The 56006-nt window shown below is 72.8% G+C and carries 54 protein-coding genes and 1 tRNA gene (2 of these 55 only partly in view); 20 read left to right on the top strand and 35 right to left on the bottom strand.

Annotated elements, in window-relative coordinates:
* Both HEK131_RS07815 and HEK131_RS07810 read left to right on the top strand, forming a co-directional pair.
* Positions 1-336: the end of an ABC transporter ATP-binding protein gene (locus HEK131_RS07815; RefSeq protein ID WP_161147930.1), read on the top strand. The gene continues 555 nt to the left of window position 1, outside the view; 336 of the gene's 891 nt are visible here — the last part of the coding sequence; its start codon lies beyond the left edge, outside the window; it ends in the stop codon at positions 334-336.
* Entirely contained in the window at positions 333-1049 is a 717-nt protein-coding gene (locus HEK131_RS07810) for an ABC transporter ATP-binding protein (protein ID WP_161147929.1), read from the top strand. Before HEK131_RS07815 ends, HEK131_RS07810 begins: the two co-directional genes overlap by 4 nt.
* Positions 1050-1117: 68 nt before the next feature.
* Here the strand turns inward: HEK131_RS07810 and HEK131_RS07805 are convergent, their stop codons facing one another.
* Positions 1118-1774 (bottom strand): ANTAR domain-containing response regulator, encoded by a 657-nt coding sequence (locus HEK131_RS07805; protein ID WP_217462652.1) that lies wholly within the window; start codon positions 1772-1774, stop codon positions 1118-1120.
* Between the two features lie 100 nt (positions 1775-1874).
* Between HEK131_RS07805 and HEK131_RS07800 the strand changes: the two genes are divergently transcribed.
* A tRNA-Leu gene (locus HEK131_RS07800) sits at positions 1875-1949 on the top strand.
* Between the two features lie 106 nt (positions 1950-2055).
* Positions 2056-2811 carry a helix-turn-helix domain-containing protein gene (locus HEK131_RS07795; RefSeq protein WP_244334188.1) on the top strand — a complete coding sequence of 252 codons (756 nt, stop codon included), beginning with the start codon at positions 2056-2058 and terminating at the stop codon, positions 2809-2811.
* Positions 2812-2815: 4 nt separating this feature from the next.
* Here HEK131_RS07795 and pyk read toward each other — a convergent pair whose 3' ends face one another.
* Complete coding sequence (gene pyk, locus HEK131_RS07790) at positions 2816-4252, bottom strand: pyruvate kinase (protein ID WP_244334187.1); 1437 nt, start codon at positions 4250-4252, stop codon at positions 2816-2818.
* Positions 4253-4411: 159 nt separating this feature from the next.
* The gene (locus HEK131_RS07785) at positions 4412-5098 is read right to left on the bottom strand and encodes an SIMPL domain-containing protein (RefSeq protein ID WP_217462655.1); all 687 of its coding nucleotides are present in this window, start codon (positions 5096-5098) and stop codon (positions 4412-4414) included.
* A gap of 150 nt (positions 5099-5248) precedes the next feature.
* Here HEK131_RS07785 and HEK131_RS07780 point away from each other — a divergent pair, with 150 nt between their 5' ends.
* Entirely contained in the window at positions 5249-7060 is a 1812-nt protein-coding gene (locus tag HEK131_RS07780) for a bifunctional metallophosphatase/5'-nucleotidase (RefSeq protein WP_244334186.1), read from the top strand.
* A gap of 20 nt (positions 7061-7080) precedes the next feature.
* On the opposite strand, the gene HEK131_RS07775 is transcribed toward HEK131_RS07780, so the two are convergent.
* The 4 genes from HEK131_RS07775 to HEK131_RS07760 form a co-directional block, all read right to left on the bottom strand.
* On the bottom strand, positions 7081-8505 hold the full coding sequence (locus HEK131_RS07775; protein ID WP_244334185.1) for a lysine N(6)-hydroxylase/L-ornithine N(5)-oxygenase family protein: 1425 nt from the start codon (positions 8503-8505) through the stop codon (positions 7081-7083).
* Positions 8502-9860, bottom strand: a complete 1359-nt coding sequence (locus HEK131_RS07770; RefSeq protein WP_244334184.1) for a pyridoxal phosphate-dependent decarboxylase family protein — start codon at positions 9858-9860, stop codon at positions 8502-8504. Before HEK131_RS07770 ends, HEK131_RS07775 begins: the two co-directional genes overlap by 4 nt.
* 221 nt (positions 9861-10081) lie before the next feature.
* Entirely contained in the window at positions 10082-12562 is a 2481-nt protein-coding gene (pepN, locus tag HEK131_RS07765; RefSeq protein ID WP_244334183.1) for an aminopeptidase N, read from the bottom strand.
* Positions 12563-12641: 79 nt separating this feature from the next.
* The gene (locus HEK131_RS07760) at positions 12642-12989 is read right to left on the bottom strand and encodes a chorismate mutase (protein ID WP_217462660.1); all 348 of its coding nucleotides are present in this window, start codon (positions 12987-12989) and stop codon (positions 12642-12644) included.
* Between the two features lie 95 nt (positions 12990-13084).
* Between HEK131_RS07760 and HEK131_RS07755 the strand changes: the two genes are divergently transcribed.
* A complete protein-coding gene (locus HEK131_RS07755; protein WP_244451964.1) occupies positions 13085-13978 on the top strand; it encodes a hypothetical protein in 894 nt (297 codons plus the stop codon).
* A gap of 6 nt (positions 13979-13984) precedes the next feature.
* Here HEK131_RS07755 and HEK131_RS07750 read toward each other — a convergent pair whose 3' ends face one another.
* The gene (locus tag HEK131_RS07750) at positions 13985-15205 is read right to left on the bottom strand and encodes an esterase/lipase family protein (protein WP_244334182.1); all 1221 of its coding nucleotides are present in this window, start codon (positions 15203-15205) and stop codon (positions 13985-13987) included.
* A 305-nt stretch (positions 15206-15510) separates the two neighbouring features.
* On the opposite strand from HEK131_RS07750, the gene HEK131_RS07745 reads away from it, so the two are divergent.
* Positions 15511-16428 carry a rhomboid family intramembrane serine protease gene (locus tag HEK131_RS07745; protein ID WP_244334181.1) on the top strand — a complete coding sequence of 306 codons (918 nt, stop codon included), beginning with the start codon at positions 15511-15513 and terminating at the stop codon, positions 16426-16428.
* 100 nt (positions 16429-16528) lie between these two features.
* Here HEK131_RS07745 and HEK131_RS07740 read toward each other — a convergent pair whose 3' ends face one another.
* From HEK131_RS07740 to HEK131_RS07730, 3 genes are all read right to left on the bottom strand, one after another.
* On the bottom strand, positions 16529-17992 hold the full coding sequence (locus HEK131_RS07740) for a glutamate synthase subunit beta (protein WP_217462663.1): 1464 nt from the start codon (positions 17990-17992) through the stop codon (positions 16529-16531).
* Positions 17985-22580 (bottom strand): glutamate synthase large subunit, encoded by a 4596-nt coding sequence (gltB, locus tag HEK131_RS07735; protein WP_244334180.1) that lies wholly within the window; start codon positions 22578-22580, stop codon positions 17985-17987. The genes HEK131_RS07740 and gltB overlap by 8 nt, the downstream gene beginning before the upstream one ends.
* 433 nt (positions 22581-23013) lie before the next feature.
* The gene (locus HEK131_RS07730) at positions 23014-23745 is read right to left on the bottom strand and encodes a VIT1/CCC1 transporter family protein (RefSeq protein ID WP_217462665.1); all 732 of its coding nucleotides are present in this window, start codon (positions 23743-23745) and stop codon (positions 23014-23016) included.
* A gap of 262 nt (positions 23746-24007) precedes the next feature.
* Here HEK131_RS07730 and HEK131_RS07725 point away from each other — a divergent pair, with 262 nt between their 5' ends.
* Genes HEK131_RS07725 through HEK131_RS07695 form a run of 7 tightly spaced genes read left to right on the top strand, consistent with a single transcriptional unit; the run spans position 24008 to position 31743 of the window.
* Positions 24008-25186, top strand: a complete 1179-nt coding sequence (locus HEK131_RS07725; protein WP_244334179.1) for an ADP-ribosylglycohydrolase family protein — start codon at positions 24008-24010, stop codon at positions 25184-25186.
* The gene (locus tag HEK131_RS07720; protein ID WP_217462666.1) at positions 25183-26295 is read left to right on the top strand and encodes an ADP-ribosylglycohydrolase family protein; all 1113 of its coding nucleotides are present in this window, start codon (positions 25183-25185) and stop codon (positions 26293-26295) included. The genes HEK131_RS07725 and HEK131_RS07720 overlap by 4 nt, the downstream gene beginning before the upstream one ends.
* 7 nt (positions 26296-26302) lie before the next feature.
* Entirely contained in the window at positions 26303-27487 is a 1185-nt protein-coding gene (locus tag HEK131_RS07715; protein ID WP_244334178.1) for an ADP-ribosylglycohydrolase family protein, read from the top strand.
* A complete protein-coding gene (locus HEK131_RS07710) occupies positions 27475-28839 on the top strand; it encodes an ADP-ribosylglycohydrolase family protein (protein ID WP_244334177.1) in 1365 nt (454 codons plus the stop codon). The genes HEK131_RS07715 and HEK131_RS07710 overlap by 13 nt, the downstream gene beginning before the upstream one ends.
* A complete protein-coding gene (rbsK, locus tag HEK131_RS07705; RefSeq protein WP_217462669.1) occupies positions 28836-29729 on the top strand; it encodes a ribokinase in 894 nt (297 codons plus the stop codon). The genes HEK131_RS07710 and rbsK overlap by 4 nt, the downstream gene beginning before the upstream one ends.
* Positions 29726-30940, top strand: coding sequence for a CaiB/BaiF CoA transferase family protein (locus tag HEK131_RS07700; protein ID WP_244334176.1), 1215 nt, complete (start codon positions 29726-29728; stop codon positions 30938-30940). The genes rbsK and HEK131_RS07700 overlap by 4 nt, the downstream gene beginning before the upstream one ends.
* The gene (locus HEK131_RS07695; RefSeq protein WP_244334175.1) at positions 30937-31743 is read left to right on the top strand and encodes an HpcH/HpaI aldolase/citrate lyase family protein; all 807 of its coding nucleotides are present in this window, start codon (positions 30937-30939) and stop codon (positions 31741-31743) included. The genes HEK131_RS07700 and HEK131_RS07695 overlap by 4 nt, the downstream gene beginning before the upstream one ends.
* A gap of 60 nt (positions 31744-31803) precedes the next feature.
* On the opposite strand, the gene lgt is transcribed toward HEK131_RS07695, so the two are convergent.
* The 11 genes from lgt to hisI all read right to left on the bottom strand — a co-directional run bounded on the left by lgt (position 31804) and on the right by hisI (position 40684).
* Positions 31804-32871, bottom strand: coding sequence for a prolipoprotein diacylglyceryl transferase (gene lgt, locus HEK131_RS07690; RefSeq protein ID WP_244334174.1), 1068 nt, complete (start codon positions 32869-32871; stop codon positions 31804-31806).
* Positions 32872-32956: 85 nt separating this feature from the next.
* Complete coding sequence (locus HEK131_RS07685) at positions 32957-33733, bottom strand: DsbA family protein (protein WP_217462673.1); 777 nt, start codon at positions 33731-33733, stop codon at positions 32957-32959.
* A 70-nt stretch (positions 33734-33803) separates the two neighbouring features.
* The gene (gene trpA, locus HEK131_RS07680) at positions 33804-34622 is read right to left on the bottom strand and encodes a tryptophan synthase subunit alpha (protein ID WP_217462674.1); all 819 of its coding nucleotides are present in this window, start codon (positions 34620-34622) and stop codon (positions 33804-33806) included.
* Positions 34619-35905, bottom strand: coding sequence for a tryptophan synthase subunit beta (gene trpB, locus HEK131_RS07675; protein WP_244334173.1), 1287 nt, complete (start codon positions 35903-35905; stop codon positions 34619-34621). Before trpB ends, trpA begins: the two co-directional genes overlap by 4 nt.
* Before the next feature lie 61 nt (positions 35906-35966).
* The gene (trpM, locus tag HEK131_RS07670; RefSeq protein ID WP_217462676.1) at positions 35967-36185 is read right to left on the bottom strand and encodes a tryptophan biosynthesis modulator TrpM; all 219 of its coding nucleotides are present in this window, start codon (positions 36183-36185) and stop codon (positions 35967-35969) included.
* 21 nt (positions 36186-36206) lie between these two features.
* On the bottom strand, positions 36207-37016 hold the full coding sequence (trpC, locus tag HEK131_RS07665) for an indole-3-glycerol phosphate synthase TrpC (RefSeq protein WP_217462677.1): 810 nt from the start codon (positions 37014-37016) through the stop codon (positions 36207-36209).
* Positions 37017-37150: 134 nt separating this feature from the next.
* The gene (locus HEK131_RS07660; protein ID WP_432215617.1) at positions 37151-37606 is read right to left on the bottom strand and encodes a DUF2752 domain-containing protein; all 456 of its coding nucleotides are present in this window, start codon (positions 37604-37606) and stop codon (positions 37151-37153) included.
* 93 nt (positions 37607-37699) lie between these two features.
* Entirely contained in the window at positions 37700-37957 is a 258-nt protein-coding gene (locus tag HEK131_RS07655; RefSeq protein WP_217462679.1) for an HGxxPAAW family protein, read from the bottom strand.
* A gap of 169 nt (positions 37958-38126) precedes the next feature.
* The gene (locus tag HEK131_RS07650; RefSeq protein WP_217462680.1) at positions 38127-38765 is read right to left on the bottom strand and encodes a TIGR02234 family membrane protein; all 639 of its coding nucleotides are present in this window, start codon (positions 38763-38765) and stop codon (positions 38127-38129) included.
* Positions 38766-38813: 48 nt separating this feature from the next.
* Positions 38814-40298 carry an anthranilate synthase component I gene (locus HEK131_RS07645; RefSeq protein ID WP_244451962.1) on the bottom strand — a complete coding sequence of 495 codons (1485 nt, stop codon included), beginning with the start codon at positions 40296-40298 and terminating at the stop codon, positions 38814-38816.
* Positions 40299-40303: 5 nt separating this feature from the next.
* Positions 40304-40684, bottom strand: coding sequence for a phosphoribosyl-AMP cyclohydrolase (gene hisI, locus HEK131_RS07640; RefSeq protein WP_161150912.1), 381 nt, complete (start codon positions 40682-40684; stop codon positions 40304-40306).
* Positions 40685-40766: 82 nt separating this feature from the next.
* Between hisI and HEK131_RS07635 the strand changes: the two genes are divergently transcribed.
* Both HEK131_RS07635 and HEK131_RS07630 read left to right on the top strand, forming a co-directional pair.
* Positions 40767-41402 (top strand): TIGR03085 family metal-binding protein, encoded by a 636-nt coding sequence (locus HEK131_RS07635; RefSeq protein ID WP_217462681.1) that lies wholly within the window; start codon positions 40767-40769, stop codon positions 41400-41402.
* Between the two features lie 16 nt (positions 41403-41418).
* Positions 41419-41817, top strand: a complete 399-nt coding sequence (locus HEK131_RS07630; RefSeq protein ID WP_244334172.1) for a VOC family protein — start codon at positions 41419-41421, stop codon at positions 41815-41817.
* Between the two features lie 4 nt (positions 41818-41821).
* On the opposite strand, the gene HEK131_RS07625 is transcribed toward HEK131_RS07630, so the two are convergent.
* The 10 genes from HEK131_RS07625 to hisD all read right to left on the bottom strand — a co-directional run bounded on the left by HEK131_RS07625 (position 41822) and on the right by hisD (position 49454).
* A complete protein-coding gene (locus HEK131_RS07625; RefSeq protein WP_244334171.1) occupies positions 41822-43075 on the bottom strand; it encodes an MFS transporter in 1254 nt (417 codons plus the stop codon).
* Between the two features lie 13 nt (positions 43076-43088).
* On the bottom strand, positions 43089-43679 hold the full coding sequence (locus tag HEK131_RS07620; RefSeq protein ID WP_217462684.1) for an ArsR/SmtB family transcription factor: 591 nt from the start codon (positions 43677-43679) through the stop codon (positions 43089-43091).
* Positions 43680-43753: 74 nt separating this feature from the next.
* Complete coding sequence (hisF, locus tag HEK131_RS07615) at positions 43754-44509, bottom strand: imidazole glycerol phosphate synthase subunit HisF (RefSeq protein ID WP_244334170.1); 756 nt, start codon at positions 44507-44509, stop codon at positions 43754-43756.
* Positions 44506-44901 carry a RidA family protein gene (locus HEK131_RS07610; RefSeq protein WP_244334169.1) on the bottom strand — a complete coding sequence of 132 codons (396 nt, stop codon included), beginning with the start codon at positions 44899-44901 and terminating at the stop codon, positions 44506-44508. The genes hisF and HEK131_RS07610 overlap by 4 nt, the downstream gene beginning before the upstream one ends.
* Complete coding sequence (gene priA, locus HEK131_RS07605; protein WP_244334168.1) at positions 44898-45623, bottom strand: bifunctional 1-(5-phosphoribosyl)-5-((5-phosphoribosylamino)methylideneamino)imidazole-4-carboxamide isomerase/phosphoribosylanthranilate isomerase PriA; 726 nt, start codon at positions 45621-45623, stop codon at positions 44898-44900. Before priA ends, HEK131_RS07610 begins: the two co-directional genes overlap by 4 nt.
* 4 nt (positions 45624-45627) lie before the next feature.
* Positions 45628-46275 carry an imidazole glycerol phosphate synthase subunit HisH gene (hisH, locus tag HEK131_RS07600; protein ID WP_217462688.1) on the bottom strand — a complete coding sequence of 216 codons (648 nt, stop codon included), beginning with the start codon at positions 46273-46275 and terminating at the stop codon, positions 45628-45630.
* Positions 46266-46430, bottom strand: a complete 165-nt coding sequence (locus HEK131_RS07595; protein ID WP_030810044.1) for a hypothetical protein — start codon at positions 46428-46430, stop codon at positions 46266-46268. Before HEK131_RS07595 ends, hisH begins: the two co-directional genes overlap by 10 nt.
* A gap of 5 nt (positions 46431-46435) precedes the next feature.
* A complete protein-coding gene (gene hisB, locus HEK131_RS07590; protein ID WP_026248532.1) occupies positions 46436-47029 on the bottom strand; it encodes an imidazoleglycerol-phosphate dehydratase HisB in 594 nt (197 codons plus the stop codon).
* Positions 47026-48132: a histidinol-phosphate transaminase gene (locus tag HEK131_RS07585; RefSeq protein WP_244334167.1), complete on the bottom strand. Its 1107-nt coding sequence runs from the start codon at positions 48130-48132 to the stop codon at positions 47026-47028. The genes hisB and HEK131_RS07585 overlap by 4 nt, the downstream gene beginning before the upstream one ends.
* The gene (gene hisD, locus HEK131_RS07580; protein ID WP_244334166.1) at positions 48129-49454 is read right to left on the bottom strand and encodes a histidinol dehydrogenase; all 1326 of its coding nucleotides are present in this window, start codon (positions 49452-49454) and stop codon (positions 48129-48131) included. Before hisD ends, HEK131_RS07585 begins: the two co-directional genes overlap by 4 nt.
* A 232-nt stretch (positions 49455-49686) precedes the next feature.
* Here hisD and HEK131_RS07575 point away from each other — a divergent pair, with 232 nt between their 5' ends.
* From HEK131_RS07575 to ybaK, 4 genes are all read left to right on the top strand, one after another.
* Positions 49687-51270, top strand: coding sequence for an oxidoreductase (locus tag HEK131_RS07575; protein WP_217462691.1), 1584 nt, complete (start codon positions 49687-49689; stop codon positions 51268-51270).
* A gap of 244 nt (positions 51271-51514) precedes the next feature.
* Positions 51515-52531, top strand: a complete 1017-nt coding sequence (locus HEK131_RS07570; RefSeq protein ID WP_217462692.1) for a hypothetical protein — start codon at positions 51515-51517, stop codon at positions 52529-52531.
* Between the two features lie 90 nt (positions 52532-52621).
* Complete coding sequence (locus tag HEK131_RS07565; protein WP_244334165.1) at positions 52622-53362, top strand: LON peptidase substrate-binding domain-containing protein; 741 nt, start codon at positions 52622-52624, stop codon at positions 53360-53362.
* A 23-nt stretch (positions 53363-53385) separates the two neighbouring features.
* A complete protein-coding gene (gene ybaK / locus HEK131_RS07560; protein WP_161150901.1) occupies positions 53386-53895 on the top strand; it encodes a Cys-tRNA(Pro) deacylase in 510 nt (169 codons plus the stop codon).
* Positions 53896-54114: 219 nt separating this feature from the next.
* Here ybaK and HEK131_RS07555 read toward each other — a convergent pair whose 3' ends face one another.
* The 3 genes from HEK131_RS07555 to HEK131_RS07545 all read right to left on the bottom strand — a co-directional run.
* Positions 54115-54798, bottom strand: coding sequence for an AAA family ATPase (locus tag HEK131_RS07555; RefSeq protein WP_244334164.1), 684 nt, complete (start codon positions 54796-54798; stop codon positions 54115-54117).
* Between the two features lie 34 nt (positions 54799-54832).
* Positions 54833-55654 carry an ABC transporter permease gene (locus tag HEK131_RS07550; RefSeq protein WP_244334163.1) on the bottom strand — a complete coding sequence of 274 codons (822 nt, stop codon included), beginning with the start codon at positions 55652-55654 and terminating at the stop codon, positions 54833-54835.
* Positions 55655-55730: 76 nt separating this feature from the next.
* Positions 55731-56006, bottom strand: partial view of an ABC transporter ATP-binding protein gene (locus HEK131_RS07545; RefSeq protein WP_217462696.1) — the final stretch only. Its footprint extends 732 nt past the window's final position; 276 of the gene's 1008 nt are visible here — the last part of the coding sequence; its start codon lies beyond the right edge, outside the window — the gene reads right to left on this strand; the stop codon is at positions 55731-55733.

The following is a 56006-nucleotide window of genomic DNA, read 5'->3' as shown; positions in this document are numbered from 1 at the left end:
CCCGGACTGCTGCTCCTGGACGAGCCGACGGCCGGCATGAACCCGCAGGAGACCCGCGCCACCGAGGAACTGGTCTTCGCCATCCGCGACCAGGGCATCGCCGTCCTCGTCATCGAGCACGACATGCGCTTCATCTTCAACCTGTGCGACCGCGTCGCCGTCCTCGTCCAGGGCCAGAAGCTCATCGAGGGCGACAGCGCCACCGTCCAGGGCGACGAGCGCGTCGTCGCCGCCTACCTCGGTGAGCCCTTCGAGGACGCCCCCGGCGCCGAGGAGGCCGCCGAGGTGGAGGCGGCCGAGGCGCAGGCCGGCACCACGAAGGAGAACGACCGATGACCGCACTGCTCGAAGTCGAGGACCTGCGGGTCGCCTACGGCAAGATCGAGGCCGTCAAGGGCATCTCGTTCAAGGTCGAGGCCGGCGAGGTCGTCACCCTCATCGGCACCAACGGCGCGGGCAAGACCACCACGCTGCGCACCCTGTCCGGGCTGCTCAAGCCGGTCGGCGGACAGATCCGCTTCAACGGCAGGTCGCTGAAGAAGGTCCCCGCCCACCAGGTGGTCTCCCTCGGGCTCGCCCACTCCCCCGAGGGGCGGCACATCTTCCCGCGCATGACCATCGAGGACAACCTGCGCCTCGGTGCCTTCCTGCGCAACGACAAGCCCGGCATCGAGAAGGACATCCAGCGCGCCTACGACCTCTTCCCCATCCTCGGGGAGCGCAGGAAGCAGGCCGCGGGCACCCTCTCCGGCGGTGAGCAGCAGATGCTGGCGATGGGGCGGGCGCTGATGTCCCAGCCGCAGCTCCTCATGCTGGACGAGCCGTCCATGGGCCTGTCGCCGATCATGATGCAGAAGATCATGGCGACGATCGCCGAGCTGAAGGCGAGCGGTACGACGATCCTGCTGGTCGAGCAGAACGCCCAGGCGGCGCTCTCGCTCGCCGACCACGGACACGTCATGGAGGTCGGCAGCATCGTGCTCTCCGGCACCGGGCGGGACCTCCTGACCGACGAGTCGGTACGCAAGGCGTACCTCGGCGAGGACTGAGCGCGCGTACGCGAAGGCCCGCGTCCCTCCGGCTCGGGGGGCGCGGGCCTTCTCTTCGTCCTGGCTGGTCAGCCCTTCTTGGCCGACTTCTTCTCCTGGTCGTCCGAGATGACCGCCTCCGCGACCTGCTGCATCGACATGCGGCGGTCCATCGAGGTCTTCTGGATCCAGCGGAAGGCGGCGGGCTCGCTCAGGCCGTACTCGGTCTGCAGGATCGACTTCGCGCGGTCGACCAGCTTGCGGGTCTCCAGGCGCAGGCTGAGGTCGGCGACCTCCTGCTCCAGTTGCTTCAGCTCGGTGAAGCGGGAGACGGCCATCTCGATGGCCGGGACCACGTCGGTCTTGCTGAACGGCTTCACCAGGTAGGCCATGGCGCCGGCGTCGCGGGCCCGCTCCACGAGGTCGCGCTGTGAGAAGGCGGTGAGCATCAGGACCGGGGCGATGGACTCCTCGGCGATCTTCTCGGCCGCGGAGATGCCGTCCATCTTCGGCATCTTCACGTCCAGGATCACCAGGTCCGGCTTGTGCTCGCGAGCCAGCTCCACCGCCTGCTCACCGTCCCCGGCCTCACCGACGACCGTGTACCCTTCCTCCTCCAGCATCTCCTTGAGGTCGAGCCGGATCAGCGCCTCGTCCTCGGCGATGACGACCCGGGTCGTCAGCGGGGGCACATGCGACTTGTCGTCGTCGGACACGTCTGCGGGCTGGGGCGACTCGGCGGTCACGGGGGGTCTCCGTTCAGGGCAGGGGTGCTGCTGACAAGAGCCTACCTAGCTACGGTATGGTGGACGCGCGGAGGGTCAAGGGAAGCCTTGGAATCTGCGAGCCCCGGTAGCCCAATTGGCAGCAGGCAATGGATTCAAAACCCATACAGTGTCGGTTCGAATCCGACTCGGGGCACTTTTCCTTCGAATCGAAGGAATGACTCGGCAAGCGGATGCTCACGTTCTCGTGAACATCCGCTTTTCTGCATACGCGCACGTCACGGCTCCTGCACATTGGCCGCGTGTACGACATGGACACCCGCGAGCGGGTACTCGCGCTGGTGGCGCAGAACCGCAGCCTGAACTCCGTGAGCCGGGAGACCGGAATCTCCCGCGCGGCCATCCGCTCCTGGCAGATGCGAAGCGCTCCCCTGCGCCCCACCGACTGCCCCCGCTGCCAGAACGTGCCGGGGCCGCCCCGGAATCCGGCCGCCTACGCCTACCTGCTGGGGCTCTACCTCGGTGACGGCTGCGTCAGCCCGATGAAGCGCGGCGTCCACTCGCTCCGTATCGCCTGTGCCGACGCGTGGCCGGGACTGATGGACGCCTGCGCCGAGGCCATGCGGGCCGTGATGCCGGGCAACAAGGTCTGCCGGACGCGGCAGCAAGGCTGCCGACAGGTCACCTCGTGCAGCAAGCACTGGCCCTGCCTCTTCCCGCAGCACGGCCCGGGTAAGAAACACGAGCGGTCGATCGTGCTGGAGCCCTGGCAGCGGGAGATCGTCGACGCCCACCCCTGGGAGTTCGTCCGGGGCCTCATCCACTCCGACGGCTGCCGGGTCACCAATTGGACGACCCGGACCGTGGGCGGTGAGCCGAGGCGCTACGAGTATCCGCGGTACTTCTTCACCAACGTGTCCGAGGACATCATCGGGCTCTTCACCGGCGCCCTGGACCGGGTCGGCGTCGAGTGGCGTAGGGCCAACCGGCGGAACATCTCCGTCGCCCGCAAAGCCTCCGTAGCCCTCATGGACACCCACGTAGGCCCCAAGCACTGACCCCCTACCTCGGGCTGTCGTCCTCCGCGATGTGGTGGACGCGGACCATGTTGGTGGTGCCGGTGACGCCGGGTGGGGAGCCGGCGGTGATGACGACGACGTCGCCCTTCTCGCAGCGGCCGTACTTCAGCAGCAGCTCGTCCACCTGGTCGACCATCGCGTCGGTGGAGTCGACGTGCGGTCCGAGGAAGGTCTCCACGCCCCAGGAGAGGCTGAGCTGGGAGCGGGTGGCGGGCTCGGGGGTGAAGGCGAGGACGGGGATGGGTGAGCGGTAGCGGGAGAGGCGGCGGGCGGTGTCGCCGGACTGGGTGAAGGCGACGAGGAAGCGCGCCCCGAGGAAGTCGCCCATCTCGGCGGCGGCCCGCGCGACGGCACCCCCCTGCGTGCGGGGCTTGTTCCGCTCGGTCAGCGGCGGCAGCCCCTTGGCCAGCATCTCCTCCTCCGCCGCCGCGACGATCTTCGCCATGGTGCGCACGGCCTCGACGGCGTACCGCCCCACGCTGGTCTCGCCGGACAGCATCACCGCGTCCGCGCCGTCGAGCACCGCGTTGGCCACGTCGGAGGCTTCGGCGCGGGTCGGCCGGGCGCTGTCGATCATCGAGTCGAGCATCTGGGTGGCGACGATGACCGGCTTGGCGTTGCGCTTGGCCAGCTTGACGGCGCGTTTCTGCACGATCGGCACCTGCTCCAGCGGCATCTCCACGCCGAGGTCGCCGCGGGCGACCATCAGCCCGTCGAAGGCGGCGACGACGTCCTCGATGTTCTCGACGGCCTGCGGCTTCTCCACCTTGGCGACGACGGGCACCCGGCGCCCCTCCTCGGCCATGATCCGGTGCACCTCGGCGGCGTCGCGGCCGCTGCGGACGAAGGAGAGGGCGACGACGTCGAAGCCGGTGCGCAGCGCCCAGCGCAGGTCGTCCCGGTCCTTCTTGGAGAGGGCGGGGACGGAGACGGCGACGCCGGGGAGGTTGAGTCCCTTGTGGTCGGAGATCATGCCGCCCTCCAGCACGCGGGTGCGCACGCGGGGGCCGTCGACGCCGGTGACCTCCAGGCAGACCCGGCCGTCGTCGACGAGGACGCGTTCGCCGGGGCGGACGTCCTCGGCGAGGCCTGCGTAGGAGGTGCCGCACCGGTGGCGGTCGCCCTCGACGCCCTCTTCGACGGTGATGGTGAAGATGTCGTCGCGTTCGAGGAGTACGGGTCCTTCGGCGAACGTGCCGAGCCGGATCTTCGGACCTTGAAGATCGGCGAGCATTCCGACGCTGCGGCCGGTCTCGTCGGCGGCTTTCCGAACGCGCTGGTATCGCGCCTCGTGTTCGGCTTGGGTGCCGTGACTGAGATTGAACCGGGCGACGTCCATTCCGGCCTCGACCAGTGCCTTGATCTGGTCGTACGAGTCGGTGGCGGGCCCCAGGGTGCAGACGATCTTTGCTCGGCGCATGGGTCGAGCCTATGGCTTACCGGCGGGTAGAGAATTCGGGCTCCATGGCCACTCAACGACCCTTGGGGAAAGGCTTATTGACAAGTGTTGAATTGTGCGATGACCCGCTCCTATGAGCGATGTTTTCCGCGCGATATTTATTCGGATCAAGGGATTTATTCAAAGCCTGGGCGGTACCAGGGTGAAGCGCGCGGTGACCTGGGCGGAGACCCACAATTGCGCGGGCTGGAGATCGAAGGGCCCGGCGGATTCGGCCACCTCGGCCGCGCGGCGGGCGGAGCGGCCGAAGGCGGAGACGTTGCGGGGCCGGTCGGCGCCGGTGTCGGCCAGTTCGGTCAGGGCGGCGAGGGAGGTGCCGAGGGCGTCGGCGTACTCGCGGGCGCGCCGGAGGGCGTCGGCGACGGCGCGGCGGCGGGCCTCGGCGTGGACCGGGGAGTCGGGGCGCAGGGACCACCAGGGGCCGTCGAGCTCGGTCAGCTCGGACTCGGCGAGACGGGCGGTGAGTTCGCCGAGGACGGTGAAGTCGGTGATCTCGGCGTCGATGCGGACGATCCCCTGGTGGCTGCGGACCCGCTCGCCCCGGCCGCGTTCGCTGAGCTCGGGGGTGACGCTCAGGGCGCCGGTGGTGAGGTCGGGCACCGCTTCGCCGTAGGACCTCAGGAGGTCGAGGGCGGCGGTGTTGCGGCGGGTGAGGTCGTCGAGGGTGGTGCGGCGGTCGCGGCCCCGGGCGGTGACGGTGACGCCGATGCGGGCGATCTCGGCCTCGGCCTGGAACTCGGCCTCGCCCCGGACGGCGAGGAGGGGGGCGTCGGGGGTGCCGTACGCGGGGGTCGCCTCAGGGGTCATACGTCCCACTGTGTCATGTGTCCGGCGCGCCGGCGGGGGGAGTTGACGGGAATCGGTCACCGGATCGCAACCTGGGGGGTCTGTTGCGACCTGTCATGGTCGGGCCACAATCTACGCGCGTTGTCGACCCCTTGCCGAGGAGACCGAGAGATGCCGTTCGACCGCCGGAAGTTCCTGAAGCAGTCCGCCGTGACCGGGGCGGGCGTGGCGATCGCGGGCGGGGCGGGAGCCCCGGCGGCCCAGGCGGCCGAGACCGCCGCAGGTGGCCACGGGCACCGGGAGAAGCGGTACGCGCTGACCGTGATGGGCACCACCGACCTGCACGGGCACGTCTTCAACTGGGACTACTTCAAGAACGCGGACTACTCCGACGCGGCGGGCAACGCCCAGGGTCTGGCCCGGATCTCGACGCTGGTGAACCAGGTCCGCGCGGAGAAGGGCCGCCACAACACCCTGCTGCTGGACGCGGGCGACACGATCCAGGGCACCCCGCTGACGTACTACTACGCCAAGGTGGACCCGATCACCGCCGAGGGCGGGCCGGTGCACCCGATGGCGAAGGCGATGAACGCGATCGGGTACGACGCGGCGGCGCTGGGCAACCACGAGTTCAACTACGGCATCGAGACCCTGCGCCGCTTCGAGCACCAGCTCGACTTCCCGCTGCTGGGCGCGAACGCGGTGGACGCCAAGACGCTGAAGCCGGCGTTCGCGCCGTACTACATGAAGCGGTTCCATGTGCCGGGTGCCCCGCCGGTGAAGGTCGCGGTGCTGGGCCTGACCAACCCCGGCATCGCCATCTGGGACAAGGCGTACGTGCAGGGCAAGCTGGCCTTCGAGGGTCTTGAGGAGCAGGCCGCGAAGTGGGTGCCGAAGCTCAGGTCGATGGGCGCGGACATCGTGGTGGTCTCGGCGCACTCGGGCACGTCGGGCACGTCGTCCTACGGCGACCAGGTGCCGTACGTGGAGAACGCGGCGGCGAACGTGGCGCGGCAGGTGCCGGGGATCGACGCGATCCTGGTCGGGCACGCGCACCAGGAGATCCCGGAGCTGCGGGTCGTGAACGAGAAGTCGGGGAGGACGGTCGTGCTGTCGGAGCCGCTGTGCTTCGCGGAGCGGCTGACCCTGTTCGACTTCGAGCTGGTCTTCACGCGGGGCCGCTGGCAGGTGGAGTCGGTGAAGGCGTCGCTGAAGGACTCGCGGACGGTGGCGGACGACCCGAAGATCACCAAGCTGCTCTCGAAGGAGCACGCGAAGGTGGTGGCGTACGTCAACCAGGTGGTCGGCCGGGCGACCGAGACGCTGACCACGGTGGAGGCGCGGTACAAGGACGCCCCGATCATCGACCTGATCACCAAGGTGCAGGAGGACGTGGTCAAGGCCGCGCTGGCGGGCACCGAGTACGCGTCGCTGCCGGTGCTGGCGCAGGCGTCGCCGTTCTCCCGGACGAGCCAGATCCCGGCGGGCGACGTGACCATCCGGGACCTGTCGGGTCTGTACGTCTACGACAACACCCTGGTGGCGAAGCTGATGACGGGTGCGCAGGTGCGGGCGTACCTGGAGTACTCGGCGCAGTACTACGCGCAGACGGCGCCGGGCGCGCCGGTGGACGTGGACAAGCTGACGAACGCGGGCGACCGCCCCGACTACAACTACGACTACGTGTCGGGGCTGTCGTACGACATCGACATCGCGCAGCCCGCCGGGTCGCGGATCAGGAACCTGTCCTTCGGCGGGGCTCCGCTGGACGACGCGGCGCGGTTCGTGTTCGCGGTGAACAACTACCGGGCGAACGGCGGCGGCGCGTTCCCGCATGTGGCGTCGGCGAAGGAGCTGTGGTCGGAGTCGACGGAGATCCGGACCCGGATCGCGGAGTGGGTGACCGCGAAGGGTGTGCTGGACCCGAAGGACTTCGCGTCGGTGGACTGGAAGCTGACGCGGAACGGGACGCCGGTGTTCTAGTACGTCTTCCAGTACGTGTTCTAGTACGCCGGTCCGGGTGAAGCCCCGGTGACGGTGCGGGCCGGTCCGGTCGCGCCGTCACCGGGGCTTCGGCGTTGCGGGTGGAGGCCGAAGGTGGTGAAGGCGGTCCGGCCGGGGAGCGGGTACTGCTCCTTGCCGGTCAGGGAGTTGAGGATGGTGGCGCTGCGCCAGGCGGCGAGGCCGAGGTCGGGGGCGCCGACGCCGTGGGTGTGGAGTTCGGCGTTCTGGACGTAGACCGCGCCGCCGACGGCGGGGGCGAGGGAGAGCCGGAAGTCCTCGCCGATCAGGGGTCGTCCGGCGCCGTCGCGGCGCAGGTGGGGGTCGAGTCCGGCGAGGATGCCGTCGAGGGGGCGCATCCGGTAGCCGGTGGCGAGGACGACGGCGTCGGTGGTGAGGCGGGTGCGGGTGCCCTGGTCGAGGTGTTCGAGGTGGAGCTCGACCTGTCCGGCGCCGAGGCGTCCGGCGGTGCGGACGTGGACGCCGGGGGTGAGGACGGCGTCGGGCCAGCCGCCGTGCAGGGTGCGCCGGTACAGCTCGTCGTGGATGGCGGCGAGGGTGCCGGCGTCGACGCCCTTGTGGAGCTGCCATTGGGCGGCGACGAGCCGGTCGCGCACGGGCTCGGCGAGGGCGTGGAAGTAGCGGGTGTGGTCGGGCGTGAAGTGTTCCAGGCCGAGCTTGGAGTACTCCATGGGGGCGAAGGCCGCGGTGCGGCCGATCCAGTGCAGGCGCTCGCGGCCGGCGGGGCGGTGGCGGAGCAGGTCGAGGAAGACCTCGGCGCCGGACTGTCCCGAGCCGACGACGGTGACGTGCCCGGCGGCGAGCAGGGCCTCGCGGTGGGCGAGGTAGTCGGCGGCGTGCAGGACGGGGACGCCGGGGGCGGCGGCGAGGGGGCGCAGCGGTTCGGGGACGTGGGGGGCGGTGCCGACGCCGAGGACGATGTTGCGGGTGCGGGTGCGGCCGAGGGCTTCGGCGTGGCCGTCGGCGTCGAGCTGGGTGAAGTCGACCTCGAACACCTCGCGCCGGGGGTTCCAGCGGACGGCGTCGACCTGGTGGCGGAAGCGGAGTCCGGGGAGCCGGCCGGAGACCCAGCGGCAGTAGGCGTCGTATTCGGCGCGCTGGATGTGGAAGTGCTCGGCGAAGTAGAAGGGGAAGAGGCGGTCGCGGGTGCGGAGGTAGTTGAGGAAGCTCCAGGGGCTGGTGGGGTCGGCGAGGGTCACCAGGTCGGCGAGGTAGGGGACCTGGAGGGTGGCGCCGTCGATGAGGAGGCCGGGGTGCCAGTCGAAGCCGGGGCGCTGTTCGTAGAAGACGGCGTCGAGTTCGGCGAGGGGCGCCGCGAGGGCGGCCAGGGAGAGGTTGCAGGGGCCGATGCCGATGCCGACGAGGTCGCGGGGGGACTCGGGCTCCTGGCGTGGGGGGTGGCTCATGCGGGGGTGTTTCCTTCGGCGAGTTTCAGGAGGTGGGCCAGGTCGTCGGGCCTGGTGTGGGGGTTGAGGAGGGTGGCCTTGAGCCAGAGGCGGCCGTCGGCGCGGGCCCGGCCGAGGACGGCGCGGCCCTCGTGCAGCAGGGTGCGGCGGACGGCGGCGACGGCGTCGTCGCTCGCGTGGGCGGGCCGGAACAGCACGGTGGCGAGGGTGGGCCGGTCGTACAGTTCGAGGCCGGGGTGTGCCTCGATGCGGTCGGCGAAGTCCTGGGCGAGGGTGAGGACTTGGTCGATGAGGTCGGCGAGGCCGGTGCGGCCGAGGGTGCGCAGGGTGACCGCGGCCTTGAGGATGTCGGGGCGGCGGGTGGTGCGGGTGGAGCGGCCGAGGAGGTCGGGGAGGCCGGCCTCGGTGTCGTCGCCCGCGTTGAGGTAGTCGGCGCGCTGGTGGAGGGCGTCGAGTTCGGTGGCGTCGGCGACGGCGAGGAAGCCGGTGGCGACGGGCTGCCAGCCGAGTTTGTGCAGGTCGAGGGCGACGGTGTGGGCGGCGTCGAGTCCGGTGAGCAGGGCGCGGTGGCGGTCGCTGAGGGCGAGGGCGCCGCCGTAGGCCGCGTCGATGTGCAGCCGGGTGCGGTGGGCGGCGCAGCGGGCGGCGATCTCGGGGAGCGGGTCGATGAGCCCGGCGTCGGTGGTGCCCGCGGTGGCGGCGACGAGGAGGGGGCCGGTCAGCTCGGTGAGGGCGGCGTCGAGCGCGGCGGGGTCCAGGGTGCCGTTCGGTGCGGGGAGGACGACGGGGTCGGGCAGGCCGAGGAGCCAGGCGGCGCGGGGCAGGGAGTGGTGGGCGGCGGCCGAGCAGACCAGGCGGAGGTTGGCGCCGTGGGCCTCGCGGGCGAGCAGCAGGGCGAGTTGGTTGGCCTCGGTGCCGCCGGTGGTGACGACGGCGTCGGCGAGGCCGATGCGGGCGGCGAGGGCGGCGGTGACGCGGGCTTCGAGGGCGGAGGCGGCGGGTGCCTGGTCCCAGGAGTCCAGCGAGGGGTTCAGCGCGCTGACGGCCAGGTCGGCGGCGGTGGCGACGGCGAGCGGCGGGCAGTGCAGGTGGGCGGCGCAGAGCGGGTCGGCGGGGTCGGCGGCACCCGCTGCGAGGGTGTGGACGAGGGCGCGCAGGGCGTCGGGATCGCCGTGCTCGGGGAGCACCTCGCCGAGGGCTTGGGCGACGCGGGCGGCGACGGCGTCGGGCCCACCGGCGGGCAGCGGTCCGCCGCGCGCGGCCGTACCGGTGGCGAGGGCGTCGAGGACGGTGTCCAGGAGCGGGCGCAGGGCGTCCGGGCCGTGGGGTCCTGAGGCGAGGGGCGGGGTGCTCATGGGCTCTCCTGCGGGGCGGGGACACACAGGGCTCTCAGGGTTCGGGAGCCGGGTGTCCGCGCTGCACAACGAGCGGGAGCGGGAAATGGGTACTGCCGTACGGGGAAAACGCGTTGGAGCGGTCGTTCCTGTTCGAGAAGTGCGGGAAGGGGCACGCGCGTGCCGGGCGGAGTGGCTGGGCCCCGGGGCCCTGCGGCACTCCGCCCGGCGACGAAGGTGGGCTACTCCCCCCGCACCCGCAACGCCCGTGCCAGGTCGTCCAGTTCGTCCGCGAGCTTGCGGCGCAGCGCGGGTACCGGGTCGGCGTCGCGCAGGCATGCCTGTCCCAGGGCCAGGTTCTCGGCGTCGACGGCGTGGTGCGGGAAGGCCCAGGCGCCGGCGGCGGTGGCGATGGCGGGGCCGCGCCGGGCGGACACCGCGACCGCGTCCTGGTAGTAGCGGGGCACGTACTCGCGGACGAGGTCGGCCTGTTCGGGCTGCCAGAAGCCCTGGGCGGTGGCCTTGAACAGGTAGTTGGAGAGGTCGTCGGTGGCGAACATCGACTCCCAGGCCCGCCGCTTGGCCTCCGGGTCGGGCAGGGCGGCGCGGCAGCGGGCGGCACCTTCCTGTCCGTTGGCGGAGGGGTCGCGCTCGAGTTCGGCGGCGATGGCGGCCTCGTCGGTGGCGCCGAGCACGGCGAGCCGGCCGAGGATGCGCCAGCGCAGCTCGGGGTCGAGTTCGGGTCCGCCGGGCACGGTGCCGTCGGCGAGCCAGGCGGCGATGGTCTCGGGGTGCGCGGCGACGTCGATGAAGTGCCGTACGGCGACCAGGCGCAGGCCGGGGTTGTCGCCGTCCTCGGTGCGGCGCAGCAGGTCGCGGCAGAGGGAGCCGAGGGTGGCGAGCGCGGCGGGCCGCTGCTCGGGGGTGAGGTAGCGGTCGGCGATGTGGGTGCCCGCGAAGGCCAGGACGCCCTGGACGAGGGCGAGGTCGGTCTCCAGCGGGAGGTGGGCGCGGGCGGTGTCCAGGTAGGCGGTGGGCGGGAGTTCGCCGTCGCGTACGGCGTCGCGCAGGGCGTTCCAGACGACGGCGCGGGTGAGCGGGTCGGGCAGGCCCGACAGGCTGGTGCGCAGGGTCTCGAAGGACTCGGGGTCGAAGCGGACCTTGGCGTAGGTGAGGTCGCCGTCGTTGAGGAGGAGCAGCGCGGGCCGCTTGCCGAGGGGCTGGGGTGCGGCCTGCGGGATGTCGAGGCCGACGCGTTCGCGCAGGGTGAGGCGGCCCTCTTCGGTGAGGTCGTGGTCGTAGAGGCCGGCGGTGACGCGGTGCGGGCGGCTGCCGTCGTGTTCGACGGTGAGGGTGCGGGTGCCCTCGGTGGTGGTGAGCACGGGGGTGAGCTTGTCGACGCCGGTGGTGCGCAGCCAGGCGTCGGCCCAGGCGGGTACGTCGCGTTCGGTGGCGGAGGCGAGGGAGTCGATGAAGTCGGCGAGGGCGGCGTTGCCGAACTTGTGCCGTTCGAAGTGGACGTTGATGCCGGCGAGGAAGTCCTTCTCGCCGAGCCAGGCGACGAGCTGGCGCAGGGCGGAGGCACCCTTGGCGTAGGAGATGCCGTCGAAGTTGAGGAGGGCTGCGGCCGTGTCGTCGACGGACTCGGGGGCGACGGGGTGGGTGGAGGGGCGCTGGTCGGCGTCGTAGCCCCAGGACTTGCGGGTGACGCCGAACTCGACCCAGGGCTGGGTGAAGCGGGTGGCTTCCAGGGTGGTCTGGTAGCCCATGTACTCGGCGAAGGACTCGTTCAGCCAGATGTCGTCCCACCACCTGAGGGTGACGAGGTCGCCGAACCACATGTGGGCCATCTCGTGGGCGATGACCATGGCGCGGGTCTGCCGCTCGGTGTCGGTGACGGCGGAGCGGAAGACGAACTCGTCGCGGAAGGTGACGAGTCCGGGGTTCTCCATGGCGCCGGCGTTGAACTCGGGGACGAACGCCTGGTCGTAGGAGTCGAAGGGGTAGGGCTCCTCGAACTTCTCGTGGTACCGGTCGTACAGGGCGCGGGTGATGTCCAGGATCTCGTCCGCGTCGGCGTCGAGGTGGGGGGCGAGCGAGCGGCGGCAGTGGATGCCGAAGGGCAGGCCGCGGTGCTCGGTGCGCACGGAGTGCCAGGGGCCGGCGGCGACGGCGACGAGGTAGGTGGAGATGAGCGGGGTGGTGGCGGCGCGCCAGCGGCCCTCGCCGAGGTGCTCGGTGATGCCGTTGGCGAGCACCTGCCAGCCCTCGGGGGCGGTGACGCTCACGTCGAAGACGGACTTGAGGTCGGGCTGGTCGAAGGCGGCGAAGACGCGTTGGACGTCGTCGAGGAAGAGCTGGGTGTAGACGTAGGTCTCGCCGTCGGTGGGGTCGGTGAAGCGGTGCATGCCCTCGCCGGTGCGGGAGTAGCGCATGGCGGCGTCGACGGTGAGCTCGTGCTCGCCCGCCGTGAGGTTCTTCAGCGGCAGCCGGTTGCCGTCGAGGGCGTGCGGGTCCAGGGGCTGTCCGTCGAGGGTGACGGCGCGCAGCTCGGCGGGCTTCAGCTCGACGAAGGTGTCCCCGTCCGTCCGCGCGGTGAACCGGATCGCGGTGCGGGAGCCGAAGGTCTCGTCACCGGTGGTGAGGTCGAGATCGACGGTGTAGCGGTGGACGTCGAGGAACTCTGCTCGGGCTTGCGCTTCGTCGCGCGTCAGTACGGACATGGATGCCATGCTGCCCGATCGGGTCGGCGGCGGACAGGGGCGGATTCCGTACACGGCTTTTGTCCGCCGCGCGCCCGGCTCACCCCGGTCCGGGGCGGGAGTGCGCGGTGTCCTCGGCGATGCGCTCGTGGTGCCGGATGACCTCGGCGACGATGAAGTTGAGGAACTTCTCGGCGAAGGCGGGGTCGAGGCGGGCGTCCTCGGCGAGGCTGCGCAGCCGCTCGATCTGGCGGGACTCGCGGCCGGGGTCGGCGGGCGGCAGGTGGTGGCGGGCCTTGAGGCGGCCGACCTGCTGGGTGGCCTTGAAGCGTTCGGCCAGCATGTGGACGACGGCCGCGTCGATGTTGTCGATGCTGGCCCGCAGCCGCTCCAGTTCCTCGCGGGCCTCGGGGTCGACGTCACCGGTGCCGGTGTTGCTGATGGTCATGGGCGTCAACCCTACGGGGCGCGGGGCGGTGGCGTTCGCGGTGGGCGGTTCTACAGTGGGAGGGGGTGTTCCGGGCGACCTTCGGGGGTGCGGGCGTGGCGGCAGGCGGACCGGTGGAGCACGGCTTCCCGCACCTCGCGACGGTGCGTGCGGCGGTCACGGCGCTGTACCGGCGCCTGTCGTACGAGGGGCTGCGGACCTTCGCGGCGAGCGTGGCCCCGGTCGACGTGGCGTTCGGCGACGGCGACGATCTGCATCTGGGCGCCCAGCGGGTGGCACGGGAGCTGGTGCGGCACTTCCGGCTGCCGGACGCGCGGCTGGTCGTCTGCTTCCGGGAGATGCGGCACGCGGCCGATGTCGAACTGGCGGCGGGCCCCGAGTACTTCGTGGAGCTGAACGACCGGTTCCGCACCCATCGCCGGGACATCGGCGCGGCCCTGGCGCACGAGGTGGCCCATGTGTATCTGCACCGGCTGGGTCTTACGTTCCCGACGACGGCGGAGAACGAGATCCTGACCGACACGGTGACCACGTATCTGGGCGCGGGCTGGCTGCTGCTGGACGCCTACCGCGAGCACGGCGAGGCGTCGCAGAAGCTGGGCTATCTCACCCCGGAGGAGTTCGGCTACGTGCTGGCGAAGCGGGCCGCGCTGTTCGGGGAGGACCCTGCGGTGTGGTTCACCAGCCCGCAGGCGTACACGGCGTACGTGACGGGGCGGGAGCGGGCGCGGGAGGACGAGCGGCGGGCGCCGCTGACGGGTGCGGGCTGGTCGGCCCGCCGCCGTTACGCCCACGACCGGCGCGACATGGGCCGGCACGACACCGCCCGGCCCCGTCCGGATTCCCCCTACGAGTTCACCCCGGACGGGGCGGGCCTGAAAGTGTCCTTCCCGTGCCCGGTGTGCCATCAGCGCATCCGGGTCCCGGTCCGGGGCCGGGTCAGGGCCCGCTGCGGGTTGTGCCGGACGGTGCTGGAGTGCGACACCTGAGCCCGGTCAGTCGGTCAGGCGCTCGATGAGCCAGGTGCCCAGTTCCTCGGTGACGGCGGTGTGGGAGGTCGTCGTGGCGGAGCAGATGAAGTCGTCGACGTCGCTGTCCTGCGGGGACAGGGAGTCGACGGCGGTGTAGAGGTCCTTCTGCTCGTCCAGGTCACGGACGGCGACCGCGCTGACCGAGGGCACGAAGCAGATCTCCTCGTGCCGCAGGTCGATCTGGGCGCCGGCCTTCTTCAGCGCGTCGGCGAGGATGCCGTAGGAGCGCAGGGTGCCGCCGGGGGCGCCGTCCAGCTCGGGGAAGCCGCTGGTGGTGACGGTCTTCTCGGCCTTGGGGAAGCGGCGCTTCAGCTCGGCGACCGTGACGTCCCGGCCCTGGGCCTGGGCGTAGAAGGCGGTGCCGGGGTAGATCCGCTCGGTCTTGAGGACGGTCTCGCCGGGCGGGACGGCGATGCCGGTGCCGTCGCCGCGGCCGTTGGCGAGGGCCAGGGTGCGGGGGCGGCGCGGCCAGCCGCCGAGTTCCTCCAGGGCCTGGAGGAACTCGGTGCGCTCCGGGGCGATGCCGCTCTCGCCGGTCATCGGGTCGTAGTGGCGCCAGAGCATCTGGCGGGCGGCGGGGCTGTTCATCTGCCGGGCGAAGGGGTTCGGCAGGGGGATGAAGTGCGAGAACGCCTGGAGGCCGACGGGGATGTAGGCGCCGCGGTGCGGGGTGTCGTAGGAGAAGTACAGGCTGGTGCGGTGGTCGATGTGCTCCTGCTCCATCCTGGCCAGCGCGTAGCGGGTGATCAGGCCACCCATGCTGAACCCGCCCACCGTGAGCGGCGCGTCGCCGAGTTGCTCGGCGATGGTCCGCAGGACGGCGGCGGTCACGGTGCGGGCGTTGTCGAGGATCGACGCGCTGCGCTCCTTGAAGCCGATGAGGATGACGTCCCGGCCCCGGCGGCGCACCTCGCTCAGCAGCGGGAAGTCGCGGTCGAGTCCCGCGTACAGCCAGTCGAGGTCGCTCTTGCCGAGGTTGAAGCCGTCGGCCATGAGCACGGGCCGGACGATGCCCTGGTTGCCCGTCCCGTGGTAGACGCGGGCGAAGCCGTTCGGCAGGTCCCACGTGGCGTCCGGCTCCGGGACCGGGTACGGGAGCGCGGTCGGGGGCGTGGTGCTCAGCGGGCCGGCGAGGGTGAATTCGCCGGCGCTCTGCTCCGCCTTCTCGTTCTGCTGGTCGGACACAGTCGTCTCCTCCCGAAACCGCGCACGGCGCAGCAGCCCGTCTGAGCTGGGCTGGAGGGCTGCGCATGGCGCGGAGTCGGGATCATCATGGGCGCGGCCGCGACCGCGCGGGCCATGCCCCGGCCGTCGCTTCATTCCTACGAGTGCGCCACGGCCGGGAGGTGACGCGCTGTCGGGAAATCGGCTGATCAAAGGCGGGGGCGGCTCCGCGACCGGCCACCGGGTTCGCTATTTTGTTCGCCGCCGTCCCCACCGGCTCGCCCTGTCTCCCCTTCCTCTCCCCCCCTTCCTCGAAGGAGCCGGCCGTGACCGCCGAGTCCGCCGTGACCACGTGCTTCCGTCATCCCAAGGTGGAGTCGCACGTCCGCTGCACCCGCTGCGACCGCTACATCTGCCCGGACTGCATGCGCGAGGCGGCCGTGGGCCACCAGTGCGTGGAGTGCGTGCAGGAGGGTGCCCGCTCGATACGGCGGGCACGGACCGCGTTCGGCGGCCGGATCAGCACGTTTCCACTTCTGACGTGGGTGCTGGTGGCGCTGAACGCACTCGCCTATCTCGCCGAGCTGGCCCGGCCCTCGGTGGTGGACCGGTTCGGGATGCTGGGCGCGGGCCTGGTCGGACCGGACGGCGGGCACTACCTGTGGCAGTACCCGTACGACTCGGTGCTGACCCCGGAGGGGGTGGCCGGCGGGCAGTGGGAGCGGCTGCTGACCGGGGCGTTCCTGCACATGCCGCCGGACGACGGGATCGGGGTGGTGCACATCGTGCTGAACATGGTGGCGCTGGTGAACGTCGGCCGGGTGGTGGAGACCCAGCTCGGCCGGGCCCGCTATCTCGCGCTGTACCTGCTCTCGGCGCTCGGCGGCTCGGTCCTGGTCCTGCTGATCGCGCCGGACGCGCCGACGGTGGGCGCCTCGGGCGCGGTGTTCGGCCTGGGCGCGGCGTACTGGGTGATGGGGCGGCGCCTGGGCTACGACATGCGGGCGGTCAACCAGTACATGACGGGCCTGCTGATCTGGCTGGTCATCTCGGCGTTCATGACCTCCTGGGAGGCGCATCTGGGCGGCCTGCTCGCGGGCGCCGTGGTGACGCTGGCCTTCGCCTACGCCCCGCGCGGCGACCGCCGCACCCTGATCCAGTGGGCCGCGTGCGCGGGACTGGCAGTGCTGCTGCTGGGGCTGGCGGCGGTGAAGGTGGCCACGCTCACCAGCGGCACCTACTGACAAGGCGGCGGCGCCTGCCCGGGCGTCCGGTCGGGGACTGTCGGGCAGGCGCCGTCTGATGTTCCGTACGCCCTTGTACGGCACACCGGGTTTGTGTGGGTCAGACCGCCAGGGCGCGGTCGGTCGGGCGGATCGGGGCGGGCAGGTCGCTGGCCCCGGTCAGGTGGCGGTCCACGCCGCGGGCGGCGGAACGGCCCTCGGCGATGGCCCACACGATCAGGGACTGGCCGCGGCCGGCGTCACCGGCGACGAACACGCCGGGCACGTTGGTCCGGAAGTCGGCGTCGCGGGCGATGTTACCGCGTTCGTCCAGCTCCAGGCCGAACTGGTCGACCAGGCCGTTCTCCCGGTCGGTGCCGGTGAAGCCCATGGCGAGGGTCACCAGTTGGGCCGGGATCTTCCGCTCGCTGCCGGGCTTGGGGGTCAGCTTGCCCTCGATGAACTCGACCTCGGCCAGGTGCAGCCACTGGACGTTGCCGTCCTCGTCGCCCTCGAAGTGGGTGGTGGAGACGGCGTAGACCCGCTCGCCGCCCTCCTCGTGGGCGCTGGTGACCTTGTACAGCATGGGGAAGGTCGGCCAGGGCTGGTTCACCGGGTGCCGCTCGTCGTTCGGACGGGGCATGATCTCCAGCTGGGTGACGGAGGCGGCGCCCTGGCGGTGGGCGGTGCCCACGCAGTCGGCGCCGGTGTCGCCGCCGCCGATGACGACGACGTGCTTGCCCTCGGCCGTGATCGGCGGGGCCACGTAGTCGCCCTCCTGGACCTTGTTGGACAGCGGCAGGTACTCCATCGCCTGGTGGATGCCGGTCAGTTCGCGGCCGGGGACGGGGAGATCACGGGCGGTGGTGGAACCGGCGGCGATGACGACCGCGTCGTACCGCTTCTTCAGGTCGCCGGCCTTCAGGTCGCGGCCGACCTCCACACCGGTGCGGAACCGGGTGCCCTCCGCGCGCATCTGCTCGATACGGCGGTTGATGTGCCGCTTCTCCATCTTGAACTCGGGGATGCCGTACCGCAGCAGGCCGCCGACGCGGTCGGCGCGCTCGTAGACGGCGACCGTGTGGCCGGCGCGGGTGAGCTGCTGGGCGGCGGCGAGTCCGGCCGGTCCTGAGCCGATGACCGCGACCGTCTTGCCGGACAGCCGCTCGGGGATGCGCGGGGCCACGTCCCCGGTCTCCCACGCCTGGTCGATGATGGAGACCTCGACGTTCTTGATGGTGACCGGCTGCTGGTTGATGCCGAGCACGCACGCCGACTCACAGGGCGCGGGGCAGAGCCGGCCGGTGAACTCGGGGAAGTTGTTGGTCGCGTGCAGCCGCTCGGAGGCGGCGGCCCAGTCCTGCCGGTAGGCGTAGTCGTTCCACTCCGGGATCAGGTTCCCGAGCGGACAGCCGTTGTGGCAGAACGGGATGCCGCAGTCCATGCACCGGCTGGCCTGCTTGCCGATGATCGGCAGCAGGGCGCCGGGGGCGTAGACCTCGTTCCAGTCCTTGACGCGCTCGTCGACGGGACGGGTCCGGGCGACCTCGCGGCCGTGGTTCAGGAAGCCCTTGGGATCAGCCATTGGTCGCCGCCTCCATCATCTTCTCGGTGATCTCGGTCTCGGAGAGACCGGCTCGCTCGGCGGCGTCCTTGGCGGCGAGCACTGCCTTGTACGTGCTGGGGATGATCCTGCTGAAGCGCGTGACGGACCGGTCCCAGTCCGCGAGCAGCTTCTCCGCGACCGTGGAGCCGGTCTCCTCGGCATGGCGGCGCACCACGTCGTGCAGCCAGGTGCGGTCGGCGTCGTCCAGCGGCTCGACCGCGCCGGCGTTGCCCGCGTTGACGTTGTCCGGGTCGAGGTCGATGACGTACGCGATGCCGCCGGACATGCCCGCCGCGAAGTTGCGGCCGGTCGGGCCGAGGACGACCGCGTGACCGCCGGTCATGTACTCGCAGCCGTGGTCGCCGACGCCCTCGGAGACCACCAGGGCCCCGGAGTTGCGGACGCAGAACCGCTCGCCGGTACGGCCGCGCAGGAACAGCTCGCCCCCGGTGGCGCCGTAGCCGATGGTGTTGCCGGCGATGGTGGAGTACTCGGCGAGGTGGTCGGCCGCCCGGTCGGGGCGGACCACGATCCGGCCGCCGGAGAGGCCCTTGCCGACGTAGTCGTTGGCGTCGCCCTCCAGGCGGAGCGTGACACCGCGCGGCAGGAAGGCGCCGAAGGACTGGCCGGCCGAGCCGGTGAAGGTGATGTCGACGGTGTCGTCGGGCAGGCCCGCGCCGCCGAACTTCCGGGTCACCTCGTGGCCGAGCATGGTGCCGACCGTGCGGTTGATGTTGCGGATGGCGACCTGGGCGCGCACCGGGTGCGCCTCGGTGGCGTCGGTGGCGGCGAGCGCGTCGGCGGCGAGCCTGATCAGCTCGTTGTCGAGCGCCTTCTCCAGTCCGTGGTCCTGGGAGACGACCTGGTGGCGGACCGCGCCCTCGGGCAGCTCGGGCACGTGGAACAGCGGTGCCAGGTCCAGGCCCTGGGCCTTGAAGTGGTCGACCGCGCGCTCCACGTCGAGCACCTCGGCGTGGCCGACGGCCTCCTCGATGGAGCGGAAGCCCAGCTCGGCGAGGAGTTCGCGGACCTCTTCGGCGATGAACCGGAAGAAGTTGACGACGTACTCGGCCTTGCCGTCGAAGCGCTCGCGCAGGACGGGGTTCTGGGTGGCGATGCCGACCGGGCAGGTGTCCAGGTGGCAGACGCGCATCATCACGCAGCCGGAGACCACCAGCGGGGCGGTGGCGAAGCCGAACTCCTCGGCGCCGAGCAGCGCGGCGATGACCACGTCACGGCCGGTCTTGAGCTGGCCGTCGGTCTGGACGACGATCCGGTCGCGCAGCCCGTTGAGCAGCAGGGTCTGCTGGGTCTCGGCGAGGCCGAGCTCCCAGGGGCCGCCCGCGTGCTTGAGCGAGGTGAGCGGGGAGGCGCCGGTGCCGCCGTCGTGGCCGGAGACCAGCACCACGTCGGCGTGCGCCTTGGACACGCCGGCCGCGACCGTGCCGACGCCGACCTCGGAGACCAGCTTCACGTGGATGCGGGCCGACGGGTTGGCGTTCTTCAGGTCGTGGATGAGCTGGGCGAGGTCCTCGATGGAGTAGATGTCGTGGTGCGGCGGCGGGGAGATCAGGCCGACGCCGGGCGTGGAGTGCCGGGTCTTGGCCACCCACGGGTAGACCTTGTGGCCGGGGAGCTGGCCGCCCTCGCCGGGCTTGGCACCCTGGGCCATCTTGATCTGGATGTCGTCCGCGTTGACCAGGTACTCGGAGGTGACGCCGAAGCGGCCGGAGGCGACCTGCTTGATGGCGCTGCGCCGGGCCGGGTCGTAGAGCCGCTCGGCGTCCTCGCCGCCCTCACCGGTGTTGGACTTGCCGCCCAACTGGTTCATGGCGATGGCGAGGGTCTCGTGCGCCTCCTGCGAGATGGAGCCGTACGACATGGCGCCGGTGGAGAAGCGCTTGACGATCTCGGAGACCGGCTCGACCTCGTCCACCGGGATGGGGGCGCGGCCGGAGTCGAAGCCGAACATGCCGCGCAGCGTCATCAGGCGCTCGGACTGCTCGTTCACCCGGTCGGTGTACTTCTTGAAGATGTCGAAGCGGCCCGAGCGGGTGGAGTGCTGGAGGCGGAAGACCGTCTCCGGGTCGAACAGGTGCGGCTCGCCCTCGCGGCGCCACTGGTACTCGCCGCCGATGTCCAGCGTGCGGTGCGCGGGCGCGATGCCGCTGGCGGGGTACGCCTTGGCGTGCCGGGCGGCGACCTCGCGGGCGACGACGTCGAGGCCGACGCCGCCGATCTTGGTGGTGGTGCCGACGAAGTACTTCTCCACGAAGGCGTCGTCCAGGCCGACGGCCTCGAAGACCTGGGCGCCCCGGTAGGAGGCCACGGTGGAGATGCCCATCTTGGACATCACCTTCAGCACGCCCTTGCCGAGGGCGTGGATGAGGTTGCGGATGGCCGCTTCCGGCTCCATGCCGGGCAGGAAGGTGCCCGCGCGGACCAGGTCCTCGACGGACTCCATCGCCAGGTAGGGGTTGACCGCGGCGGCGCCGTAGCCGATCAGCAGGGCGACGTGGTGGACCTCGCGCACGTCACCGGCCTCGACCAGCAGGCCGACGTGGGTGCGCTCCTTGGTGCGGATGAGGTGGTGGTGGACCGCGGCGGTGAGCAGCAGCGAGGGGATCGGCGCGTGCTCGGCGTCGGAGTGCCGGTCGGACAGGACGATCAGCCGGGCGCCGTTGTCGATGGCGGCGTCGGCCTCGGCGCAGATCTCCTCGATGCGCGCGGCCAGGGACTCGCCGCCGCCGGAGACCCGGTACAGGCCGGAGAGGGTGGCGGCCTTGAAGCCGGGCATGTCGCCGTCGGCGTTGATGTGGATGAGCTTGGCCAGCTCGTCGTTGTCGATGACCGGGAAGGGCAGCAGGACCGAGCGGCAGGAGGCCGCGGTCGGGTCGAGCAGGTTGCCCTGGGGGCCCAGCGAGCTGCGCAGGGAGGTGACCAGTTCCTCGCGGATGGCGTCCAGCGGCGGGTTGGTGACCTGGGCGAAGAGCTGGGTGAAGTAGTCGAAGAGCAGCCGGGGGCGCTCGGAGAGGGCCGCGATGGGGCTGTCGGTGCCCATGGAGCCGATCGGCTCGGCGCCGGCCTTGGCCATCGGGGCGAGGATGATCCGCAGCTCTTCCTCGGTGTAGCCGAAGGTCTGCTGACGGCGGGTGACGGAGGCGTGGGTGTGGACGATGTGCTCGCGCTCGGGCAGGTCGCCCAGCTCGATCTCGCCGGTCTCCATCCAGTCGCCGTAGGGCTGCTCGGTGGCGAGCTGCGCCTTGATCTCGTCGTCCTCGATGATGCGGTGCTCGGCGGTGTCCACCAGGAACATCCGGCCGGGCTGGAGCCGGCCCTTGCGGACCACCCTGGCGGGGTCGATGTCGAGGACGCCGACCTCGGAGCCGAGGACGACCAGGCCCTCGTCGGTGACCCAGTAGCGGCCGGGACGCAGGCCGTTGCGGTCGAGGACGGCGCCGACCTGGGTGCCGTCGGTGAAGGTGACGCAGGCGGGGCCGTCCCAGGGCTCCATCATCGTGGAGTGGAACTGGTAGAAGGCGCGCCGGGCCGGGTCCATGGAGTCGTGGTTCTCCCACGCCTCCGGGATCATCATCAGCACCGAGTGCGGCAGCGAGCGCCCGCCCAGGTGGAGCAGTTCCAGCACTTCGTCGAAGGACGCCGAGTCGGAGGCGTCCGGCGTACAGACCGGGAAGGTGCGGGCGAGGTTGTCGTCGGTGCCGAACAGGTCGGAGCCGAGCTGGGACTCGCGGGCGCGCATCCAGTTGCGGTTGCCCTTGACGGTGTTGATCTCACCGTTGTGGGCGACGAAGCGGTACGGGTGCGCCAGCGGCCACGACGGGAAGGTGTTCGTGGAGAAGCGGGAGTGCACCAGCGCGATCGCGGAGCCGAAGCGGCGGTCGGACAGGTCCGGGAAGAAGGGTTCGAGCTGGCCGGTGGTCAGCATGCCCTTGTAGACGATCGTCCGGGCGGACAGGGACGGGAAGTAGACCCCGGCCTCCCGCTCGGCGCGCTTGCGCACCACGAACGCCTTGCGGTCGAGAGCGATGCCCTCGCTGAACCCGTCGGCGACGAAGAGCTGACGGAAGGCCGGCATGGTCGAGCGGGCGGTCGCGCCGAGCAGCTCGGGGGCGACCGGGACCTCGCGCCAGCCGAGGACGGTGAGGCCCTCCTCGGCGGCGATCGTCTCGATACGTGAGACGACTTCGGCGGTGCCGTCCTCGGGCAGGAAGGCGATGCCGACGGCGTAGGAACCGGCGGCCGGAAGGTCGAATCCGGCCACCTCGCGGAAGAAGGCGTCGGGCACCTGGGAGAGGATGCCGGCGCCGTCCCCGGAGTCGGGTTCGGAGCCGGTCGCGCCGCGGTGTTCGAGATTGCGCAGTACGGTCAGCGCCTGCTCGACCAGCGCATGGCTCGCCTCACCGGTGAGGGTGGCCACGAAGCCGACGCCGCAGGCGTCGTGCTCGTCGCGGGGGTCGTACATGCCCTGCTTGGCAGGGCGGGCATCCATGAAGGACCAGGCGCGGTCGGTCACGGGATGCTGGGACGGCTGGCGCGTCGTACGCATCGGCTCTCCCGTCGTCGTCATGTGGCGTTTGGCAGGTGCCGAGGGACGACGCTGGCCCTCTGCGAGGTGCAAAATTTCGTGCAGGTTACATGATGGAACGCTTGTCGGGAACCGGATACTCCGTTCCACCATGCGGACGCCACAGGGAGGCGCGGCGGGGTGCCGTGGGGTACGGCGGGCGCCGCTCCGGGCGGCTGGAAAAGCGGGGTTCACAGCAAGTTCGAGCGGGGTTTCGCGAGTGGGCCGGACGGGTGGCGACCGGGCGGATCGGCACCGGGCGGCCCCGGGGGCGGCCGGGCGTCGTCGCCCGTCCCGCGAAGTGCACCGCGAGCGCCGTTGCCCGCAGTGCTTACGGCTCATGCCCGACGGCCAACCGTGCGAAACCCGCGAGTAACAATTATTTATGCGTGCCCCGGCATATGTCCAGGGTCTCTCATCCCACAGCGGTCCCGAACAGGCTGCCCAGGGCGAAGGTGACCCCCGCCGCCGCGCCGCCGAGAGCGAGCTGGCGCAGTCCGCTGAACCACCAGCTACGGGCGGTCACCCTGGCCACCACCGCGCCACAGCCGAACAGTCCGGCGAGCGCGAGCAGTACGGCCGGCCACAGGGCGGTGGCGCCCAGCAGGTAGGGCAGCACGGGGAGCAGGGCCCCCAGGGCGAAGGCGCCGAAGGAGGAGACGGCGGCGGTCAGCGGGGAGGGCAGGTCCTCGGGGTCGATGCCCAGCTCCTCCCGGGCGTGTATCTCCAGGGCCTGCTCGGGGTCCTTCGACAACTGCCGGGCGACCTCGCGGGCGAGCGCGGGCTCGACACCGCGGGAGGCGTACAGCGCGGCCAGCTCGTCCTCCTCGGCCTGCGGGTGCTTGCGCAGCTCACGGCGCTCGACGTCCAGCTCGGCCTGGACGAGTTCGGCCTGCGAGGCGACGGAGGTGTACTCGCCGGCCGCCATCGAGAAGGCACCGGCCGCGAGCCCGGCGAGGCCCGTGATCACGATCGTCTGGTGGCTCACCGAGCCGCCCGCGACACCGGTCATCAGGGCGAGGTTGGAGACCAGGCCGTCCATCGCGCCGAAGACGGCGGGGCGCAGCCAGCCGCCGTTCACATCGCGGTGCGTGTGATTGTCGCGGTGCGCCTCGTGCAGCGCGGCCTCGGTTTCGATGATGGCCATACGGACCCCCGGTAAGCTGAGCCAAAGCTAACTTTGGACCTGTTCTATTTTTCGAAGACCCCCAATCTACGGCGATCCGCGCGCCGCCGCCAGCAAGGCGAGGCTGCGCTAACCCACGGCGTCTTCCCTGCTCAGGCGTCCAGGACGGGGATTTCCGGGTACCGAGCGGGTGATGGCGGGGGCCGGGAGGCTAGGGCACCGCTCCCGGGGTGGGACACATGGGCAAAGGGCCACGCGGTCCTGGCGAAGGAGGGTCCCGCCCATGGCATCGATCGCACCCGCTTCACCGCTGCCCGCCCCCTCGGGGCCCGGACTCCGTGAGCGGGCGCGCGGCGCGCTGCTCGGCCTGGCCGTCGGGGACGCGCTGGGCGCCCCGGCCGAGAACCTGAAGCCCTCCGAGATCCGCGCCCGCTGGGGCCGGATCACCGGGTACGTCACCGAGCGTCCGTGCGGCACGGACGACACCGAGTACGCGATCTTCTCCGGGCTGCTGCTGGCCCGGCACGGCTCCGCGCTCACCCCGGCGCACGTGGAGGCGGCCTGGCACCAGTGGATCGCGGACCGGGCCGAGGGTCCCTTCCGGGGAGCGGGCTTCAGCGAGCGGGGCACGCTGGAGAACCTGCGGCGGGGGCTGGCCGCGCCCATCTCCGCCCAGCACCGGCACGCCTGGAGCGACGGGCTGGCGATGCGGGCGGCGCCGTTCGGGGTGTTCGCCGCGGGGCGGCCCGCCGAGGCGGCCCGGCTGGTGGCGATCGACGGCTCGGTCAGCCACGAGGGCGAGGGGATCTACGGCGGTCAGGCGGTCGCGGCCGGGGTGGCCGCCGCGATGGCGGGCGCGGAGCCGGCCGTGGTGATCGCGGCCGCCCTCGCCGCCGTGCCCGACGACTCCTGGACCGCCCGCTCCCTGCGCCGCGCGGTCGCCGTCGCCCACCGGGGCGAACGCGCGGTGCGCTCCGCCGTGGTCATCGGCGGCTACCCCTGGACCGACCTCGCCCCCGAGGCGGTCGCCCTCGCCTTCGGCGCCTACGCGGCCGCCGACGGCGACTTCCGCGAAGCGGTCCTGACGGCCGTCAACATGGGCCGCGACGCCGACACGACGGCGGCGGTGGCAGGGGCGCTGGCCGGTGCCACCAGCGGTGTCGGTGCCATCCCCGCGGCCTGGGCCGCGGCCATCGGCCCGGCCCGCGGCCGCTGCCTGCCCGCCATGTCCGGCCACCACATCCTCGACGTGGCCGAACTGCTGACCCCCGAGGAGGGCGGCAAGTGGGGCGAGGGGGTGGTCCTGCCCGACCTGCTGCCGGAGGGGGTGCGGCTCGCGCTCTCGGGGCCCGTCGTGGTGCCCGCCGGTGAGCCACCGCTCGCCCTGACGGGTACGGCCACGCAGACGCCGTTCCCGCTCGCGGGCGCCGCCCAGGAGGACGAAGCGGAGATCCCGTCGTGACCCGGCGGATCGAGGGACTGCTGCTCGGGCTCGCCGCCGGGGACGCGGCCGGATGGCCCGCCGCACGGCACCGGGCGGCCCGCATGCCCGAATGGACGCGACGGCTCACGCGGGAGCTGGACACGTTCGCCGAGCAGAACGCCACCACCACGCTGCCCGTGCCCATCGCGCTGAACCAGCCCCCGGAACCGCTCAGGCTCGGCCCGTCCGACGACGCGGAGTGGGCGGCGTTCGCGGCGGAGGCGGTGCTGCGCGCCGGGGACGACGTCCTGGGCGACCTCAGCCGGGACCGCCGCATGCGCGCCGCGATCGACCTGACCTGGACCGCCGTGGCCTCCGAGGTCGCCGCGGCGGCCGAGCGCGCGCCGGAGATCGAGTCGGCCGTACTGCCCCTGCGCGCCCGGATCTCGGTGCGCGCGGGCCTCGGCAACCTCGCCGCCGGGCTGCGCCCGCCCGCCACCGGCCACGACAACCCGCACTACTTCGACGACGCGGCCTGCGTACGCGCCTGCGTGCTGGCCGTCGCCCACCCCGGCGACCCGGCACGCGCGGCCGACCTCGCCGAGTTCGACGCCCGCTACACCCAGGACGGCGACGGGGTGCACGGCGCGCGGGCCATGGCGGCGGCACTGGCCACCGCCCTGACCGGCGCCGGCGCGGACGCGTGTGTGGCGGCCGCGCTGGACGAGCTGCCCGAGGGCACGGAGATCGGCCGCAACGCCCGGCACGCGCTGGCCCTGGTGACCGGCGCCGACACCGCGTTCGCCCTGGTCCCCCTGCTGGAGCACCAGATCGTGGACCACGTCTACAGCTACGGCATCGCCGCCGCCGAGACGGTCCCCGTGGCGCTCGCGCTGACCCTCGCGGCCGGCGGGCGCATCGCCGAGGCGGTGCCGGCCGCCGCCTGCCTGTCCCGCGTCGCCGACTCCGCGCCCGCGCTCGCCGGGGCGCTCTGCGGCGCGCTGGGCGGCGGGGAGTGCGTGCCGGAGGCGTGGCGGCGCTCCTGCCGGACCCTCTCCGGCTGCACGCTGCCCCGGCTGACCGGCACCGACCTGGTGGAACTCGCCGGGCTGCTGGAAGCCGCCCAACGGACCCGGCCAGGGGGATGATGCGGGCATGACGCCCAAAGATGACGAAATCGCCGGTCCGAGCGCGGCCTGCCTGGACGAGCGGATCACCGGCGCCCTGCTCGGCGCGGCCGTGGGAGACGCCCTCGGCGGCCCGGTCGAGGGCTACGGCCCCGACCAGATCGTCGAGCGCCACGGCGGCCGGGTGCACGGGATCGTCGGCCCCTGGAACGGCGACGACTGGCGCACCGCCCGCCCGATCGCGCCGTACCACAAGGGCGACGGGCACGTCACCGACGACACCCTGATGACGCACGCGCTGATCCGGGTCTACGCCCGCGTCCGCGACCACCTCGACGCGTACGCCGTCGCGGAGCACCTGGTTCCGGACCTGATGACCGAGCCGCGCTGGATCCCCGAGCTGGAGGCGGAGGCGCTGCCGCTGCAGCGGATCTTCCTCGCCGAGAAGTGGCTCGTGGCCCGGATCGCGTACGGGCACGTGGACCCGCGCGAGGCGGGCACCGGCAACATCGTCAACTGCGGGGCGGCGATGTACATGGCCCCGGTCGGCCTGGTCAACGCCGCCAACCCGGCGGCCGCGTACGCCGAGGCACTGGACGTGGCGGGCGCCCACCAGTCCTCGTACGGCCGGGAGGCGGCCGGGGTGTTCGCGGCGGCCGTGGCCGCGGCGTGCGCGCCCGGCGCGACCCCGGACTCGGTGGTGGCCGCCTGCCTCGCGCTGGCCAAGGACGGCACCCGCGAGGCGATCGAGAAGGTCTGCGAAGTGGCCGCCGGGTACGGCGACTTCGAGTCGGCGCTGACCCCGCTCCGGCAGGCGGTCGCCCCGTACGACACGGTCGGCCCCGACTACCGCGCCCCCTCCCTCGGCGCCCGCCGCCCCTCCCGGCTGCACTCCATCGAGGAACTCCCGGTCGCCCTCGGCATGCTGGTGGTCGCGGGCGGCGATGCGCGGCACGCGGTGCTGGGCGCGGTCAACTACGGCCGGGACTGCGACTCGATCGCCACGATGGCCGGTGCTCTCGCGGGCGCGCTCGGCTCGCCGGTGCCCGAGGAGTGGGCGAAGACGGTGGCCGAGGCGAGCCGGCTGGACCTGTGGGCCCCGGCCCGCGAGCTGGCCGGGGTCGCCCGCGAGGTCTTCGTACGGGACACCGGGCGGCGCCGTGCGCACGAGCGGGCGTTCGCCGCGCTGGGAGGCCCGGCATGCTCCGACTGACCTGGGTGCAGCCCGAGGACCTGGTCGGCCACGAGCTGCGCCAGGCCCGCCTGGACGGCCGCAACGCCGCCCGGATCGAGGCGCGCTGGCGCGCGGCGGGCGGCGCGGACGCCCCCGAGCGGGCCGGCGCCTCACCGGAGCCCGTCTCCCGCTACCTGCGGCTGCTGGCCGAGGACCTGCTCGACGAACTCGCCGAGCTGCCCAGCGAGTCGGCGGACCTGGAGCCGACCGCGCTGGACCGGATCGAGGCCCTGTGCCCCGACTGGCCCGCCTCCCCCACCGGGCGCACGGCCCCCGACCCGCGCGCGCTGGAGGCCGCCTGGCTCGGCCGGGCCATCGGCTGCCTGCTCGGCAAACCGGTGGAGAAGCTCCCCCTCGACGGCATCCGCGCCCTCGCCCGCGCCACCGGAAACTGGCCGCTGACCACGTGGTTCACGGCGAAGGGCGTCCCCGAGGACCTGCTCGCCCGGCACCCCTGGAACCGCCGCTCCGCCCCGACCTCGCTGGCCGAGAACATCGACGGCATGCCGGAGGACGACGACCTCAACTACCCCCTGCTGGGCCTGCTCCTGCTCCGCCGCCACGGCCGCGCCTTCACCACCGCCGACGTGGCCCGGCTCTGGCTGGACGAACTCCCGCCCGGCCGCGCCTTCACCGCCGAGCGCGTCGCCCTGCGCAACCTCCTCGGCGGTGTCGAGCCCCCGTACACCGCCCGCCACCGCAACCCGTTCCGCGAGTGGATCGGCGCCCTGATCCGGGCCGATGTGCACGGCTGGACCAACGCGGGCGACCCGGCGGCCGCCGCCGCGCAGGCCCACCGGGACGCGGCCCTCACCCACACCTCGACGGGCGTCCACGCGGCGATGTTCGCGGCCGCCGTCATCGCCGCCGCGTCCGCCGGCACCAAGGACGTGCACGCCTGCCTGCGCACCGGCCTCACGGTCGTCCCGCCCGGCTCCCGGCTGGCCCGCGCCATCGGCCACGCCGTCCGACTGGCGCAGCAGAGGGCCGACTTCGACGACGTCGTGGACGAACTGCACGCCCTGTACGCCCCCACCCACCACTGGGTGCACGCCCTGCCCAACACCGCCCTGATCGCCGCCGCGCTCACCCACGCGGACGGCGACTTCACCGGCTCGGTCTGCCGTGCGGTCTCGGGCGGCTGGGACACCGATTCCAACGGCGCGACGGCCGGCTGCGTCGCGGGCCTCCTCGCGGGCGCCCCCGACGCACTGCCCGAGCGCTGGCGGGCCCCGCTGAAGAACCGGCTCGCCACCTCGGTCGCCGACTTCGACGGCACCGGCTTCGACACCCTCGCCCGACTCACCCATCTGGAAGCGACCCGCCCATGACCCACATCGTCGTGCTCGGCAGCACGAACATGGACCTCGTCACCTATGTCGCCAAGGCACCGCAGCGCGGCGAGACCGTCACCGGACGGGAGTTCCGCACCATCCCCGGCGGCAAGGGCGCCAACCAGGCGATGGCCGCCGCCCGCGCGGGCGCCACGGTGTCGCTGATCGGCGCGGTCGGCAACGACGCGTACGGCGCCCGGCTCCGCGACAACCTCGAACACTCCGGCGTGGACACCGACTTCCTGCGCACGGTCGAGGGCCCGTCGGGCACCGCGCACATCGTGGTGGACGACGAGGGCGGCAACTCCATCGTCGTCGTCCCCGGCGCCAACGGCACCGTCGACCACCTCTCCCCCGGCGACGAGGGCCTGATCGCCTCCGCCGACGCGCTGCTGCTGCAACTGGAGGTCCCGCTCGCGGCCGTCGTCGCGGGCGCGGAGGCGGCCAGGCGGCACGGCGTCCGCACGGTGCTCACCCCCTCCCCCGCCCAGCCGCTGCCGGAGGAGCTGCTGAGCGTGACCGACGTGCTGGTCCCCAACGAGTACGAGGCCGTCACCCTCACCGGCCGCACCGACCCGCTCGACGCGGCCGTGGGCCTGCTCGAACTGGTGCCGGAGGTAGTGCTCACCCTGGGCGAGGCGGGGTGCCTGTACGTGTCCCGGAACACCGAGCCGCTCGCGGTGCCCGCGCACCAGGTGGCGGCGGTGGACTCCACCGGCGCGGGCGACACCTTCGCCGGTGCCTACGCGGTGGCCGTCGCCGAGGAGAAGCCGCTGCGGGAGGCGCTGTCCTGGGCGGCGGCCGCGGCCGCGCTGTCGGTGCAGCGGGAGGGGGCGTCGGCGTCGATGCCGTACCGCCCCGAGATCGAGGCGCAGTACACCGCATGAGCGCCGACCGCACCGAGAACGCGCCCCGCCCGCCGCTGGACGGCCTGCGGGTGCTGGACCTGGCCACCCTGTTCGCCGGTCCGCTGGCCGCCACGATGCTGGGTGACTTCGGCGCCGAGGTGATCAAGGTGGAGCATCCGCTGCGGCCCGACCCGTCGCGGGGGCACGGCCCGGCCAAGGACGGGGTGGGCCTGTGGTGGAAGGTGCTCGGCCGCAACAAGCGGACCATCACCCTCGACCTGTCCCGCCCGGGCGGCCGGGACACCCTGCTCAGGCTCGCCGCCACCGCCGACGTGGTGATCGAGAACTTCCGGCCCGGCACCCTGGAGAAGTGGGACCTGGGCTGGCCCGAGCTGTCGGCGGCCAACCCCCGGCTCGTCCTCGCGCGGGTCACGGCCTTCGGCCAGTTCGGCCCGTACGCGCACCGGCCCGGCTTCGGCACGCTGGCCGAGGCGATGAGCGGCTTCGCCGCCCTCACCGGCGAGCCGGAGGCGCCCCCGACCCTGCCGCCCTTCGGGCTCGCCGACTCCATCGCCGCCCTGGCCACCGCGTACGCCGTGCTCACCGCGCTGGCCGCCCGGCAGCACACCGGCACCGGGCAGGTGGTGGACATGGCGATCATCGAGCCGATGCTCGCCGTGCTGGGCCCCCAGCCGACCTGGTACGACCAGCTCGGCTACGTCCAGGAACGCACCGGCAACCGGTCCGCGAACAACGCGCCGCGCAACACCTACCGCACCCTGGACGGCGCCTGGGTCGCGGTCTCCACCTCGGCGCAGTCGGTGGCGGAACGGGTGATGCGCCTGGTGGGCCGCCCGGAGCTGACCGACGAGCCCTGGTTCGCCACCGGGGTGCAGCGGGCCGCGCACGCCGACGAGCTGGACGAGGCGGTCGGCAACTGGATCGCGGCCCGCCCCCGTGACGAGGTGCTGGCCGCCTTCGAGAAGGCGGAGGCGGCCATCGCCCCCGTGCAGGACGTACGGGACGTGCTGGACGACCCGCAGTACCAGGCGCTGGACACGGTCACCACCGTGGCCGACCCCGAGCTGGGCCCGCTGCGCATGCAGAACGTCCTCTTCCGGCTCTCCGCGACCCCCGGTGCGATCCGCTGGGCCGGGCGCGGACACGGCGCCGACACCGACGCGGTCCTCACCGAGCTGGGCCTCGGCCCGGCCGAGATCGGCGCCCTGCGCGAGGAGGGCGCGCTGTGACCCCGCTGACCTGGCTGTACGTCCCCGGTGACCGGCCGCACGTGGTGGACAAGGCGCTGGTGGCGGGTGCCGACGTGGTGGTGATCGACCTGGAGGACGCGGTCGCCCCGGACCGCAAGGAGTACGCCCGCGCGGCCACCGCCGAACGGCTCGCCGACCCCCAGCCGGTCCCGGTCCACGTCCGTCTCAACGGCTCCGAGGGCCCCTGGGCGGCGGCCGACCTCACCGCGCTGGCCGACCTGCCGGGCGCCTCCGGGCTGCGGCTGCCCAAGGTGGCCGTGCCCGAGCAGATCCGCCGCACCGCCGAGGCCACCGCGCTCCCGCTGTACGCGCTGCTGGAGTCCGCCCTCGGCATCGAGCACGCCTACGCCATCGCCACCGCGCACCCCGCCCTGCGCGGGCTGTCCCTCGGCGAGGCCGACCTCAGCTCCGACCTCGGGGTACGGGCCGACACGGGCCTGGACTGGTGCCGCTCGCGGGTGGTGGTGGCCGCCCGCGCGGCCGGACTGGCCCCGCCGCCCCAGTCGGTCCACCCGGACGTACGGGACCTGGACGGTCTCGCCGCGTCCTGCGCCCACGGCCGCGCCCTCGGCTTCGTGGGCCGCGCGGCGATCCATCCCCGCCAGCTCCCGGTGATCGCGCGGGCCTATCTGCCCACCCCGGAGGAGCTGGCGGAGGCCGAGACGGTACTGAAGGCGGCCGCTGCCGAGCAGGGCGCGCTGGCCCTCCCGGACGGCCGCTTCATCGACGCGGCGGCGGTGGCCCAGGCCCAGCGGATCCTGTCGACGGCCCGCGGGGCCTGAACACGCCGAAAGGCGCCCGGAGTGTTCCGGGCGCCCTTCGGCGTGCGTACGGGGCTGTGGTCAGCCCTTCTTGCCGGACTCGGCCGTGTCCTTGACCCCGGCGGCCTCGGCCTTGGGTTCGGCGTCGGCCTCGGCACCGGCCTCGGCCGGGGAATCCACGGGCTCGGGCTTCTCGGCCTTCTCTGGCTTCTCAGCCTTCTCGGCCTTGGTCACGTCGACCTTGGCCCCGTCCCCGTCCTCGGCCCCGCCCTCCGCCTCGGCCTTCGTCTCACCGTCAGCGGCGTCCGCCTCGTCCTCGGCCGGACCGTCGGAGACACCGGGCTCCACGACCGCCTCGCGTCCCGGCCGGCGCCGTGCGGAGAGGACCAGGTAGGTCACCGCCAGCAGGAACACCACCACGGCCGTCCAGACGTTCAGCCGGACACCCAGGATGTGGTGGGCGTCGTCCACCCGCATGTACTCGATCCAGGCGCGGCCCGCGCAGTACGCGGCGACGTACAGCGCGAAGGTGCGGCCGTGGCCCAGCTTGAAGCGGCGGTCGGCCCAGATGACCAGGAGACCGACACCCACGCACCACAGGGATTCGTAGAGGAAGGTCGGGTGGTAGTAACCCGGCACCCGGCCGCCCTCGGAGGAGGTGATGTGCAGGGCCCAGGGCAGGTTCGTCTCGTGGCCGTACAGCTCCTGGTTGAACCAGTTGCCCCAGCGGCCGATGGCCTGCGCGAAAGCGATGCCGGGGGCGACGGCGTCGGCGTAGGCGGGCAGGGCCACGCCCATGCGCCGGGCACCGATCCATGCGCCGACCGCGCCGAGCGCGATGGCGCCCCAGATGCCCAGGCCGCCCTCCCACACCTTGAAGGCGTCCACCCAGTCGCGGCCCGGACTGAAGTACAGCTCATAGTCCGTGATCACGTGGTAGAGCCGGCCGCCGACGAGGCCGAAGGGGACGGCCCACACCGCGATGTCGGCGACGGTGCCGGGGCGTCCGCCCCGCGCTACCCAGCGCTTGTTGCCGAGCCAGACGGCGACGAAGACACCGATGATGATGCAGAAGGCGTAACCGCGCAGCGGGACAGGGCCGAGGTACAGCACCCCGCGCGACGGACTGGGAATGTAGGCAAGTTCCATGGCAAGGTCGACGCTACCGTGCCGGGCCGCGCGGTCGCCTCGCGGCCGGGCTACGGGTCCATAACGGGGAGGTGAGAAAAACGCCTCACCCGCGGTCGGCCGCCTCCACCATCTCCTTGAGCTTCTCGGGGGTCATGGACTGGTCCTGGTAGATGTTCTTGCCGCCGAACAGCACGGTGGGCGTGCCGCCGAAGCTGCCGGAGGCGAACGCCTGCTGGGAGCGGTCCACCCAGCTGTTGTGGGTGCCGTCGTTCACACACGAGCGGAACGCGGGCGTGTCGAGGCCCTTGACCTTGCCCGCGAGGTCGATCAGCTTGCCGTTGTCGGCGAAGGCGTCGTCGGTCTCCTGGGGCTGGTTCGCGTACAGCACGTCGTGGTACTCGCGGAACTTCCCGGCGTCCTGGGCGCAGGCCGCCGCGTTGGCCGAGCGCAGCGAGCCGGTGCCGCCCATGTTGCCGTCGATCAGGCGGACCAGGTGGTACTCGACGCGGAGCTTGCCCGCGTCCGTCAGCTCGTGCAGCGTGGAGCGGTACCGGGTCTCGAAGGACTGGCAGGCGGGGCAGCGGAAGTCCTCCCAGATGGTGAGCGTGGACTTGGCGCCCTCCCCACCGACCGGGATCGCCAGGCTGTCCTTGCCCTGCGCGCCGGACGGGGCCACGACCGGGCCCGCCTTCTTGCTGCCCTTGTCCTTGCCCGCGTTGGCCGCGACGACCCCGATCACCGCCGCGAGACCCAGGACGCCGACGACACTGACGCCGACGATCAGCGCGCGCCGGCGCTTCTCAGCGGACTTCTGCTTCTCGCGCTCGGCCGCCAGGCGCTGGCGGGCGGTGCGCCTTCCGTCACGGTTCTTCTCGCTCACACCCCCTGAACGAACCGGGGAGGCGCATTGCGCCTCCCCGGCCGGAGGTCCACCCGTTCGAGTGACCGGCTCAGGCGTCCCGGCGGACGCCCTTCGCCAGGTCGGCGGCGAGCGCGCGCACCGCCTCGACACCGGAGGCGTCGTCGGGGGCGTCCAGCATCCGCTTCACGAAGGCCGAGCCGACGATGACGCCGTCGGCGAAGGCGGCCACCTCGGCGGCCTGGGCCGCGTCGGAGACGCCGAGGCCGACACAGACGGGCAGGTCGTCGCGGGTGGCGCGGGCACGCGTCACCAGGTCCTCGGCCTGCGCGCCGACGGATTCACGGGTGCCGGTGACACCCATCAGCGAGGCCGCGTACACGAAGCCGCTGCCCGCCGCGGTGATCTCGGCGAGCCGGGCGTCCCTGCTGCTGGGGGCGACCACGAAGACGGTGGCGAGGCCGTGCTTGTCGGCGTGCTCGCGCCACAGCGCGGACTCCTGCACCGGCAGGTCGGGCAGGATGCAGCCCGCGCCGCCCGCCTCGGCCAGCTCGGCGGTGAACCGCTCGACGCCGTAGCGGTCGATGGGGTTCCAGTACGTCATGACGAGCACCGGCTTGCCGGTGGCCGCGTGGGCCTCGCGGACCGTGCGCATGACGTCCGCGATGCGTACGCCGCCGCGCAGGGCGATGTCGTCGGCGGTCTGGATGACCGGGCCGTCGAGCACCGGGTCGCTGTGCGGCAGACCGACCTCGACGACGTCGGCGCCGCCGTCGAAGACGGCCTTGATCGCCTCGATGCCGCCGTCCACGGTCGGGAACCCGGCCGGGAGGTAGGCGATGAGTGCGGCGCGGTCCTCGGCCTTCGCGGCGGCGAGGGTGTCCGACAGCAGTTGGATGTTGCCGCTCACTTGGCGTCCCCCTCGATCTCGGCGGTGTGGGCCTCGTCGGCCGCGACCTCGGCGTCGGTGTCGTAGAGCCCGAAGTACCGGGCGGCGGTGTCCATGTCCTTGTCGCCGCGGCCGGAGAGGTTGACGAGGATCAGCCCGCCCGGGCCCAGCTCCTTGCCGACCTCCAGGGCGCCGGCCAGCGCGTGGGCGCTCTCGATGGCCGGGATGATGCCCTCGGTGCGCGACAGCAGGCGCAGCGCCTGCATCGCGGCGTCGTCGGTGACGGCGCGGTACTCGCCCCGGCCGGAGTCCTTGAGGTAGGAGTGCTCGGGGCCGATGCCGGGGTAGTCCAGGCCGGCCGAGATCGAGTACGGCTCGGTGATCTGGCCCTCGTCGTCCTGGAGGACGTAGGAACGGGAGCCGTGCAGGATGCCGGGCTCGCCCGCGGTCAGGGTGGCCGCGTGCTCGCCGGTGTCGATGCCGTGCCCGGCGGGCTCGCAGCCGATCAGGCGCACGTCCTCGTCGGGGATGAAGGCGTGGAAGAGGCCGATGGCGTTGGAGCCGCCGCCGACGCAGGCGATGGCGGCGTCCGGCAGGCGCCCGGCGCGCTCCAGGATCTGGCGGCGGGCCTCGACGCCGATGACGCGGTGGAAGTCGCGGACCATCGCCGGGAAGGGGTGGGGTCCGGCGACGGTGCCGAAGAGGTAGTGGGTGCGGTCGACGTTGGCGACCCAGTCGCGGAACGCCTCGTTGATGGCGTCCTTCAGGGTGCGGCTGCCGGACTTCACGGCCACGACCTCGGCGCCGAGCATGCGCATCCGGGCGACGTTGAGCGCCTGGCGCTCGGTGTCGATCTCGCCCATGTAGATGGTGCAGTCGAGGCCGAACAGGGCGCAGGCGGTGGCGGTGGCGACGCCGTGCTGTCCTGCGCCGGTCTCCGCGATCACGCGGGTCTTGCCCATGCGCTTGGTCAGCAGGGCCTGGCCGAGCACGTTGTTGATCTTGTGCGAGCCGGTGTGGTTCAGGTCCTCGCGCTTGAGGAACACGCGGGCTCCGCCGGCATGTTCGGCGAACCTCGGGACCTCGGTGAGCGAGCTGGGGCGGCCGGTGTAGTCGACCATGAGGTCGTTCAGCTCGCGGGCGAACTCCGGGTCCGCCTTGGCCTTGTCGTACTCGACGGCCACCTCGTCCACGGCGGCGACCAGGGCCTCCGGGATGAACTTGCCGCCGAAGGCGCCGAAGTAGCCCTGAGTGGTGGGCACTTGGCCCTCCGGGTCAGGGAAGAAGTAGTTGCTGCTGGGCATGCCAGTACCTCACGGTGAGTGCGTGTGAAATCGACACTATTCGCCGTGGGGGCGGGGATGGTTACTTGGCCGCGAGCCGTTCGTGGCTGGTCGCGCCGTTCCCCGCGCCCCTGCGGGTCGGCTGTCGCCATCGCATGCCGTTCACCTGCCCGGGCTCGGCCCCGATGTGGTACCGCACCCTGCGGCCGTGGACCCGGCGGGCCGGCGCGCGGCAGCCCCGCGGGCGGCAGCCGCGCGCGAGGCGGGCGTGCCGGTCCACGGTGGTCAGGGTGAGGGTCACGGGGTCAAGCCTACCGGGGGATCAGCCGCGGCCGTGCCGCAGAGCGGGGTGCTCGCCCGCGGCCACCAGGTCGGCCACCGCGGTCTTGGGGTCGCGGCCGGTGACCAGGGACTCCCCGACCAGGACGGCGTCGGCGCCCGCGTTGGCGTAGGCGATCAGGTCGTGCGGGCCGCGCACGCCGGACTCCGCCACCTTGACCAGCTCGTCGGGGATCTCCGGGGCGATCCGCTCGAAGGTGCCCCGGTCGACCTCCAAGGTCTTCAGGTTGCGGGCGTTGACGCCGATGATCTTGGCGCCCGCGTCCACGGCACGCTCGATCTCGTCCTCGTCGTGGACCTCGACCAGCGGGGTCAGGCCGATGGAGACGGCGCGCTCGATCAGCGACTCCAGCGCGGGCTGCTCCAGCGCGGCGACGATGAGCAGCGCGAGGTCGGCGCCGTACGCGCGGGCTTCCCAGAGCTGGTACGAGGTGACGATGAAGTCCTTGCGCAGCACCGGGATGTCGACGCGGGCGCGGACGGCCTCGAGGTCGGCCAGCGAGCCGCCGAAGCGGCGCTGCTCGGTGAGGACGGAGATGACGGCGGCGCCGCCCGCCTCGTAGTCGGCGGCCAGGGCGGCCGGGTCGGCGATGGCGGCCAGCGCGCCCTTGGACGGGCTGGAGCGCTTGACCTCGCAGATCACCTTGACGCCGTCGCCCTTGAGGGCGGCCACGCCGTCCTTGGGGGCCGGCGCCGCGGCCGCGCGCTCCTTGAGCTCGTCGAGGCTGACGCGGGCCTGCCGCTCCGCGAGGTCGGCCCGGACTCCGTCGATGATCTCGTCGAGCACACTCACGCGAGCGGCCCCCTTTCAGCCGTTGGTCCTGGGGCGGGTTCGAAAACCCATGGTCACGTCGATGGTATCCGGAGGAGGTGCCAGGGCTCGCATCCGGCGGTCGGCGGTCCCATTACCTGGACATTCACTGTTGATCAAGGACGGATCAAGCCACCGAACGGCAGGTTCCGGACGACGGTGAAGAGCAGCAGCGCGGAGCCGAGGACCCACAGCGGCGTACCTCCGAGGACGAGCCGCACCGGCCGGCCCCGGGCCACGCGGACCACCCAGACCGTCCAGAGCACGGCGAAGGCGAGGTAGGCGGCGACACCGGCCGCGTTGTCGTGCAGGGCGCCGAGGAGGTCGCCGTGGACGAAGGCGTGCGCGCTGCGCAGTCCGCCGCAGCCGGGGCAGTACAGCCCGGTGAGCGCGTAGAGCGGGCAGACCGGGTAGTGGCCGGGCTGGTTGGGGTCGACGGCGCCGACGTAGGCGAAGGCTCCGGCCACCGCCGCGAGGACCCCGGCCGGGGTGGCGAGGCGCCGCCACAGCGGGGCGTCCTCGGGCCTGGCGGGCGGGGAGAGGGGCGAGGCGGCACCGCTGTCGGCATTCACCCTGGCATTGTGCCGTGGGCCCCCGGCGGACGCGCGAGGGGCGCCCCTGGTGCCGTCCGTACGGCTCCGGGGCGCCCCTTCAGGCGATTCGGCTCAGCTCTCCGCGCCGACCGGCTCACGGGTGGCTGCCGCGGCAGGGCGGACCGGGGTGGCGCTCTCCTTCGGCATGCCGAGGCCCATGGAGCGCATGATCCAGCCCACGACGCCACCGAGGACCACGATCACCAGACCGGCCCAGAAGCCGACGGGCTGGGCCATCACGATGAAGGCGCCCGAGACGCAGAAACCGATGAAGGCGATGATGACACCGGTCCAGGCGGCCGGGGTGTGACCGTGGCTGCTGCCCGCCATGACTTGCTCCTCGTTGCTGTGTACGTGTCGTAGTACATGTCGTACGTGTCGTACGGTTCCGAGCCCGCCCGTCACTGTCCGAGCCGGTCGCTCGCCGTCCATTGTCCCGTACGCCAGCGCGTGATCGACGCGGGGGTGGAAGTCTGATTGCCCACACCCGCGCGCGGGTTCAGGCGCCGGTGGGGTCCTCGCCCCGGTCCAGGGCCTTCCAGATCTCCTCGGGGCGCTCCGGGTCGACCGGGCGGGCGCTGCGCCGCGGGCGGTCCGTGCCGCGCTCGTAGCGGCCGGACATGGCGGGCCAGCGGGGGCCGTAGCGCAGCGCGAGGAGTCCGGCGAGCAGGATCAGCACCCCGCCCGCCGCGGCGGCGTAGGGCCAGCCGGTGTGGGTGAGCGCCTCGACGGTGGCCGAGGTGTCGCCGGTGGCCTCGGCCGCCTTCTCGTCCAGCGCGGAGCCGTCGGCGACCCCGGCGAGGGCGGCGGCGACGATGCCCGCGCCGGAGAGCGTGAGCAGTGCGGCGACAGCGAACCGGCCGGCCCGGCGCACGGCGAAGACGGCGACGAGCGCGGCGAGGCCCACGACGGCGAGGGCGGCCGGGACGCCGGTGACGTCACTGCCCTTGGCGGTCAGCGGGAAGGCGCCTCCGGCGACCGTCGCGGTCCCCTCGGACCAGCGCTGCCGGGTCGCCAGCAGGGCCACGGCCGCGCCGAGCGCGCCGAACAGCAGGGCGGCGGCGAGGCTGCGCCGGCCGGACCGGGCGGGCGCGGCGGCTTCGGAACGGGGGTGAGGTACGGCAGTCACGTACTCCACTATCGCCTGAACCCCGGACGAAGCGTCATCCGGGGTTCGGCAATCGGCTCAGCCGGCGGTGCCCAGCCGGTTGGCGGTGTGCACCGCGCGCAGCACGGCCGCCGCCTTGTTGCGGCACTCCTGGTCCTCCGCGACCGGGTCGGAGTCGGCTACGATCCCCGCTCCCGCCTGCACGTATGCCGTGCCGTCGCGCAGCAGGGCGGTGCGGATGGCGATGGCGGTGTCGGAGTCGCCCGCGAAGTCGAGGTAGCCGACGCAGCCGCCGTACAGGCCGCGCCGGGAGGGCTCGAGTTCGTCGATGATCTGCATCGCGCGGGGCTTGGGGGCGCCGGAGAGGGTGCCGGCCGGGAAGCAGGCGGTGAGCACGTCGAAGGCGGTGCGCCCGCCCGCGACCTCGCCGGTGACGGTGGACACGATGTGCATGACGTGCGAGTAGCGCTCGATCGACATGAAGTCGACGACCTCCACCGAGCCGGGCTCGCAGACCCGGCCGAGGTCGTTGCGGCCGAGGTCGACCAGCATCAGGTGCTCGGCGCGCTCCTTGGGGTCGGCCATCAGCTCGTCGGCGAGGGCCTGGTCCTCCTGCGGGGTGGCGCCCCGGTGCCGGGTGCCGGCGATGGGGTGCACCATGGCGCGCCCGTCCTCGACCTTGACCAGTGCCTCGGGCGAGGAGCCGACCACGTCGAACCCGTCGAAGCGGAACAGGTACATGTACGGGGACGGGTTGGTGGCGCGCAGCACCCGGTAGACGTCGAGGGCGCTCGCGGTGCACGGGGTCTCGAAGCGCTGGGAGGGCACGACCTGGAACGCCTCGCCCGCGCGGATGCGCTCCTTGACGTCCTCGACGGCCTCCTGGAAGTCGGGGCCGCCCCACAGCGCGGTGTACTCGGGCAGCTCGGAGGGGGGCAGCACAGCCGGGGGCTGGGCGACCGGGCGGGCCAGGTCGGCCTCCATGGCGTCGAGCCGGGCGACCGCGTCGGCGTACGCCTCGTCCACGCCGGTGTCGAGGTCGTTGTGGTTGATCGCGTTGGCGATCAGCAGGACCGAGCCCTCCCAGTGGTCCATCACGGCGAGGTCGCTGGTGAGCAGCATGGTCAGCTCGGGCAGCTTCAGGTCGTCGCGCTCGCCGGGGCCGATCTTCTCCAGGCGGCGGACGATGTCGTAGCCGAGGTAGCCGACCATGCCGCCGGTGAAGGGCGGCAGACCCTGAAGGTGCGGGGTGTGCAGGGCCTGGAGGGTGGCGCGCAGCGCGGCGAGCGGGTCGCCGTCGGTGGGGACGCCGACCGGCGGGGTGCCGAGCCAGTGGGCCTCGCCGTCGCGGGTGGTGAGGGTGCCGGCCGAGCGGACGCCGACGAAGGAGTACCGGGACCAGGAGCGGCCGTTCTCGGCGGATTCCAGCAGGAAGGTGCCGGGGCGCTCGGCGGCGAGCTTGCGGTAGAGGGCCACGGGAGTGTCGCCGTCGGCCAGGAGCTTGCGGGTGACCGGGATGACGCGCCGGTCGGCGGCGAGCTTGCGGAAGGTGTCCAGGTCCATGGCGCTCACCGCTCCTCGGCCTTCAGCAGCACGTCGGCGTCGAAGCAGGTGCGGTCACCGGTGTGGCAGGCCGCGCCGGTCTGGTCGACCTTGACGAGCAGGGTGTCGGCGTCGCAGTCCAGCGCGACGGACTTCACCAGTTGGACGTGGCCCGAGGTGTCGCCCTTGACCCAGTACTCCTGGCGGCTGCGGGACCAGTACGTGCAGCGGCCGGTGGTCAGCGTGCGGTGCAGCGCCTCGTCGTCCATCCAGCCGAGCATCAGCACCTCGCCGGTGTCGTACTGCTGGGCCACGGCGGGGACGAGTCCGTCCGGGTCGCGCTTGAGGCGGGCGGCGATCTCGGGGTCGAGGCCGCTGGGACGGGGGCTGCCGGTCGTACGGGTCATGGGTGCCATTGTGCCGTGCGGCGCTCCAGGTCACGGTCCGTGTCCGCTGCGTGGTACTCGGGTGTGGCCGTAGGCTGAGGTCATGTCGACCTTCGCCAAGCGTGAACGGCTCCTGCTCGCCGACCTCTTGGAAACCGCCGGCCCGGACGCACCGACCCTGTGCGAGGGCTGGACGACCCGTGATCTGGCCGCACACGTGGTGGTGCGCGAACGGCGCCCGGACGCGGCGGCCGGGATGCTCGCGAGGCCACTGGCCTCCCGCCTGGAACGCGTGATGGACGAGTTCGCGGCCAGGCCCTACGACGAACTGATCCGGCTGATCCGCACCGGTCCGCCGAAGTTCTCCCCGTTCCGGCTCAAGCAGGTGGACGAGGCGGCCAACACCGTCGAGTTCTTCATCCACACCGAGGACGTGCGCCGCGCACAGCCGGAGTGGAGCCCGCGTGAGCTGGACCCGGTGTTCCAGGACGTGCTGTGGTCGCGGCTGGAGCGCACGGCCCGGCTGACCGGGCGGCACGCGCCGACCGGGCTGGTGCTGCGCCGCCCGGACGGCCGCACGGTGGTCGCGCACCGGGGCGCCCCGGTGGTCACGGCGACCGGCGAGCCCGCCGAGCTGCTGATGTTCGCCTACGGGCGGCAGGACGCGGCCAAGGTGGCGCTGGAGGGCGACGCGGACGCGATCGCCACCCTGCACGACTGCCGTGAGCTGGGCCTCTGACCCACCGGGAGCCACCATGATCAAGGTCGCCATGACCGGGGTGTACGTGGACGACGTGGCGCGGGCGCACGCCTTCTACACGGAGGTGCTGGGCTTCGAGACCCGGCTGCACGTGGATCTCGGTGACGGCGTGCTGTTCGTGACGGTCGGGGCGGTCGGGGGCGCCCAGCCGGACCTCCAGTTGCTGCTGGAGCCCGGCGAGGGCCCCATCGCGGAGCCGTACCGCACGGCGCTGTACGAGGCGGGCCTGCCGACCATCGTGTTCGAGGTGGACGACATGCGGGTGGAGTACGAGCGGCTGCGCGCCGCCGGTGTCCGGTTCACCCATCCCCCGCAGGCGCAGGGGCCGGTGCTGGCGGCCGTGTTCGACGACACGGTCGGCAACCTGGTGCAACTGACCCAGCGGCTGCACTGACCGTTCAGGCGGGCAGTTCGGCGCGCCTGAGGTGCGGGAAGCACAGCACGACGACCCCGCCGAGCCCGCACACCACGGCGCTGGCCACGAACACCGGCCCGAGCCCGAAGGCGCCGATCGCGGCGGCGGCGAACGGCATGCTCAGCGGGGCGAGCCCGAGGCTGACCAGACTGGCGACGGCGGTGATCCGGCCGAGGTAGGCGGGGTCGGCCTGGGTCTGGAGCAGGGCTCCGCACATCGCGCCGCTGAGGCCGGCGAGCAGCCCGATCAGCAGGGCCACGCCGACGGCTCCGGCGAGCTGGGGCACGTAGGCGAGGGAGCCGATGGCGACCGACGCGGCGAGGATCGAGCAGGCGGCGGTCAGCCCGGCGCGCGGGACCCGGCCGCGTACGGCGAGCAGCAGCGAGACCGCGCCCGCGCCGACACCGAACCCCGCGAGCACCCAGCCCATGCCGGCGGAGCCCCAGCCGCGCCGGTCGGCGAGCAGGGTGAGGCCGACGTTGAGCGGGCCGACGAAGCCGAAGTCGCCGAGGGCGATGGCGAGCATCAGCGGGCCGAGGACCTGGTGGCGGCGCACATGGCGCAGTCCGTCCGCGAGGTCGGCCCAGGCGGTGCCCGCCTCCCGGGCGGCCTCGCCGTCGGGCAGCGGCCTGAGCCGTACCGTGATCAGCAGGGGCAGCGAGAGCGCGATGAGCAGCCCGGCCAGCCCGAACGCGGCGGCCGCGCCGCCCATGGCCACGCCGAGCCCGCCGAGCGGGGCGCCGACGACACCGGCGACCCTGATGGCGAGCCCGCGCAGACCCTGGACGCGGGCGAGCTGGCCGGGTGCGGTGATCCGGGCCGGGAGCGCGCCCACGGCGGGCATGAAGACGGCGTCGACGGTGCCGAAGACCAGCGCCAGCGCGGCGAGCGGCCACAGTCCGGGCGTGGTGACGAACAGCAGGGCCGCGACGGCGAGGACGGCCGCGCACCGCACGGCGTCGCTCCCGATGACCACCCGGCGCGGCCCGAACCGGTCCGCGATCACTCCGCCACCCAGCAGCAGCACGGCCCGCGGCACCGCGCTGGCCGCCATCACCGCTCCGGCCTCGGAGGGACTGCCCGCCCGCACCGCGGCCCAGGACAGCGCGATGTAGTAGACGTTGTCCCCGAGCATGGAGGCGGTGTACGCCCCCAGCCAGCGCAGCACGTTGGGGTCGCGGTGGGCCGCCCGGACGGAGTCGGCGACGGTCGGCGGTATGACGGCGGTGTCGGCCACCGGGCCGGCCCCCTCAGCCACGGAAGGGGAACCCGTACATGTGGAGGGCGACGTGTTCGCGTCCCTCGGTGTCTCCGGCGGCCACGGCGGCCCGTCCCTTCTCGTCGTACTTCCTGGCCAGCGCGGTCAGTTCCGCGCGTAGGTCGTCCAGCTCCCCGGCGGTCAGCCGGAGCAGGGACTCGCTGTCGGGGGCGGCCGCGTTCCACTCGGCGCTCCAGGTGGGCCGCTCGTCCAGGTAGCGGCGGTACATCTCGGCGCGCTGCTCGTGGAAGAGCCGGGTGGCCGCCAGGTGGGCGGCGGCCTTCTCGGGTGCGTCCCGGAAGTCCCGGTCGCGGACGCTGATCCCCGCCGAGGCGGGTTGCCACCAGCGCTCGCGGCCGTCGGCGCCCTGGGCCGCCGAGTCCTCGATGAGCCCGTGCTCCGCGAGCCTGCGCAGGTGGTAGCTGACGAGCGAGACCGCTTCGCCCGCCTGCTCGGCGAGCTGGGAGGCGGTCGCCCGGCCGGCGACGCACAGCGCGCGGTACAGCTTCATCCGCAACGGGTGGGCGAGCGCCTTCAGCGTGCCCACGTCCGTGATCGGGAGGTCCCGCTCCTTGTCCGGCATGCCCACACCGTAGATACGAAAGGAAAGTTGCACAACATTTCTTGCGCAACTTTCCTTTCGTATCGTGCGCGGTGTCAGCGGACCGGGTGGCCGGCCTCGCGCAGGCTCTGCTTGACCTCGCCGATGCGGAGGTCGCCGAAGTGGAAGACGGAGGCGGCCAGGACCGCGTCCGCACCGGCCGCGACGGCGGGCGCGAAGTGCGAGAGCGCGCCCGCGCCGCCCGAGGCGATCACCGGGACGGAGACGTGCTCCCGGACGGCCGCGAGCATGTCGAGGTCGTAGCCGTCCTTGGTGCCGTCCGCGTCCATCGAGTTGAGCAGGATCTCGCCCGCGCCCAGCTCGGCGGCCCGGTGCGCCCACTCGACCGCGTCGATACCGGTGCCCTTGCGGCCGCCGTGGGTGGTGACCTCGAAGGAGCCGGAAGGGGTGCGCCGGGCGTCCACCGAGAGGACCAGCACCTGGCGGCCGAACCGCTCGGCGATCTCCCGGATGAGGTCGGGGCGGGCGATGGCGGCCGTGTTGACGCCCACCTTGTCGGCGCCCGCGCGCAGCAGCTTGTCCACGTCCTCGGCGGTGCGGACGCCGCCGCCCACGGTGAGCGGGATGAAGACCTGCTCGGCGGTGCGGCGCACCACGTCGTAGGTGGTCTCCCGGTCGCCGGAGGAGGCGGTGATGTCCAGGAAGGTCAGCTCGTCGGCGCCCTCGGCGTCGTAGACCTTGGCCATCTCCACCGGGTCGCCCGCGTCACGCAGGTTCTGGAAGTTGACGCCCTTGACGACCCGGCCGTTGTCCACGTCCAGGCAGGGGATCACTCGTACGGCCAGGGTCATGCGGGCACTCCTCGGAACGCCTCCACCTCGATCTCGACGACCAGGCTGGGGTCCACGAAACCGGAGACGATGATCATCGATGCGGCGGGCCGGACGGTGTCGAACAGCTCCTTGTGGGCGCGCCCGACCTCCTCCACGTCCCGTGCGTGGGTGATGTACATACGGGTGCGCACCACGTCGTCACGGCCGAGGCCCACCTGCTCCAGCGCGCTCAGGGCGACGCCGAAGGCGTTGACGGCCTGCTCGTACGGGCCGCCCCCGGCGATCTGGCCGTCCACGATGGAGGTGCAGCCCGATACCAGTACCAGGCCGCCCGGCAGCTCCACGGCGCGGGAGTAGCCGAACTGGTCCTCCCAGGGCGCGCCCGTGCCCACCCGGCGGACGTCGCTCACCGGGACACCGCCGCGAGGGCCTCTTCCAGGGTGAACGCCTTGGCGTACAGCGCCTTGCCGACGATGGAGCCCTCGACGCCGTCGGGCACCAGGTCGGCGATGGCGCGCAGGTCGTCCAGCGAGGAGACGCCGCCGGAGGCGACGACCGGGCGGTCGGTGGCCGCGCAGACGTTCTTCAGCAGCTCCAGGTTGGGGCCCTGGAGGGTGCCGTCCTTGGCGATGTCGGTGACGACGTAGCGGGCGCAGCCCTCCCGGTCCAGGCGGGCCAGCGTCTCGTACAGGTCGCCGCCGTCGCGGGTCCAGCCCCGGCCGCGCAGCGTGGTGCCGCGGACGTCGAGGCCGACCGCGATCTTGTCGCCGTGCTCGGCGATGACCTTGGCGACCCACTCGGGGGTCTCCAGGGCCGCGGTGCCGAGGTTGACGCGGGTGCAGCCGGTGGCGAGGGCGGCGGCGAGGGTGTCGTCGTCGCGGATGCCGCCGGACAGCTCCACCTTGATGTCCATCGCCTCCGCGACCTCGGCGATCAGCGCCCGGTTGTCACCGGTGCCGAACGCGGCGTCCAGGTCGACCAGATGCAGCCACTCGGCGCCCGCGCGCTGCCAGGCGAGGGCCGCCTCCAGCGGGGAACCGTAGGAGGTCTCGGAGCCGGACTCGCCGTGCACGAGGCGGACGGCCTGGCCGTCGCGGACGTCGACGGCGGGGAGCAGTTCGAGCTTGGCCATGGTCTTAGAGGGTTCCGATCCAGTTGGTGAGGAGCTGGGCACCGGCGTCGCCGGACTTCTCGGGGTGGAACTGGGTGGCGGACAGGGCGCCGTTCTCCACGGCGGCCACGAACGGCCCGCCGTAGGTCGACCAGGTCACCGCGGGCGGAATCATGGCCGCGTTGAGCTGCTCGAAGTCCCAGTCCTGCACCGCGTAGGAGTGCACGAAGTAGAAGCGGTCCTCGGGGTCCAGGCCCGCGAACAGCCGTGAGTCGGCCGGGGCGTCGACGGTGTTCCAGCCCATGTGGGGCACGACGTCGGCCTTCAGCGGGCCGACCGTGCCGGGCCACTCGTCCAGGCCCTCGGTCTCGACACCGTGCTCGATGCCGCGCGCGAACAGGATCTGCATGCCGACGCAGATGCCGAGCACCGGGCGGCCGCCCGCCAGGCGCCGGTCGACGACCCAGTCGCCGCGGGCCTCGCGCAGGCCGGTCATGCAGGCGGCGAACGCGCCGACGCCCGGCACCAGCAGGCCGTCGGCGTTCATCGCCTTGTCGAAGTCGCGGGTGATCTCCACCTCGGCGCCCACGCGGGCCAGCGCGCGCTCGGCGGACCGGACGTTGCCGAAGCCGTAGTCGAAGACCACGACCTTCTTCACGTCGCTCAACTCCACACCCCCAGCCGCATGACGCCCGCGACCAGGCACATGGCCGCACCGATGGACACCAGCACGATCAGGCTGGTGGGCATCTTCTGCTTGACGAAGGAGATGATGCCGCCGACCAGGAAGAGGCCGACGACGATCAGGATGGTGGACAGACCGGTCATGGGATTTACAGCGCGCCCTTCGTGGAGGGGAGGATGCCGGCGGCGCGCGGGTCGCGCTCGCTCGCGTAGCGCAGGGCGCGGGCGAGGGCCTTGAACTGGCACTCCACGATGTGGTGCGCGTTGCGCCCGTACGGCACGTGCACGTGCAGCGCGATCTGCGCCTGGGCGACGAAGGACTCCAGGATGTGCCGGGTCATCGTGGTGTCGTACTCGCCGATCATCGGCGCCATCTTCTCGGGCTCGGTGTGCACGAGGTAGGGGCGGCCGGAGAGGTCGACGGTGACCTGGGCGAGGGACTCGTCCAGCGGGACCGTGCAGTTGCCGAAGCGGTAGATGCCCACCTTGTCGCCGAGCGCCTGCTTGAAGGCGGCGCCGAGCGCGAGGGCGGTGTCCTCGATGGTGTGGTGGGTGTCGATGTGCAGGTCGCCGTCGGTCTTCACGGTGAGGTCGAACAGACCGTGCCGGCCGAGCTGGTCGAGCATGTGGTCGTAGAAGCCGACGCCGGTGGCGATGTCGGTCTTGCCGGTGCCGTCGAGGTCGATCTCGACGAGGACCGAGGTCTCCTTGGTGGTGCGCTGCACGCGTCCTGTGCGGCTCATGCGTCAAGCTCCTTCTTCAAGTCCCGTACCGCGTCGAGGAACGCGTCGTTCTCTTCGGGGGTTCCGGCGGACACCCGCAGCCAGCCGGGCACGCCGTTGTCCCGGACCAGCACTCCGCGGTCGAGGATGCGCTGCCAGGCGCCATGGGTGTCCTCGAAGCGGCCGAACTGCACGAAGTTGGCGTCGGACTCGATCACGTCGTAGCCGATGGCGCGCAGTTCGGCGACGAGGCGGTCCCGCTCGGCCTTGAGCTGCTCGACGTAGCCGAGCAGCGTGTCGGTGTGCTCCAGCGCGGCCAGCGCGGTCGCCTGGGTGATGGCGCTCAGGTGGTAGGGCAGCCGGACCAACTGGACGGCGTCGACCACGGCGGGGTCGGCTGCCAGGTAGCCGAGGCGCAGTCCGGCGGCGCCGAACGCCTTGGACATGGTCCGTGAGACCACCAGGTGGGGGCGGCCTTCCAGCAGCGGCAGCAGGGAGTCGCCGTGGCTGAACTCGATGTACGCCTCGTCCACGACCACCATGGACGGCTTCGCCGCCTGCGCGGCCTCGTACAGCGCGAGGACCGTCTCGGGCGGGACGGCGTTGCCGGTGGGGTTGTTGGGGGTGGTGATGAAGACGACGTCGGGCCGGTGCTCGGCGATGGCGCGCTCGGCGGCGGGCAGGTCGATGGTGAAGTCCGCGCCGCGCGGCCCGGAGATCCAGCCGGTACCGGTGCCGCGCGCGATCAGCGCGTGCATCGAGTACGACGGCTCGAAGCCGATCGCGGTGCGGCCGGGGCCGCCGAAGGTCTGCAGAAGCTGCTGGATGACCTCGTTGGAGCCGTTGGCCGCCCAGACGTTCTCGAGACCGAGGGGGTGGCGCCCGGTGGTGGTGAGGTATCCGGCCAGTTCCGTGCGGAGCTGGACCGCGTCCCGGTCGGGGTAGCGGTTCAGGTTCCGCGCGGCCTCGCGCACCCGCTCCGCGATCCGCTCGACCAGCGCCTCGGGCAGCGGGTAGGGGTTCTCGTTGGTGTTCAGCCGGACGGGGACGTCCAACTGGGGTGCGCCGTACGGCGACTTGCCGCGCAGTTCGTCCCGTACCGGAAGGTCGTCGATGCCGCTCATGTGGTCTCCGGCACCTTCCACCCGAACCGGGCCTTGACGGCCGCGCCGTGCGCGGGCAGGTCCTCCGCCTCCGCGAGGGTCACCACGTGGTGGGCGACCTCGGCGAGGGCGTCCTCGGTGTAGTCGACGATGTGGATGCCGCGCAGGAAGGACTGCACGGACAGGCCGGAGGAGTGGCAGGCGCAGCCGCCGGTGGGCAGCACGTGGTTGGACCCGGCGGCGTAGTCGCCGAGGGAGACGGGCGCCCAGGGGCCGATGAAGACCGCGCCCGCGTTGCGCACCCGGTCGGCGACGGCGGCGGCGTCGCGGGTCTGGATCTCCAGGTGCTCGGCGCCGTAGGCGTCGACCACCCGCAGGCCCTCCTCGACACCGTCCACGAGGGCGATCGCGGACTGCTGGCCGTTCAGCGCGGGCACGATCCGGTCGTCGATGTGCTTGGTGGCGGCGACCTGCGTCTTCAGCTCCTCCACCACCGCGTCGGCCAGCTCCACGGAGTCGGTGACGAGGACGGCGGCGGCCAGCGGGTCGTGCTCGGCCTGGCTGATCAGGTCGGAGGCGACGTGCACCGGGTCGGCGGTGTCGTCGGCGAGGACGGCGATCTCGGTGGGGCCGGCCTCGGCGTCGATACCGATCTTCCCGGTGAAGTAGCGCTTGGCGGCGGCGACCCAGATGTTGCCGGGGCCGGTGACCATGTTGGCGGGCGGGCAGGACTCGGTGCCGTGGGCGAACATCGCCACGGCGGTGGCGCCGCCGGCCGCGTACACCTCGTCCACGCCGAGCAGGGCGCAGGCCGCGAGGATGGTCGGGTGCGGGAGGCCGTCGAACTCGGCCTGCGCGGGCGAGGCGAGCGCGATGGACTCGACCCCGGCCTCCTGCGCGGGCACCACGTTCATGATCACGGAGGAGGGGTAGACCGAGCGGCCGCCGGGCGCGTACAGCCCGACCCGGTCGACGGGCACCCACTTCTCGGTCACGGTGCCGCCGGGCACGACCTGGGTGGTGTGGGTGGTGCGGCGCTGGGCGCGGTGGACCATGCGGGCCCGGCGGATGGACTCCTCCAGGGCCGCGCGCACGGCCGGGTCGAGGGCCTCCAGCGCGTCGGTGAGCGCCTGGACCGGGACACGGACGGATTCCAGCCGTACTCCGTCGAACTTCTCCGCGAAGTCGATCAGTGCCGCGTCGCCACGATGATGCACGGCCTCACAGATCGGACGCACCTTCTCCAGGGCGGCCGAGACGTCGAAGTCGGCTCGGGGCAGCAGGTCGCGCAGGGCGGGGCCCTCGGGGAGGGCGTCGCCGCGCAGATCGATTCGGGAGATCACAGTCCCAATTCTCTCAGACCGGCGCCGGGCCCCGTCCGCGCGTATCAATGGCTGATACAGAGCATGGGACAACCGCTGCGACAGAGAGTGGCCGGAACCCGCGAATTCACCCTCACGTTGTGTGTCGAACCCGTCACTCAGCGGGCATGAGCCGGGAAACGACGGATGGGACGGACGTGGGCGGCGGGCCGGGCGGTGACGCCCGTGACCGGCTCGCGGGAGAGGAGCCGCGGTGACCGAGGCACTGGCGGTGGGTCCGGGCGCGGAGGAGCTGCCGGACGATCTGACCCCGGCCGAGGCGGGCATGTGGCAGGCGTTCCGCAACGGCAGTGTGTACGACCTGAGCAGCGGCGAGGCGGCCGTGGACGATCCGCACGGCGGCGTCCCCTGGGGCCCGGAGCGCAGCGTGCGGGCGCGGGTGGTGTGCTGGCTGCTGCTGGACGGGCCGCCGGCGCTCGCGGGCCGGGTCTCCTCGCTGAAGCTGACCGGGGTGCGGATCACGGGCACGGTGGACCTGGCGGGCGGCACGGTCACGCCGTACGTGGAGCTGCGCGGCTGCCGTTTCGACGACGAGGTCCGGGTGCCGGAGGCGCACTTCACCACCGTGCGCCTGGTGGACTGCGCGGTGCCCCGCCTGGAGGCGGCGCGGGTGCACACGGAGGGTGATCTGCATCTGGCGCGCTGCCGGTTCCGTACCGGCGTGCGGCTGACCGACGCGCGGATCGGCACCGACCTGATGCTCAACCAGGCCGTGTGCCACCGGGACCGCAGCGGCCGTTCCCTCACGGCGGACGGCATGACGGTCGGCCAGGACCTCCAGGCGGAGATGCTGGAGTCGTACGGCGAACTGCGGCTGCGCGGCGCCCAGGTCGGGGTGTCGCTGAGCCTGCGCGGGGCCCGGCTGTCCAACCCGTACGCCCGCCTCGCGCTGAACGCCCCGCAGCTCACGGTGGAGCGGACCCTGTATCTGACCCCGGCGGCGGTGGGCAGCCCGCTGCTGACCGGGACGACACCGGCGCGCGGGACGCGGGTGCAGCGGTTCGAGTGCCGGGGCGGGATGCGGCTGGACGACGGCCGGTTCGGGGACGCGGTGGACCTGGAGGGGGCGCGGTTCGTGCTCACCGACGACCAGGAGCTGTCGCTGCGCCGGGTGCAGACGCCCGAGCTGCGCTTCCTCGGGGACCGGCCGCCGTCGGGCCGGGTGGTGCTGTCCGGCGCCCGGATAGTCAACCTGGTGGACCAGGCGGGCAGTTGGCCGGACCCGGGCAACCTCCAGATGAGCGGCTTCGCGTACGAGAACCTGGTGCCGCGCGGCCCGTTCCCGCTGGCCCACCGGCTGGACTGGGTGGCGGCGGCGACCGCCGAGTACCACCCGGAGCCGTACGAGCGGCTGGCCGCCGTGCTGCGCGCGGCCGGGGAGGACGAGGACGCCCGCGAGGTGCTGCTCGCCAAGCACCGCAGGCGCCGCGAGACGCTGCCCCCGGCGCTGAAGCTGTGGGGGTACGCGCAGGACTGGACGGTCGCCTACGGCTACCGGCCGGGCCGGGCGGCGGTGTGGATGGCGGTGCTGTGGGCGGCGGGCACGCTGGCGTTCGCGCAGGCCGACCCGCCGCCCGCGCACCTGCTGGACCGTCCGGCGTGGAGTCCGGCGCTGCTCACGCTGGACCTGCTGCTGCCGGTGATCGACCTGGGGCAACTGGACCAGTGGCGGCTGCGCGGGGCGTGGCCGTGGCTGGCGGCGGTGCTGATCATCCTGGGCTGGGTGCTGGCGACGGCGGTGGCGGCGGGGGCCACGCGACTGCTGCGACGGAGCTGACGCGAGGGGTCGGTGCGATGCGAGGGGCTGGTGTGACAGGAGGGGCCGGTGCGACGCTAAGGGGCTAGTGCGACGCGAAGCGCCGGTGTGACGGGAGAGGCTCCGTGACGGCCGGGTCGGCTGTGCTGGCAGGGGCCTGACAATAGTTGAAAAGCTACCTTTTTGCGCTTCCTTGACCCTCGGCGGTACAACCTTCCACAAGTTGCCCGAACCCTCTGGCGCGGGCGCGACCTGCGGACTTTCAATGGTCGACACCATGGTTCTGCTGCCGGCGTTCTTCCGCCCCACCCGGAATACACGACGCGCCTCGCGCCCGGACTCCCCCGCACCGGCCGACGACGTCATCCTCGACGCGCCCGACGACCGCCTCTCCCCCGCCCTGGTCGCGGCCGGGCAGGGCGAGTTCGCGGTCGCCGCCACCCTGCTCGCGGCCACCCGCGCGGCGGCCCAGTGGGAGGAACGCGACGCCTATGCCACCCGGCTCGCCGCCTTCGCCCGCTCCCGCCCCGAGTGGTTCGAGGCATGGCGCGCGGCCGATCCCGGCGATCCGGGCGTCCTGCTCGTCGGCGCCCAGTTGGCCGTGGACCGCGCCTGGCCCTCGCCGGACCGCGCCGGGCTGCTGCGCGAGGTCAGCCCGCTGATCACGGCCGCCGCCCGCGCCGACGACCGCGACCCGGTGCCCTGGCGGATCGCGCTGGACCACGCGCGCGGCTCCCGCGCGGGCCACCGCTACTTCGAGGAGCTGTGGGAGGCGGCCGTGCGGCGCGCCCCGCACCACTACGGCTGCCATGTGGCCGCGCTGCGCTATCTGGCCACCTTCTGGCACGGCTCGCACCGCGAGTGCTTCGACTTCGCCGAGCCGGCCGCCCAGGACGCGCCGCCCGGCTCGCTGGTGCAGGCGCTGCCGCTGCGGGCGGCGTTCGGCTACCTGACGGACGCCTGCGGCCCCGAGGTGCCCCGCGCCCGGCTGCTCGCGGCGGCCGACCGCGCGGTGGCCCTCTCCGCCCGCTTCCCGGCGGCCGACCCCCGCACCGCCCAGGTCCGCAACAAGCTCCTCTACGTCCTGCTGCGCCTGGAGCGCTGGGAGGAGGCCCGCACCCAGCTCGCGCTGATCGGCCCGTACGCCACCTCGTTCCCCTGGAACCGGGTGTCCGAGGACCCGCTCGGCCACTTCCTGCGGCTGCGCGACGCGCTGCTGACCGACGCCCCGCCCGCCGCCCTGGCCGCCCTGCTCCCGACCCCGCCGCGCCCGCGCGGCTGAGCACGGCGGGGCCCTCCCGCGGCAAGATCGGCAGGACCGGCGCTGGCGCCGCGGACACTCCCGCGGGCGCGACCATTAGGCTGGGGCGTCGTGACCATCGCCCGCCTGCCCCTCTTCCCGCTGAACACGGCGCTGTTTCCGGGACTCGTCCTGCCGCTGAACGTCTTCGAGGAGCGTTATCGCGCCATGATGCGCGAGCTGCTGAAGACCCCGGAGGACGAGCCGCGCCGGTTCGTCGTCGTGGCGATCCGCGACGGCCACGAAGTGGCGCCGAGCGCTCCGGGCCTGCCGGACCCCACGACCGAGCCCGAGCAGGGCCCGGCGGCCGGCTTCGGCCCCGACCCGCTCAAGGCACTGCACCGGGTGGCCTGTGTGGCGGAGGCCGCGACCATCCGGGAGAAGACCGACGGCACCTTCGAGGTGCTGTGCACCGGCACCACCCGCGTCCGGCTGCTCTCGGTGGACGGCTCGGGATCGTTCCTGACCGGCGAGGTCGAGGAGCTGCCGGAGGAGCCCGGCGACGAGGCGGGCGCGCTCTCCGAGGGCGTGCTGCACTCCTTCCGCCAGTACCAGAAGCGGCTGGCCGGCGCCCACGAGCGCTCCATCTCCGCCAACGCCGAACTGCCGGACGACCCCAGCGTGATCTCCTACCTGGTGGCGGCCGCGATGGTGCTGGACACCCCCACCAAGCAGCGCCTCCTCCAGGCCCCGGACACCGCCTCCCGGCTGCGGGACGAGCTGAAACTGCTTCGCTCGGAGACGGCGATCATCCGTAGTCTGCCCTCACTGCCCGCGTTCGAGCTGACGCGGGCGCGCACCAGTCTGAACTGAGGGAACCGAGGCCGACACCCGCGATGGCGAAGAAGTCCAAGAAGCAGCAGACGTCAGGAGCGGGCGGCACGCCCGCCACGGTGGCCCTCACCGCGGCGGGTGTGGCCCACACGGTCCACTCCTACGAGCACGACCCCGCCCACCCCTCCTTCGGCGAGGAGGCGGCCGAGGCGATGGGCGTCTCCCCCGACCGCGTCTTCAAGACGCTGGTGGCCGACGTGGACGGCACCCTGACGGTGGCGGTCGTCCCGGTCTCCGGGACGCTGGACCTCAAGGCGCTGGCCGCGGCCGTCGGCGGCAAGCGGGCGGCGATGGCCGACCCGGCGCTCGCCGAGCGCACCACCGGCTACGTGCGCGGAGGCATCTCCCCGCTGGGGCAGCGCAAGAAGCTCCCCACGGTGCTGGACGAGTCGGCCGGGGCGCACCCCACGATCTGTGTCTCGGCGGGCCGGCGCGGCCTGGAGGTCGAACTCGCCCCCGCCGATCTGGCCACCCTGACGAAGGCCGTACTGGCCCCCGTCGGCCGCGCCTAGGCCTTTCTTCCGGATCAGGCCGACTCGGACCCACGGCGCCTTCCGGCCGACCCGAGCGGGGTCTGGTGCGTGCAGCTGCAAGGCGGAGGAGGGAGTCGACGCGGAGCGGTGGGGGTCCCCCCTGCTCGAGCGGAGACGAGAGCTTGGGGGAGAGTGACGACAACGCCGCAGATGTGCGTGCCAGACCCCGCGACCGCGGCAAGATCCGGAAGACAGGCCCTAGGCTGGAGGCGTCCCGAAGGGGCCCTGCACGTGCGGTTCGTGCCCGTACGGACCCTGGTCGTACGGGTCGGGGTCGCGCGGTCCGAACAGTGCCGTCAGTCCCAGATGGACCAGGAGCGCGCCCAGCGGCCAGGCCAGCAGCGCGCCCTTGGCCCCGAGCCGGAGCGGGGCGGGGAAGGTGACGCCCGCGCCGACCGCCTTGGCGTGCGCGATGACGTCCGAGTCCGGGCCGAGCCAGACCCCGAGCCGCCAGGCCAGCAGCGAGCCGAGCAGCCCGCCGACGCCGAGGCCCACCACCAGCGGCACGCCCCCGCGCCGCCGCAGCAGGAACACCAGCACCGCGCTGATCAGGCCGAAGGCCAGGCCCAGCAGGGCGAAGGTGCCGTCGACCCCGGCCGCCTGCTCGCCCTCGGTGTCCTTGAGGTAGACCACCCAACTGCGGTCGGTCTCCTCGCCGACGAGCGGCACATGCGGGGCCAGCCACCACCACAGCAGCCCGAGCAGCACCCCGGAGAGCGCCACCGCCACCGCCACGACGACGGCTTCGCGCACTTCTGTCTTCATACCGGGGCCGTCCTGTTCGTACGGGTCCGCGACCGGCGTTCCGCCCGAGGGGGCCTGCCCGAGCTGATGCGCGAAGTCGTCGTGCGGCGGCGGTGGCGGAGTCAGCGGTGCGGTCACTCTGACATCGTGCCAGGTCGCGCCGCGCGCCGCGTCACCGGACGGCGGCCCGGCGGTACGCACGGGTCGCCACCGCCAGCGAGATCACCCCGACACCCGCGCACACCCCCAGGTCAGCGAGGACCGCCGCCCAGTCGGGGTCGGGGCCGAAGGTGCGCGCGTACGCCTCCACGCCGTAGGTCGAGGGCAGCAGGTCCCGGGCGAGCAGCACGATGCCGGGCATCCGGTCGGCCGGCAGCACGCCCAGCAGCAGCGCCGCCGACATGCCCAGCTGGCCCAGCAGGGTGGCGAGTTCGGGGCGCGGCGCGAGCAGTCCGCAGGCGGCGCCGAGCCCGGACAGCGCGGCTCCGGCCAGCGGGATCACCGCCAGCAGCACCCAGAGGTTGGACAGCGGCAGCCCGAACAGCACGCAGCCGACGACGGCGGTCACCAGCGTCCCCGGCACGGTGAAGGAGGCGTACGCGGCCGCCGCGCCCAGCACGACGGCCGCGGGCGGCACGGGCAGCGTGGCGTAGTGGTCGAGGCCGCCGCTGGCGCGCAACTGGCCGAAGTACTGCGAGAGCAGGTTCAGCGCCACGTAGGCGACGACCAGCACGGACGAACCGGCGACCACCGCCTGCGCCTCGGGCCCGCTGTCCACGACGCCCCGCATCATCACGGCGATGCCGACCGACTGGAACGTCGCCACGAACAGCAGCGGGATGCGCGCCACGCGGGCCCGCGACAACTGGGCGCGGTAGACGGCGGCCAGCGAGGGCCACAGCCGCACGGGCGGGCCCAGCTCGGCCGCGCGCCGCACCTGCCCCGGCCCGCTGCGGGCGCCGCTCGGCAGGACCTCGGCGGGTACGACACTCACGACGCGCTGCTCCTCTTCCCGACGGCGGCGGAACCACCGTCCCACGGGGACCGTACGGATGCGACGAGGTCCGTGCTCACGCCTTCACCAGCCCCTGCCGGGCCGCTCCGCCGAGGGCGAGGTAGACGTCCTCCAGGCTGGGCGTGGCGAGGGTGAAGTCGTCCAGCGCGGCGAAGGCGGCCCCGCCGGTGACGGTGGCGACGGCGGCCCGCGCCTCCTCGGGGGCGAGCCGGAGCGTCCAGCGGCGCCCGGCCTCCACGGCCCGCTCGCGCAGGACGGCGACCTCGGGCACCTCCAGCGGTGCCCCCTCCCGCCACACCAGCTCGACCCGGACCTCGCCGGAGACGCGCTC

Source organism: Streptomyces seoulensis (assembly GCF_022846655.1).
GTDB lineage: Bacteria > Actinomycetota > Actinomycetes > Streptomycetales > Streptomycetaceae > Streptomyces.
This window is presented reverse-complemented; position numbering and strand designations above follow the sequence as displayed.

What these genes read in the sequence shown, in the direction of transcription:
- HEK131_RS07780 (WP_244334186.1), top strand. Translation starts at nt 5,249, where the DNA reads ATGCCGTTCGACCGCCGGAAGTTCCTGAAGCAGTCCGCCGTGACCGGG.
- gltB (WP_244334180.1), bottom strand. Translation starts at nt 22,580, where the DNA reads ATGCGTACGACGCGCCAGCCGTCCCAGCATCCCGTGACCGACCGCGCC.
- priA (WP_244334168.1), bottom strand. Translation starts at nt 45,623, where the DNA reads ATGGCCAAGCTCGAACTGCTCCCCGCCGTCGACGTCCGCGACGGCCAG.
- rbsK (WP_217462669.1), top strand. Translation starts at nt 28,836, where the DNA reads ATGACCCACATCGTCGTGCTCGGCAGCACGAACATGGACCTCGTCACC.
- hisI (WP_161150912.1), bottom strand. Translation starts at nt 40,684, where the DNA reads ATGACCCGTACGACCGGCAGCCCCCGTCCCAGCGGCCTCGACCCCGAG.
- HEK131_RS07725 (WP_244334179.1), top strand. Translation starts at nt 24,008, where the DNA reads ATGGCATCGATCGCACCCGCTTCACCGCTGCCCGCCCCCTCGGGGCCC.
- HEK131_RS07655 (WP_217462679.1), bottom strand. Translation starts at nt 37,957, where the DNA reads ATGGCGGGCAGCAGCCACGGTCACACCCCGGCCGCCTGGACCGGTGTC.
- HEK131_RS07645 (WP_244451962.1), bottom strand. Translation starts at nt 40,298, where the DNA reads ATGGACCTGGACACCTTCCGCAAGCTCGCCGCCGACCGGCGCGTCATC.
- HEK131_RS07770 (WP_244334184.1), bottom strand. Translation starts at nt 9,860, where the DNA reads ATGAGCACCCCGCCCCTCGCCTCAGGACCCCACGGCCCGGACGCCCTG.
- pyk (WP_244334187.1), bottom strand. Translation starts at nt 4,252, where the DNA reads ATGCGCCGAGCAAAGATCGTCTGCACCCTGGGGCCCGCCACCGACTCG.
- HEK131_RS07740 (WP_217462663.1), bottom strand. Translation starts at nt 17,992, where the DNA reads ATGGCTGATCCCAAGGGCTTCCTGAACCACGGCCGCGAGGTCGCCCGG.
- HEK131_RS07620 (WP_217462684.1), bottom strand. Translation starts at nt 43,679, where the DNA reads ATGCCGGACAAGGAGCGGGACCTCCCGATCACGGACGTGGGCACGCTG.
- HEK131_RS07730 (WP_217462665.1), bottom strand. Translation starts at nt 23,745, where the DNA reads ATGGCCATCATCGAAACCGAGGCCGCGCTGCACGAGGCGCACCGCGAC.
- HEK131_RS07775 (WP_244334185.1), bottom strand. Translation starts at nt 8,505, where the DNA reads ATGAGCCACCCCCCACGCCAGGAGCCCGAGTCCCCCCGCGACCTCGTC.
- HEK131_RS07760 (WP_217462660.1), bottom strand. Translation starts at nt 12,989, where the DNA reads ATGACCATCAGCAACACCGGCACCGGTGACGTCGACCCCGAGGCCCGC.
- HEK131_RS07595 (WP_030810044.1), bottom strand. Translation starts at nt 46,430, where the DNA reads ATGACCGGTCTGTCCACCATCCTGATCGTCGTCGGCCTCTTCCTGGTC.
- hisB (WP_026248532.1), bottom strand. Translation starts at nt 47,029, where the DNA reads ATGAGCCGCACAGGACGCGTGCAGCGCACCACCAAGGAGACCTCGGTC.
- lgt (WP_244334174.1), bottom strand. Translation starts at nt 32,871, where the DNA reads ATGGAACTTGCCTACATTCCCAGTCCGTCGCGCGGGGTGCTGTACCTC.
- HEK131_RS07810 (WP_161147929.1), top strand. Translation starts at nt 333, where the DNA reads ATGACCGCACTGCTCGAAGTCGAGGACCTGCGGGTCGCCTACGGCAAG.
- HEK131_RS07715 (WP_244334178.1), top strand. Translation starts at nt 26,303, where the DNA reads ATGACGCCCAAAGATGACGAAATCGCCGGTCCGAGCGCGGCCTGCCTG.
- trpB (WP_244334173.1), bottom strand. Translation starts at nt 35,905, where the DNA reads ATGCCCAGCAGCAACTACTTCTTCCCTGACCCGGAGGGCCAAGTGCCC.
- HEK131_RS07570 (WP_217462692.1), top strand. Translation starts at nt 51,515, where the DNA reads ATGGTCGACACCATGGTTCTGCTGCCGGCGTTCTTCCGCCCCACCCGG.
- HEK131_RS07710 (WP_244334177.1), top strand. Translation starts at nt 27,475, where the DNA reads ATGCTCCGACTGACCTGGGTGCAGCCCGAGGACCTGGTCGGCCACGAG.
- HEK131_RS07635 (WP_217462681.1), top strand. Translation starts at nt 40,767, where the DNA reads ATGTCGACCTTCGCCAAGCGTGAACGGCTCCTGCTCGCCGACCTCTTG.
- ybaK (WP_161150901.1), top strand. Translation starts at nt 53,386, where the DNA reads ATGGCGAAGAAGTCCAAGAAGCAGCAGACGTCAGGAGCGGGCGGCACG.
- HEK131_RS07700 (WP_244334176.1), top strand. Translation starts at nt 29,726, where the DNA reads ATGAGCGCCGACCGCACCGAGAACGCGCCCCGCCCGCCGCTGGACGGC.
- HEK131_RS07585 (WP_244334167.1), bottom strand. Translation starts at nt 48,132, where the DNA reads ATGAGCGGCATCGACGACCTTCCGGTACGGGACGAACTGCGCGGCAAG.
- pepN (WP_244334183.1), bottom strand. Translation starts at nt 12,562, where the DNA reads ATGTCCGTACTGACGCGCGACGAAGCGCAAGCCCGAGCAGAGTTCCTC.
- hisF (WP_244334170.1), bottom strand. Translation starts at nt 44,509, where the DNA reads ATGACCCTGGCCGTACGAGTGATCCCCTGCCTGGACGTGGACAACGGC.
- HEK131_RS07630 (WP_244334172.1), top strand. Translation starts at nt 41,419, where the DNA reads ATGATCAAGGTCGCCATGACCGGGGTGTACGTGGACGACGTGGCGCGG.
- HEK131_RS07785 (WP_217462655.1), bottom strand. Translation starts at nt 5,098, where the DNA reads ATGACCCCTGAGGCGACCCCCGCGTACGGCACCCCCGACGCCCCCCTC.